Annotated in this window: 54 protein-coding genes and 1 riboswitch (1 of these 55 running past the window's edge); of the genes, 25 read left to right on the top strand and 29 right to left on the bottom strand. The window is 72.5% G+C overall.

The features are described from left to right. Positions 1-130: 130 nt before the first annotated feature. Positions 131-706, bottom strand: coding sequence for a TerD family protein (locus ACFVQG_RS24720; protein WP_383387368.1), 576 nt, complete (start codon positions 704-706; stop codon positions 131-133). A 213-nt stretch (positions 707-919) separates the two neighbouring features. Here ACFVQG_RS24720 and arfB point away from each other — a divergent pair, with 213 nt between their 5' ends. After that, positions 920-1,357, top strand: coding sequence for an alternative ribosome rescue aminoacyl-tRNA hydrolase ArfB (gene arfB / locus ACFVQG_RS24725; RefSeq protein WP_383387370.1), 438 nt, complete (start codon positions 920-922; stop codon positions 1,355-1,357). A 24-nt stretch (positions 1,358-1,381) separates the two neighbouring features. On the opposite strand, the gene ACFVQG_RS24730 is transcribed toward arfB, so the two are convergent. Then, complete coding sequence (locus ACFVQG_RS24730; RefSeq protein ID WP_383387372.1) at positions 1,382-1,975, bottom strand: flavin reductase family protein; 594 nt, start codon at positions 1,973-1,975, stop codon at positions 1,382-1,384. Between the two features lie 326 nt (positions 1,976-2,301). Here ACFVQG_RS24730 and cdgB point away from each other — a divergent pair, with 326 nt between their 5' ends. Continuing rightward, positions 2,302-3,969: a diguanylate cyclase CdgB gene (gene cdgB, locus ACFVQG_RS24735; protein WP_383387374.1), complete on the top strand. Its 1,668-nt coding sequence runs from the start codon at positions 2,302-2,304 to the stop codon at positions 3,967-3,969. A 116-nt stretch (positions 3,970-4,085) separates the two neighbouring features. After that, positions 4,086-5,018 carry a CBM35 domain-containing protein gene (locus ACFVQG_RS24740; RefSeq protein ID WP_383388085.1) on the top strand — a complete coding sequence of 311 codons (933 nt, stop codon included), beginning with the start codon at positions 4,086-4,088 and terminating at the stop codon, positions 5,016-5,018. Between the two features lie 27 nt (positions 5,019-5,045). Here the strand turns inward: ACFVQG_RS24740 and ACFVQG_RS24745 are convergent, their stop codons facing one another. From ACFVQG_RS24745 to ACFVQG_RS24755, 3 genes are all read right to left on the bottom strand, one after another. Then, a complete protein-coding gene (locus ACFVQG_RS24745; protein ID WP_383387376.1) occupies positions 5,046-5,975 on the bottom strand; it encodes a 1-phosphofructokinase family hexose kinase in 930 nt (309 codons plus the stop codon). Between the two features lie 134 nt (positions 5,976-6,109). Further along, positions 6,110-7,330: an N-acetylglucosamine-6-phosphate deacetylase gene (nagA, locus tag ACFVQG_RS24750; RefSeq protein ID WP_383387377.1), complete on the bottom strand. Its 1,221-nt coding sequence runs from the start codon at positions 7,328-7,330 to the stop codon at positions 6,110-6,112. Continuing rightward, positions 7,330-8,283 carry an ROK family protein gene (locus ACFVQG_RS24755; protein ID WP_383387379.1) on the bottom strand — a complete coding sequence of 318 codons (954 nt, stop codon included), beginning with the start codon at positions 8,281-8,283 and terminating at the stop codon, positions 7,330-7,332. The genes nagA and ACFVQG_RS24755 overlap by 1 nt, the downstream gene beginning before the upstream one ends. A 241-nt stretch (positions 8,284-8,524) precedes the next feature. On the opposite strand from ACFVQG_RS24755, the gene ACFVQG_RS24760 reads away from it, so the two are divergent. From ACFVQG_RS24760 to otsB, 3 genes are read left to right on the top strand one after another with little or no spacing between them, the layout of a single operon-like run. After that, positions 8,525-9,748 (top strand): extracellular solute-binding protein, encoded by a 1,224-nt coding sequence (locus tag ACFVQG_RS24760; protein WP_383388087.1) that lies wholly within the window; start codon positions 8,525-8,527, stop codon positions 9,746-9,748. Between the two features lie 29 nt (positions 9,749-9,777). Continuing rightward, positions 9,778-10,014: a DUF3263 domain-containing protein gene (locus tag ACFVQG_RS24765; protein WP_383387381.1), complete on the top strand. Its 237-nt coding sequence runs from the start codon at positions 9,778-9,780 to the stop codon at positions 10,012-10,014. 38 nt (positions 10,015-10,052) lie between these two features. Next, on the top strand, positions 10,053-10,937 hold the full coding sequence (otsB, locus tag ACFVQG_RS24770; RefSeq protein WP_383387383.1) for a trehalose-phosphatase: 885 nt from the start codon (positions 10,053-10,055) through the stop codon (positions 10,935-10,937). Between the two features lie 16 nt (positions 10,938-10,953). Here otsB and ACFVQG_RS24775 read toward each other — a convergent pair whose 3' ends face one another. Next, positions 10,954-12,357, bottom strand: coding sequence for a trehalose-6-phosphate synthase (locus tag ACFVQG_RS24775; protein ID WP_383387385.1), 1,404 nt, complete (start codon positions 12,355-12,357; stop codon positions 10,954-10,956). A gap of 60 nt (positions 12,358-12,417) precedes the next feature. Next, a complete protein-coding gene (locus ACFVQG_RS24780; protein ID WP_383387387.1) occupies positions 12,418-13,362 on the bottom strand; it encodes a glucosyl-3-phosphoglycerate synthase in 945 nt (314 codons plus the stop codon). A gap of 163 nt (positions 13,363-13,525) precedes the next feature. Beyond that, a riboswitch (SAM riboswitch) is annotated at positions 13,526-13,685 on the top strand. Positions 13,686-13,703: 18 nt separating this feature from the next. On the opposite strand from ACFVQG_RS24780, the gene thrC reads away from it, so the two are divergent. From thrC to groL, 4 genes are all read left to right on the top strand, one after another. Continuing rightward, the gene (gene thrC, locus ACFVQG_RS24785; protein ID WP_383387389.1) at positions 13,704-14,984 is read left to right on the top strand and encodes a threonine synthase; all 1,281 of its coding nucleotides are present in this window, start codon (positions 13,704-13,706) and stop codon (positions 14,982-14,984) included. Beyond that, positions 14,981-15,256, top strand: coding sequence for a MoaD/ThiS family protein (locus ACFVQG_RS24790; protein ID WP_055625113.1), 276 nt, complete (start codon positions 14,981-14,983; stop codon positions 15,254-15,256). The genes thrC and ACFVQG_RS24790 overlap by 4 nt, the downstream gene beginning before the upstream one ends. Positions 15,257-15,698: 442 nt before the next feature. Next, positions 15,699-15,902, top strand: a complete 204-nt coding sequence (locus tag ACFVQG_RS24795; protein ID WP_004986573.1) for a cold-shock protein — start codon at positions 15,699-15,701, stop codon at positions 15,900-15,902. 321 nt (positions 15,903-16,223) lie between these two features. Then, positions 16,224-17,846 (top strand): chaperonin GroEL, encoded by a 1,623-nt coding sequence (gene groL / locus ACFVQG_RS24800; protein WP_383387391.1) that lies wholly within the window; start codon positions 16,224-16,226, stop codon positions 17,844-17,846. Between the two features lie 85 nt (positions 17,847-17,931). Here the strand turns inward: groL and ACFVQG_RS24805 are convergent, their stop codons facing one another. Then, complete coding sequence (locus ACFVQG_RS24805) at positions 17,932-19,455, bottom strand: polysaccharide deacetylase family protein (RefSeq protein WP_383387393.1); 1,524 nt, start codon at positions 19,453-19,455, stop codon at positions 17,932-17,934. Between the two features lie 100 nt (positions 19,456-19,555). Continuing rightward, entirely contained in the window at positions 19,556-21,010 is a 1,455-nt protein-coding gene (locus tag ACFVQG_RS24810) for a glycosyltransferase (RefSeq protein ID WP_383387395.1), read from the bottom strand. Positions 21,011-21,228: 218 nt separating this feature from the next. Between ACFVQG_RS24810 and ACFVQG_RS24815 the strand changes: the two genes are divergently transcribed. After that, positions 21,229-22,353 carry an NADH:flavin oxidoreductase gene (locus tag ACFVQG_RS24815; RefSeq protein WP_383387397.1) on the top strand — a complete coding sequence of 375 codons (1,125 nt, stop codon included), beginning with the start codon at positions 21,229-21,231 and terminating at the stop codon, positions 22,351-22,353. A gap of 203 nt (positions 22,354-22,556) precedes the next feature. Here the strand turns inward: ACFVQG_RS24815 and ACFVQG_RS24820 are convergent, their stop codons facing one another. The 5 genes from ACFVQG_RS24820 to ACFVQG_RS24840 all read right to left on the bottom strand — a co-directional run bounded on the left by ACFVQG_RS24820 (position 22,557) and on the right by ACFVQG_RS24840 (position 25,558). After that, on the bottom strand, positions 22,557-23,126 hold the full coding sequence (locus tag ACFVQG_RS24820; RefSeq protein ID WP_383387399.1) for a hypothetical protein: 570 nt from the start codon (positions 23,124-23,126) through the stop codon (positions 22,557-22,559). Between the two features lie 108 nt (positions 23,127-23,234). Next, a complete protein-coding gene (locus tag ACFVQG_RS24825; RefSeq protein ID WP_383387401.1) occupies positions 23,235-23,753 on the bottom strand; it encodes a DinB family protein in 519 nt (172 codons plus the stop codon). Positions 23,754-23,860: 107 nt separating this feature from the next. Further along, complete coding sequence (locus tag ACFVQG_RS24830) at positions 23,861-24,334, bottom strand: DUF5707 domain-containing protein (RefSeq protein ID WP_383387403.1); 474 nt, start codon at positions 24,332-24,334, stop codon at positions 23,861-23,863. A gap of 194 nt (positions 24,335-24,528) precedes the next feature. Beyond that, positions 24,529-24,735 carry a DUF397 domain-containing protein gene (locus tag ACFVQG_RS24835; RefSeq protein ID WP_383387407.1) on the bottom strand — a complete coding sequence of 69 codons (207 nt, stop codon included), beginning with the start codon at positions 24,733-24,735 and terminating at the stop codon, positions 24,529-24,531. Next, positions 24,719-25,558 (bottom strand): Scr1 family TA system antitoxin-like transcriptional regulator, encoded by an 840-nt coding sequence (locus tag ACFVQG_RS24840; protein ID WP_383387411.1) that lies wholly within the window; start codon positions 25,556-25,558, stop codon positions 24,719-24,721. Before ACFVQG_RS24840 ends, ACFVQG_RS24835 begins: the two co-directional genes overlap by 17 nt. A gap of 115 nt (positions 25,559-25,673) precedes the next feature. Between ACFVQG_RS24840 and ACFVQG_RS24845 the strand changes: the two genes are divergently transcribed. Next, positions 25,674-26,042 (top strand): hypothetical protein, encoded by a 369-nt coding sequence (locus ACFVQG_RS24845; RefSeq protein WP_383387414.1) that lies wholly within the window; start codon positions 25,674-25,676, stop codon positions 26,040-26,042. A gap of 7 nt (positions 26,043-26,049) precedes the next feature. On the opposite strand, the gene murQ is transcribed toward ACFVQG_RS24845, so the two are convergent. Beyond that, a complete protein-coding gene (gene murQ / locus ACFVQG_RS24850; RefSeq protein ID WP_383387416.1) occupies positions 26,050-26,991 on the bottom strand; it encodes an N-acetylmuramic acid 6-phosphate etherase in 942 nt (313 codons plus the stop codon). 43 nt (positions 26,992-27,034) lie between these two features. After that, positions 27,035-27,979: a MurR/RpiR family transcriptional regulator gene (locus tag ACFVQG_RS24855; RefSeq protein ID WP_383387418.1), complete on the bottom strand. Its 945-nt coding sequence runs from the start codon at positions 27,977-27,979 to the stop codon at positions 27,035-27,037. A 55-nt stretch (positions 27,980-28,034) separates the two neighbouring features. Between ACFVQG_RS24855 and ACFVQG_RS24860 the strand changes: the two genes are divergently transcribed. Together ACFVQG_RS24860 and ACFVQG_RS24865 are read left to right on the top strand one after the other, a co-directional pair. Next, a complete protein-coding gene (locus ACFVQG_RS24860; protein ID WP_383387420.1) occupies positions 28,035-28,415 on the top strand; it encodes a hypothetical protein in 381 nt (126 codons plus the stop codon). Further along, a complete protein-coding gene (locus tag ACFVQG_RS24865) occupies positions 28,412-28,678 on the top strand; it encodes a DUF4031 domain-containing protein (RefSeq protein ID WP_383387422.1) in 267 nt (88 codons plus the stop codon). The genes ACFVQG_RS24860 and ACFVQG_RS24865 overlap by 4 nt, the downstream gene beginning before the upstream one ends. Here the strand turns inward: ACFVQG_RS24865 and ACFVQG_RS24870 are convergent. From ACFVQG_RS24870 to ACFVQG_RS24880, 3 genes are read right to left on the bottom strand one after another with little or no spacing between them, the layout of a single operon-like run. Beyond that, positions 28,675-29,256, bottom strand: a complete 582-nt coding sequence (locus tag ACFVQG_RS24870; RefSeq protein ID WP_383387424.1) for a Uma2 family endonuclease — start codon at positions 29,254-29,256, stop codon at positions 28,675-28,677. The two genes, ACFVQG_RS24865 and ACFVQG_RS24870, sit on opposite strands and share 4 nt — an antisense overlap. A gap of 3 nt (positions 29,257-29,259) precedes the next feature. Beyond that, positions 29,260-30,369 (bottom strand): GNAT family N-acetyltransferase, encoded by a 1,110-nt coding sequence (locus tag ACFVQG_RS24875; protein WP_383387426.1) that lies wholly within the window; start codon positions 30,367-30,369, stop codon positions 29,260-29,262. Between the two features lie 28 nt (positions 30,370-30,397). Continuing rightward, positions 30,398-31,045 (bottom strand): hypothetical protein, encoded by a 648-nt coding sequence (locus ACFVQG_RS24880; RefSeq protein ID WP_383387428.1) that lies wholly within the window; start codon positions 31,043-31,045, stop codon positions 30,398-30,400. A 150-nt stretch (positions 31,046-31,195) separates the two neighbouring features. Between ACFVQG_RS24880 and ACFVQG_RS24885 the strand changes: the two genes are divergently transcribed. The 4 genes from ACFVQG_RS24885 (at position 31,196) to ACFVQG_RS24900 (ending at position 35,012) form a co-directional block, all read left to right on the top strand. Beyond that, a complete protein-coding gene (locus ACFVQG_RS24885) occupies positions 31,196-31,612 on the top strand; it encodes a hypothetical protein (RefSeq protein ID WP_383387429.1) in 417 nt (138 codons plus the stop codon). After that, complete coding sequence (locus tag ACFVQG_RS24890; RefSeq protein WP_383387431.1) at positions 31,612-33,372, top strand: caspase domain-containing protein; 1,761 nt, start codon at positions 31,612-31,614, stop codon at positions 33,370-33,372. The genes ACFVQG_RS24885 and ACFVQG_RS24890 overlap by 1 nt, the downstream gene beginning before the upstream one ends. 29 nt (positions 33,373-33,401) lie before the next feature. Further along, positions 33,402-34,079: a maleylpyruvate isomerase family mycothiol-dependent enzyme gene (locus ACFVQG_RS24895; RefSeq protein ID WP_383387433.1), complete on the top strand. Its 678-nt coding sequence runs from the start codon at positions 33,402-33,404 to the stop codon at positions 34,077-34,079. A gap of 240 nt (positions 34,080-34,319) precedes the next feature. After that, the gene (locus tag ACFVQG_RS24900) at positions 34,320-35,012 is read left to right on the top strand and encodes a copper homeostasis protein CutC (protein ID WP_383387435.1); all 693 of its coding nucleotides are present in this window, start codon (positions 34,320-34,322) and stop codon (positions 35,010-35,012) included. Positions 35,013-35,016: 4 nt separating this feature from the next. Here the strand turns inward: ACFVQG_RS24900 and ACFVQG_RS24905 are convergent, their stop codons facing one another. Together ACFVQG_RS24905 and ACFVQG_RS24910 are read right to left on the bottom strand one after the other, a co-directional pair. Next, positions 35,017-37,095: a HelD family protein gene (locus tag ACFVQG_RS24905; RefSeq protein WP_383387437.1), complete on the bottom strand. Its 2,079-nt coding sequence runs from the start codon at positions 37,093-37,095 to the stop codon at positions 35,017-35,019. A 186-nt stretch (positions 37,096-37,281) separates the two neighbouring features. After that, positions 37,282-38,925, bottom strand: a complete 1,644-nt coding sequence (locus ACFVQG_RS24910) for a DNA repair helicase XPB (protein WP_383387439.1) — start codon at positions 38,923-38,925, stop codon at positions 37,282-37,284. Positions 38,926-39,114: 189 nt separating this feature from the next. On the opposite strand from ACFVQG_RS24910, the gene istB reads away from it, so the two are divergent. Beyond that, entirely contained in the window at positions 39,115-40,347 is a 1,233-nt protein-coding gene (gene istB, locus ACFVQG_RS24915; protein ID WP_383387442.1) for an IS21-like element helper ATPase IstB, read from the top strand. Here istB and ACFVQG_RS24920 read toward each other — a convergent pair. The 3 genes from ACFVQG_RS24920 to ACFVQG_RS24930 all read right to left on the bottom strand — a co-directional run bounded on the left by ACFVQG_RS24920 (position 40,325) and on the right by ACFVQG_RS24930 (position 43,496). Continuing rightward, complete coding sequence (locus ACFVQG_RS24920) at positions 40,325-40,561, bottom strand: hypothetical protein (protein WP_383387444.1); 237 nt, start codon at positions 40,559-40,561, stop codon at positions 40,325-40,327. The genes istB and ACFVQG_RS24920 overlap by 23 nt on opposite strands. A gap of 107 nt (positions 40,562-40,668) precedes the next feature. After that, a complete protein-coding gene (locus tag ACFVQG_RS24925; protein WP_383387448.1) occupies positions 40,669-40,797 on the bottom strand; it encodes a hypothetical protein in 129 nt (42 codons plus the stop codon). Between the two features lie 167 nt (positions 40,798-40,964). Beyond that, the gene (locus ACFVQG_RS24930; RefSeq protein ID WP_383387450.1) at positions 40,965-43,496 is read right to left on the bottom strand and encodes a helicase-associated domain-containing protein; all 2,532 of its coding nucleotides are present in this window, start codon (positions 43,494-43,496) and stop codon (positions 40,965-40,967) included. A 107-nt stretch (positions 43,497-43,603) separates the two neighbouring features. Here ACFVQG_RS24930 and ACFVQG_RS24935 point away from each other — a divergent pair, with 107 nt between their 5' ends. Further along, positions 43,604-44,527: a hypothetical protein gene (locus tag ACFVQG_RS24935; protein ID WP_383387452.1), complete on the top strand. Its 924-nt coding sequence runs from the start codon at positions 43,604-43,606 to the stop codon at positions 44,525-44,527. Between the two features lie 40 nt (positions 44,528-44,567). After that, entirely contained in the window at positions 44,568-45,200 is a 633-nt protein-coding gene (locus ACFVQG_RS24940) for an HAD family hydrolase (RefSeq protein ID WP_383387455.1), read from the top strand. Here the strand turns inward: ACFVQG_RS24940 and ACFVQG_RS24945 are convergent. Then, on the bottom strand, positions 45,176-45,427 hold the full coding sequence (locus ACFVQG_RS24945) for a hypothetical protein (protein ID WP_383387460.1): 252 nt from the start codon (positions 45,425-45,427) through the stop codon (positions 45,176-45,178). The two genes, ACFVQG_RS24940 and ACFVQG_RS24945, sit on opposite strands and share 25 nt — an antisense overlap. A 165-nt stretch (positions 45,428-45,592) precedes the next feature. Here ACFVQG_RS24945 and ACFVQG_RS24950 point away from each other — a divergent pair, with 165 nt between their 5' ends. Further along, positions 45,593-45,976: a cold-shock protein gene (locus tag ACFVQG_RS24950; protein WP_129798464.1), complete on the top strand. Its 384-nt coding sequence runs from the start codon at positions 45,593-45,595 to the stop codon at positions 45,974-45,976. Between the two features lie 38 nt (positions 45,977-46,014). Here ACFVQG_RS24950 and ACFVQG_RS24955 read toward each other — a convergent pair whose 3' ends face one another. The 4 genes from ACFVQG_RS24955 to ACFVQG_RS24970 all read right to left on the bottom strand — a co-directional run bounded on the left by ACFVQG_RS24955 (position 46,015) and on the right by ACFVQG_RS24970 (position 49,475). After that, the gene (locus ACFVQG_RS24955; protein WP_383387462.1) at positions 46,015-46,872 is read right to left on the bottom strand and encodes a 1,4-dihydroxy-6-naphthoate synthase; all 858 of its coding nucleotides are present in this window, start codon (positions 46,870-46,872) and stop codon (positions 46,015-46,017) included. After that, complete coding sequence (locus tag ACFVQG_RS24960; RefSeq protein ID WP_383387464.1) at positions 46,859-47,539, bottom strand: futalosine hydrolase; 681 nt, start codon at positions 47,537-47,539, stop codon at positions 46,859-46,861. The genes ACFVQG_RS24955 and ACFVQG_RS24960 overlap by 14 nt, the downstream gene beginning before the upstream one ends. Continuing rightward, complete coding sequence (locus ACFVQG_RS24965; RefSeq protein WP_383387466.1) at positions 47,509-47,985, bottom strand: DUF2771 domain-containing protein; 477 nt, start codon at positions 47,983-47,985, stop codon at positions 47,509-47,511. The genes ACFVQG_RS24960 and ACFVQG_RS24965 overlap by 31 nt, the downstream gene beginning before the upstream one ends. 62 nt (positions 47,986-48,047) lie before the next feature. After that, the gene (locus tag ACFVQG_RS24970; protein ID WP_383387468.1) at positions 48,048-49,475 is read right to left on the bottom strand and encodes an MFS transporter; all 1,428 of its coding nucleotides are present in this window, start codon (positions 49,473-49,475) and stop codon (positions 48,048-48,050) included. A gap of 302 nt (positions 49,476-49,777) precedes the next feature. On the opposite strand from ACFVQG_RS24970, the gene ACFVQG_RS24975 reads away from it, so the two are divergent. The 3 genes from ACFVQG_RS24975 to ACFVQG_RS24985 all read left to right on the top strand — a co-directional run. Then, positions 49,778-50,707 carry a DUF3027 domain-containing protein gene (locus tag ACFVQG_RS24975; protein WP_383387470.1) on the top strand — a complete coding sequence of 310 codons (930 nt, stop codon included), beginning with the start codon at positions 49,778-49,780 and terminating at the stop codon, positions 50,705-50,707. Positions 50,708-51,283: 576 nt separating this feature from the next. Further along, entirely contained in the window at positions 51,284-54,394 is a 3,111-nt protein-coding gene (locus ACFVQG_RS24980; RefSeq protein ID WP_383387473.1) for a sacsin N-terminal ATP-binding-like domain-containing protein, read from the top strand. Between the two features lie 155 nt (positions 54,395-54,549). Beyond that, positions 54,550-55,341: the 5' portion of a DUF5707 domain-containing protein gene (locus ACFVQG_RS24985; RefSeq protein ID WP_383387477.1), read on the top strand. 63 nt of this gene lie beyond the right edge of the window; only the first 792 of its 855 coding nucleotides appear in the window; it begins with the start codon at positions 54,550-54,552; its stop codon lies off the right edge, out of view.

The raw sequence follows: 55,341 nt of genomic DNA on the forward strand, positions 1-55,341 counted from the left end.
CGCCGCGTTTGCGGTGTTTGTTGGCGTGCCCCCCCGGGGGGCGGGCGGCGGCCGGCGTCGGGGCGCGGGCGCCCCCCGGGCCCCCCCGGGGCCCCCCCCCCCGCGACTACTCCTCTTCGGATGACGTCCGTCAGACGCCCACGCCGAAGTCCTGCGCGATGCCCGCCAGGCCGGAGGCGTAGCCCTGGCCGACGGCGCGGAACTTCCACTCGGCGCCGTTGCGGTACAGCTCGCCGAAGACCATGGCGGTCTCGGTGGCCGCGTCCTCGGAGAGGTCGTAACGCGCGATCTCGGCGCCGCCCGCCTGGTTGACGATGCGGATGTAGGCGTTGCGGACCTGGCCGAAGTTCTGCGAACGGGTCTCGGCGTCGTAGATGGAGACCGGGAAGACGATCTTGTCGATGTCGGCCGGGAGGGCCGCCAGGTTGACGTTGATCGCCTCGTCGTCGCCCGCGCCCTCGCCGGTGCGGTTGTCACCGGTGTGGACGATGGTGTTGTCCGGGGTCTGCTTGTTGTTGAAGAAGACGAAGTGGGCGTCGGAGTAGACCTTGCCCTGGGTGTTGACCGCGATGGCCGAGGCGTCCAGGTCGAAGTCCGTGCCGGTGGTGGTGCGGACGTCCCAGCCGAGGCCCACGGTGACGGCGGTCAGGCCCGGAGCCTCCTTGGTGAGCGAGACGTTGCCACCCTTGGACAGGCTTACAGCCATGGTTTGGGAGTCCCTTCCCTCGATGTCGTACGGTTTTCGTACGGGGTTGTACAAGCGCCGTGGTGTACGGCCACGAAGCTACAGCTACCCCTTAGAACGCCGTGTGGGGTGCCACAAGTTCCGAGTGTCTTTACTTTCTTTGCCGAACGCTTCCTGAACCGCGGATATCGGGTGCGGATATTGGGGTGACGTGGACCGGACAGAGCGGGGAACATGGTGCGCATGTCCGGTCCTTACGTCATCCGTGGCTCCGTCTCCCTGCCCGAGGCCGAGCTGATGTGGCGTTTCTCGCGGTCCTCCGGACCCGGCGGACAGCATGTGAACACCACGGACTCCCAGGTCGAACTGCGCTTCGACCTCGCCCGCACCGACGCCCTCCCCGAGGTCTGGAAGCAGCGCGCCCTGCACAAGCTCGCCGGGCGCCTCGTCGACGGGGTCGTCACCGTCCGCTCCTCGGAACACCGCTCCCAGTGGCGCAACCGCGAGACCGCGGCCGTACGCCTCGCCGCCCTCCTCGCCGAGGCCACGGCACCCCCGCCCAGGCCCCGCAGGCCGACCCGCATCCCGAGCGGGCTCAACGAACGGCGACTGCGCGAGAAGAAGCAGCGCTCGCAGACCAAGCGCGGGCGGTCGGGCCGGGACTGGGGGTAGCCCGGCGTTCCTCGCCGGAGCGCTTCACCCCAACTGCCGGTACCGCCCCTTGAAGTACGCGAGCGGCCCCCCGTCCGCACTGGGCACCCGCGCGCCCAGCACCCGCCCCACCACCAGCGTGTGATCCCCGGTCGGAATGCGCTGTTCCGTGCGGCACTCCAGGGTGGCCAGGGCGCCGCCGACCAGGGGCGCGCCGGTGATGTCGCCGCGGGTGTAGGGGATGTCCTCGAAGAGGAGGCGGTCGCTGATGCGGCCCTTCATGGCGAAGCGGCCCGCTATGTGGCGCTGGCTCTCGGAGAGGACCGAGACCGCCCACAGGGGCTGCTCGGTGAGCAGGTCGTCCATGCGGGAGCCGTCGCGGAGGCTGACCAGGACCAGGGGCGGGTCGAGGGAGACGGACATGAAGGCGGTGGCGGTCATGCCGACGTCCTCGCCGCGCGGCGCCTGGGGGTCGTCGGGGTCCAGCGGCGGCTCCTGCGCGGTGACCAGCACCACGCCCGCGGCCAGCCGGGACATGGCGGCCCGGAACTCGTCGTTGCTCACCCCTTCAGCATGCCCGGCGGCACGCGGCTGGGCGGGGACGGCCACAGCGGTGGTGGGGAGAGGATGGTTCAGCACGCCTCGCACGCTAGTCTCCGGTGCGGACGCCGCACATCGGGCCGTGGTCCGAGGAGTCCCCTGGGCGGAAGGTCCTAGGACCCCCGGGTTCATCGAACAACCGACCGACAGCCAGCTCCCTACACGGGGCCGACAAAGGATGAAACCCCTCTCAATTGCTCACGTTTTGCTGTGACTTGAGTCACAAGGGGCACTAATTGTTGACCCTGTGTACCGAGTGGGCAGCGCGCTGTGATTCAGTGGCGGGGAAGCTGTAATGGCACCGTCCAGAAAAGGCGCCAAAGACAACCCTTGATTCGCTGCGAGGTCTCGGGGGGAGGGCGAGCATGGAGACCGAGTCGGAGCCGTACGTCCAACTTGCGTCCCTGCGTCAGCTGCACAAGGTCATGGCCGACATGAACGCCGCCCGCAGCCTGGCGGACACCTTGCAGACGGTCGCGGACGGCGTGGTCAGCGCCCTCGGCTATGAACTGGCCTGCATCAACCTCGTCCGCCCCGACGGCGACCTCGTCGTGGCCGCCTTCTCCGGAAACCCCGCCGCGGAGGCCCTGATCACCGGCCGGGTCGGCTCGCGGGAGTCCTGGGAGCGCCGCCTCGCCATGGGCGAGCAGTGGGGCGACCTGATCTTCATACCGCACACCGAGGGCTGGATCCTCGACGACGACGACGTCCCGCAGTGGTACACCGACGGCCCCGCCCCCCGCTTCGAGGACGAGTGGCACCCCTCCGACCGCCTCTTCGCCCCCATGTACGGCGGCCCCGGCGGCGAACTGATCGGCGTCCTGTCCGTCGACCGCCCGCGCAACGGCCGCAGGCCCGGCGCCTGGGGACGCGAAGCGCTCCAGATGTACGCGTTCCAGGCGGGCATCGCCATCAGCAACGCCCGCCTCCGTGCCAACATGCAGCGCGCCCTGGTCCGCCTGGAGCGCGAGCAGCAGGCGCTGCGGGCCAGCGAGGAGAGCTTCCGGCAGGCCTTCGAGTACGCCCCCTCCGGCATGGCCATCGCCGAGATGGGCGGCGACCAGCACGGCCGCATCCTGCGCACCAACGACGCGCTGTGCCGCCTGCTCGGCCGCCCCGCCTCCGCCATGCGCCGCTACTCCTTCTCCGACCTGGTCCACCCCGAGGACATCGGCACCCTGCTGCGCACCTCCGCCGAGGGCGGTCGCGCGGAGCTGCGCCTAGGCCGCCGGGACGGCAGCTACGTCTGGGTCTCGCTGCGCAACTCCGTCGTCGCCGACGCCGCCGACGGGCCCCGCTTCCTGCTCACCCACGTCGAGGACATCGAGGAGCGCAAGCGCCGCGAACTCCAGCTCGCGCACCGCGCCTCCCACGACTCCCTCACCGGCCTGCCGAACTCCGCCGAGCTGCGCGCCCGGCTCTCCTCCCGCCTGTGCCAGCAGCGCCCGCAGTCGGCGCACGGCGGCGTTCTGGAGACCGTGGACGCGGCGTACGGCCACCCCGTCGTCCCCTTCGACCCCTACGACACCGGCCACGACTTCGGCCTCCGCCCGGACGGCGCCTTCGGCGAGCCCTACGACGCCTACGACCACCACGTCCACACCATCGCGCCCGAGGGTGACCGCGACGACGGCACCAAGGGCCTCGCGGTCCTCTTCTGCGACCTCGACGGCTTCAAGTCGATCAACGACCGGTTCGGGCACAACGCGGGCGACGCGGTCCTCATCGAGGTCGCCCGGCGGCTCGGCAACGGCGTCCGTGACGGCGACACCGTGGCCCGGCTCGGCGGTGACGAGTTCGTCATCCTCGCCGACGGGCTCGGCCGCGCCGACGCCCAGGACCTCGCCGTACGCCTGCGCAACGAGATCATCCAGCCGATCCGGGCCGAAGGACGGGCTGTCCGGGTGGGCGCCAGCTTCGGCATCGGGTGGGCACACTGCGGCATGACCGCGGACGAAGTGTTGAAATCCGCTGACGAACGGATGTACGTCGAGAAACGGTCTCGTCCCAAACAGCACAGACGTGCGGGATGACGCCCAGGTCAGCGCGCTGATGCGGTCCGAGTCACCCGTTTGGGCCAGCAAGAGCGGGTAGGCTCGCCATTCCCACCATGTACCGCATCCGCCCCGCACCTGAGGAGTACGAAGGGATGACGCCCGGCAACAACGGCGCGAGCACGCCCGAGGACGACGACCCGTTCGGCTACCTCTATGCCGACGGTCAGGCCAACGGCGCCCAGCCGCCCTCCGGCGGTTACGGCTACCCGAACTCGGTCAGCCGGGTCAGAGCGGTCGGCGAGCGGCAGTACGGCCAGCAGCCAGCGGCACCCGGCCAGGTGCCCCCACAGCAGGGCGCCTACGGCCAGCCGAACACGCACTACGCGGCCCCGGAGACGTTCCCCGGCGGCGCCCCCACGGTCCAGCAGCAGGGCCATGGCGGTCGCGGCGGTGGCCGGGGCGGCCGGGGGCCGAACACCAAGGGCCTGCTGATCGGCGCCGTCGCGGTGGTCGCCGCGGTCGTCATCGGCATCGGCGTGGCCATGCTCGGCGGCGACGACTCCGACGACGGCGACACCGGCAACCAGGCCGACACCACCCCGACCCAGACCCAGAGCAGCGAGCCGACGTCGTCGAGCAGCGCGGGGGGTGACGCCGAGGAGGTGGAGCTGCCGAAGATCGACGCCAAGGCGCTGCGGCTGAGCGAGGGCATGTCCACGGCCTCGGAGTTCTCGGGCGCCCAGTCCGACGGCGGGGTCTACGTCACCGGCTTCAACCAGGTCGGCGCCAAGGTCACCTGGACGGTCAACGGCATCGAGAAGGCCGGCAGCTACCGCCTCGACGTGCGCTACGGCATCCCGGGCACGGACGCCGACGCCACCCTCCTCGTCAACGGCAAGGACACCACCCGCCCGCTGAACATGAAGAACTTCGGCGGCACGCCCAAGGGCGACTGGGAAGCGGGCTGGCAGACCACCTGGGCCACGGTGAACCTCACCAAGGGCACCAACACCATCGAACTGGCCTGCAACGACGGCAACAAGTGCGACGTCGTGTTCGACCAGCTCGCGATCACCGAGGGATAAGTCCGCAGGACAGGCCCGCCGGGTCGCTCAGGCCGCCGTCGCGTCCGTCGTGACGGCGACGCGGCGCAGCAGGTCCTGGTAGGCCCCGGGGTCGAACTCGCCCGCCGTGCGCGCCCGTACCGTCGCCGCCGACAGGGCCGCCGCGCGGGTCAGTCGGTCCGGCCAGGTCAGTTGCTCGACCATGCCGGACAACAGGCCCGCGACCGCGGCGTCGCCGGCGCCGGTGGGGTTGCCGGGGATCGGTTCGGGTGGCGCGGCTCGCCAGCGGCCCTCCGGGGTGAGCGCCAGCAGACCGTCGGCGCCCAGGGAGGCGACGACCGCGCGGGCGCCTCGGCGGCGGGCGTCCTGGGTGGCCCGTAGCGGCTCGTGGGAGCCGGTCAGCTCGGCCAGCTCGTCGGCGTTCGGCTTGACGACGTCCGGGCGGGCGGCGATGCCGCGGCGCAGCGGCTCCCCGCCGGTGTCGAGCAGGACGGGTACGTTCGCGGCGCGGGCGGTGCGGATCAGCCCCGCGTACGCGCCCACCGGTACGCCCGGCGGCAGGCTGCCGCACAGGGCCACCGCGGCGGCGGGCCGCAGCAGATCCTCGTACGCCTCCTGGAAGGCGGACCACTCGGCGGGTGTGATGGTGGGGCCGGGTTCGTTGAGCTGGGTGGTGTCGCCGCTCTGTTGGTCGACGACGGCGATGGTGCGGCGGGTGGCGCCGGTGATCGGTACGAGGGCGTCGGTGATGCCGGGCGCTGTGGTGAGCCCGTCCTGCACGCTGAGGCCGGTGCCGCCCCCGGCGAAGCCGGTGACGGTCACCTCATGACCGAGGGCGGCCAGCACCCGGGCCACGTTGAGGCCCTTGCCGCCGGGGCGTTCGGCGACGTCCGTGACGCGGTGGGTGCCGTGCGGGCGCAGGGATCGTATGTGGTACGTGATGTCGAGAGCGGTGTTGAGTGTGACCGTGAGGATCATCGGGGCCGACCTCCCCCCATTGCCTGCGCTTGCGGTGTGTCCCGGTGCCACGATCATGCCAAAGAGACGGCGGTCGGCCCAGCCCTCGTGCCGGTGCTCGTCGGCTTCCCGCCGTTTCTCGACCCGGGTGCGGATCAGCCCAGTTGCGGGTCCACCACCCACTCGCCGCGCCGCATCACGCCCTTGACGTCGAAGGCGTCGTCGAGCAGGACGAGGTCGGCGTACTTGCCCGGATCCAGGGAGCCGATGGTGTCCGTCATGCCCAGCAGCCGGGCCGGGTTGGCCGACAGGGCGGCCACCGTGTCCTCCACCGACAGCCGGTCGATCGTCACCGCCCGCTTGAAGGCGCGGTCCAGGGTGAGCGTGGAGCCCGCGATCGAGCCGCCCTCCACCAGCCGGGCGACGCCGTCGGCGACCTCGACCTCCAGCGGGCCGAGCATGTAGCGGCCGTCGCCGAACCCGGCCGCGTCCATCGCGTCGGTGATGAACGCCACCCGGCCGGGGCCCGCGTGATGGAACGCCAGTTCCAGCGCGGCGGGGTGCAGATGGGTGCCGTCGTTGATCAGCTCGACGGTGACGCGGTCGTCCTCCAGGAGCGCCGCGATGGGGCCCGGGGCGCGGTGCCCGAGGACGGGCATCGCGTTGAACAGGTGCGTGGCGACGGTGGCGCCCGCCTCGATGGCCTCGACCGTCTGCTCGTACGTGGCGTCCGTGTGGCCGACGGCCGCGATCACCCCGTGCTCGGCGAGCAGCCGCACGGAGTCGATGCCGCCCGGCAGTTCGGTCGCCAGGGTCACCATCCTCGCCTTGCCGCGCGCCGCGTCGATCAGCTTGCGCACGTCCGCCGGGTCCGGGTCGCGCAGCAGCTCCTCGGAGTGCGCGCCCTTGCGGCACGGCGAGATGAACGGCCCCTCGAAGTGGATGCCCGCGATGTCGCCCTGCTCGGCCAGTTCCGAGAGCAGTCCGGCGCGCTGCGCGAGGAAGTCCATGTCGCCGGTGACGGTGGAGGCGACGAGGGTCGTGGTGCCGTGCAGCCGGTGGGTGTGGATGCCCTGGAGCACCTGGTCGACCGTGCCGGAGGTGAAGGAGGCGCCGCCGCCGCCGTGATTGTGGATGTCGACGAAGCCGGGCACGAGCCAGTGGCCTGATACGTCGCTGACCCGCGCGTTCTCCGGCGCGCTCGCGGCGATGCGGGCGCCGTCGACGATCACTTGCCCGTCCTTGACGGTGCCGGTGGGCAGCACGACGCGGGCGCCGGTCAGGACGAGGGGCGCCGTGCCGGTCGCGGGTCGCACGGGCTGGGGGGCGGGGCTGGCGGGTAGGGCGGTCCCCTGCGCCCCTGGGGCGGTTGCCATCAGGCCGTTGCCTCCTTGCGGTCGGTGGAGTCGAGGAGGTCCCAGGCCAGCAGTCCGGCACCGAGACATCCGGCCGTGTCCCCCAGTGCGGCGGGGACCATGGCCGGGAGCTTCTGGAAGGTGATGCGGCCTTGCACCGCGTCCCGCAGTGGTGTGAACAAGGTTTCCCCCGCCTCGGCGAGTCCGCCACCGATGATCAGGGTGCGCGGGTCCAGCAGGGTGAGCGCGGTGACCAGGCCGTCGGCGAGGGCGTCAACGGCGGCCTGCCAGACGGCCTGGGCCGCCCGGTCGCCCGCCGCCACCGCCCGCGCGCAGTCCGCCGCGTCCGCGTCCGGGTCGCCGGTGGCCGCGGCCCACGCCTCGGACACCGCGGCGGCCGAGGCGTACCGCTCCAGGCAGCCGCGCTGACCGCACGGGCAGGCGGTGCCGCCCGGTCGGACGACGACATGGCCGATCTCGCCCGCGAAGCCGTGCGCGCCCGCCTCCACCCGGCCGTCCACGCCGATCGCGCCCGCGATGCCGGTGCCCAGGGCCACGAACAGGAACCGGTCGGCGCCCTGGCCCGCGCCGACCCGGCCCTCGGCGAGGCCGCCGGTGCGGACGTCGTGGCCGAGGGCGACCGGGAGGGCGCCGAGGCGGTCGGCGAGCAGGTCGCGCAGGGGTACGTCGCGCCAGCCGAGGTTGGCTGAGTAGACGGCGGTGCCGTCGGCCTCGTCGACGATGCCGGGCACGGCGACGCCCGCGGCGGCGGCCGGGGCGCCGAGGTGCCGGACGCCGTGGGCGCGCAGGTCGGCGGCGAAGCCGAGGATGCCCTCGACGACCGCGTCCGGGCCGCGCTCGCGTTCGGTCGGTCGGCGGGCCTCGTGCAGCAGGGCGCCGTCCGGGCCGATGAGGGCGGCCTTCATCCCGGTGCCGCCCACATCGAGGGCGATGACGTGTCTGACGGGTTTCACGCAGGACAGTGTGGCCCGAGGACCCGGAAGAGGTCTAGTCCACTTACCTGGGGTACGCCTTGCTCTTGGATTTTCAAGTGGTGTAGACCTTGATTCGAAAATCGGACACCTGATGTTTCGTTAGACGGTTTGGGGCGGTACGGCAGTGCAGCGGCGGCAGCGACAGCAGCGACGGCAGCGACGTGGAACGGGGTTCGGCGGGCCAGGCGGCGGGGCGGTCGCGGCCGCGTCCGCGCTGGGCATGGTCGCGCTGCTCGGCGGGTGCGGGCTCGGCGGGGACTCGGGGGACGTGACGCTCCGGCTGGTCGCCGCGGACTACGGTACGAACGCGGCGAACAGCTCCGAGAAGTACTGGGCGAAGCTCGTGGAGGAGTACGAGGCCGAGCACCCGGACGTGCGGGTCGAGGTCAGCGTGTACTCGTGGAACGACGTCGACCGCAAGGTCAAGGAGATGGTCGACGCCGGGGAGGCGCCGGACATGGCGCAGATCGGGGCGTACGCGGACTACGCGGCGGACGATCTGCTGTATCCCGCCGACGACCTGCTGTCCATCTCCGCGCAGGCCGACTTCGCCGCCCAGCTCGCCGATGCCGGGCGGGTGAACGGGACGCAGTACGGGATGCCGTTCGCCGCCTCCACCCGGCTGCTGTTCTACAACAAGTCGCTGTTCGCGGACGCCGGGATCACACCGCCGAGCGACTGGGAGGAGCTGGCCGCGGACGCCGCCGCGCTGAAGGCCAAGGGCGTGAAGTACCCGTACGCGCTGCCGCTGGGGACGGAGGAGGCGCAGGCCGAGACCATGCAGTGGCTGCTGAGCGGGGGCGGCGGCTACACCGACCAGACCGGCGCGTACTCCGTGGACTCGCCGGAGAACGTCGAGACCTTCACCTGGCTGCGGGATGCGCTGGTGGGCGAGGGCCTGACCGGGCCGGTCGCGCCGGGGAAGCTGAACCGGGCGCAGGCCTTCGAGGCGTTCGCCGCGGGGGACGTGGGGATGCTGAACGGGCATCCCTCGCTGATGGAGATGGCCGAGAAGAAGGGCGTGAAGTTCGGCATGGTGCCGATGCCCGGCGAGGACGGTCCCACCAAGGCCACGATGGGGGTCGCGGACTGGATGCTCGCGTTCAAGCAGAACGGGCGCGGACGGGAGGTCGGGGAGTTCCTCGACTTCGTCTACAGCGAGAAGAACGTGCTGGACTTCAGCCGGAGGTACGACCTGCTGCCGGTCACCAACTCCGCCTCCCAGACCATGAGCGGCGCGCAGGCGGACCAGGCCCTCCAGCCGTTCCTGGAGGAGCTGCCCCTGGCCGAGCTGTACCCCGTGGGGAAGACGTCCTGGGCCTCGGTGAGCGCGGACGTGAAGAAGCGGATCGGCGACGCGGTGGGCTCCGAGGGGAGTCCGGCGGGCGTGCTGGGGCAGATCGCGGGGACGGCCGTCGCCGCGGAGGGTTCGGCGGGGGAGTAGCTGTCGTACCGGTTAGGTACGGTGCTGGCATGGATGAGCGTGCACGGCTTGGACGGCGGGAGCTGGACGTGCTGGCGCTGGAGCGGCGGGGGTTCGCCGGGCCCGGGGCGAAGGAGCGCGCGATACGGGAGGAGCTGGGGCTGGCGCCGGTGCGCTACTACCAGCTGCTGAACGCACTCCTGGATGACCCTCGGGCGCTGGCGGAGGACCCCGTGACGGTGAACCGGCTGCGGCGGGTGCGGGAGGCGCGGCGCGGGGAGCGGTGAGGCGGTTGTGGTGCGGCCGGGGTGGATAGTGTCGCCGTATGGGCATCCACAGCGCGGACTCGAACGAACCGAGCGGATCTCTGCCTCTGCCGACGCCTGTGACACAGGCCGGGCGTGACGGGCTCGAGGCACTCCTGGCGCGGCCCGGGCGGGCGGTGATCGCCCTCGACTTCGACGGCACCCTCGCGCCGATCGTCGCCGACCCGGAAGCGGCGCGGGCACACCCCGACGCCGTGCCCGCGCTGGTGGCACTGGCGCCGAAGGTGGCGGCCGTGGTCGTGATCACCGGCCGTCCGGCGGAGGTCGCGGTGCGGTACGGGGGGTTCGCGGGCGTCCCGGGCCTGGAGCACCTGGTCGTACTCGGGCACTACGGGGCCGAACGGTGGGACGCGGTGAGCGGGAAGGTGACGGCGCCGCCACCGGATCCGGGGGTGGAGGCGGTGCGGGCCGAACTGCCCGGACTGCTGGAACGGCTGGGGCTGTCGGGGGACGACGGCACCTGGATCGAGGAGAAGGGCCACGCCGTGGCGGTCCACACCCGACGTGCGGCCGACCCGCAGGCCGCCTTCGACACCCTGCGCGCGCCCCTGACGGACCTGGCCTCCCGCCACGGCCTGCTCCTGGAGCCGGGCCGCATGGTCCTGGAACTGCGCCCACCCGGCATGGACAAGGGCATGGCCCTCCTGGACTACGTCCACGAAACCTCCGCGGAGTCCGTCCTCTACGCGGGCGACGACCTCGGCGACCTCCCCGCCTTCTCCGCCGTCACCCGGCTCCGCACCGAGGGCACCTTCGGCGTCCTGGTGTGCAGCAGCGGCCCCGAGGACGTCCCGTCCCTGCGGGAACGCGCGGACGTGGTGGTCCCGGGTCCGCAGGGGGTGGTCCGCCTGCTCGCGGCCATGGCGGAGGCGGCGGTCGCCTGACGCGGCCCCGCGCCGGTCACGCCTCCAGTTCGTTCAACTGGTCCAGGAACCACCGCGCCGGAGGCAGGGCGGTGGCCGCCGCCGCGAGCCGCTTCGCCCGCTCGGCGCGCTCCCCCGGAGGCATGGACAGCGCGGTGTGCAGTGCCTCCGCCGTCTGCGTGATGTCGTACGGGTTCACGGTGATCGCGTCCTCGGCCAGCTCCTCGTAGGCCCCGGCTTCCCGGGAGAGGACGAGCGCGCACCCCTCGTCCGACACCACGGGGACCTCCTTGGCGACGAGGTTCATGCCGTCCCGGATGGGGTTGACGAGGGCCACGTCGGCGAGGCGGTACGCGGCCAGGGAGCGGGCGAAGTCGTCCTCGACGTGCAGGATGACCGGGGTCCAGGCCGACGTGCCGTAGTCGTCGTTGATCTGGGCGGCGACACGCTGGACCTCCGCCGTGTAGTCGCGGTACACCGCCAGGTCCTGCCGGGACGGGTACGCGAAGGCGACGTGCGTGACGCGGTCGCGCCACTCGGGGCGGGTGGCGAGCAGATGGCGGTAGGCGTGCAGGCCACGGACGATGTTCTTGGAGAGTTCGGTGCGGTCCACGCGGACGATCGTGCGGCGCGGGGTGCCGTCCGGGGAGGCGCCGATCTCGGTGCGCAGGGACGCCAGCCGCTCCGTCACGTCCGGCTCGTGGGAGCGCTGGCGCAGGAAGTCCGCGTCCGCGCCCAGGCCGTGCACCCCGATGCGGGTGCCGCCCACGCCGCCGTCCACGAAGGCCTCGCAGCACGCCCTGAACGCGTCCGCCCAGCGGTGGGTGAGGAAGCCGAGGCGGTCCGCGCCCAGCATGCCGTGCAGGATCGCGGCGGCGATGTCGTCGGGGAGCACGCGGAAGTAGTCGGGCGGCGCCCACGGGGTGTGCGAGAAGTGCCCGATGCGCAGGTCAGGGCGCAGGGCGCGGAGCATCCCGGGGACCAGGGTGAGGTGGTAGTCCTGGATCACGGCGGTCGCGCCGTCCGCCGCCTCCTCGGCCAGGGCTGAGGCGAAGGCCCGGTTGTAGGCCTCGTACGACTCCCACTGGGCGCGGAACTCCGCGTCGAAGGACGGCTCCAGCGGGGTCTGGTACAGCATGTGGTGCACGAACCACAGCACGGAGTTGGCGACGCCGTTGTAGGCGTCGGCATGGACGTCGGCCGGGATGTCCAGCATGCGGACACCTGGCTCGCCCACCCCGCGGCGGACCGCCTCGCGGTCGCCGTCGCTCAGGGACGAGCACACCCAGAGCGCGCCCGCGTCGGGCCCGATCGCGGAGAGACCGGAGACGAGCCCGCCGCCGCCGCGTCTGGCGTGCAGCGAGCCGTCCTCGGCCACCTGGTAGGAGACCGGGCCGCGGTTGGACGCGACCAGCACCTGTGCAGCCTGCGTGGAAGCCATACGCCTCAACCTAGCCCGGCCCGGAAACGCTCAAACGTGCGGTTCGGCACGCCCCACGCTTCACGCCACCTTGCGGGACGCGTACTCCGCGATCTCCACCATCGGTGGGCGTTCCTCCGTGTCGACGGAGTAGGTGCGCGGCTCGAAGCCGTCCTCGCCGCGTTCGAACTGGGTGAGGGAGGGGCGGACGAGGTGGCCGCGGGCCAGGCGGAGCTGGGCCGTGCGGTAGATCGCCGCCGACATCCGGCCGAGCGCCTGACCGTCCTGGTGGCGGTGCTTGCGGACGCCCACGTCGACCTGGGCGAGGGCGTCCAGGCCCACCAGGTGCAGGCTGTCCACGAGCATCCCCAGCTCCACGCCGTAGCCGACGGGGAAGGGCAGCTGTTCGAGGAGGGTGCGGCGGGCCGCGTACTCGCCGCCGAGGGGCTGCACGAACCCCGCCAGTTGCGGCCAGTGCATGTTGAGCAGGGGGCGGGCCATCAGCTCGGTGACCCGGCCGCCCTGCGCCGCCGTGCCGCCCAGGGGACGGTCGTACATGCCCTTGACCAGGTCCACGTCGGGGTCGGTGAGCAGGGGGCCGACGATGCCCGAGACGAAGTCCGAGGAGAACTCCCTCAGGTCGGCGTCGATGAAGCAGACGATGTCCCCGGAGGTGGCCAGAAGGGAGCGCCACAGGACCTCGCCCTTGCCGGGGACGGGCGGGACGCGGGGGAGGATCTCGTCCCGGTGGACGACGGTGGCGCCCGCGGCGGCGGCCACCTGCGAGGTGCGGTCGGTTGATCCCGAGTCGACCACCACGATCTCGTCGACCAGCGGGAGCTGCCGCATGAGGTCATGACGGATCACGGCGACGATGTCGCCCACCGTCTCCTCCTCGTTGAGCGCGGGCAGCACGACACTGACCGACTGGCCCGTCGCGCGTTTCGCGGCCAGGATCTGGTGGAGCGGGCGATCGGTCTTGGACCAGGAGCGGGTGCTCAGCCAGCGCTCGACTTCTTCCAGCACAGTTGGCGGCTCCTCACGGTTCGATCAGGCGGTCACGGTGTGGTCGTGTGATCCATCTCGCGGTTCGGACGTCTATCTCAACTGTCCTGGCCTTCGGTTACAGTCTTGAACAACGCGGATGACCATCGCATGTCGGGGGTCGTCGGTGTTCACAACCACATACCGCTCATCCAGAGGGGCAGAGGGATACGGCCCGTTGAAGCCCCGGCAACCCTCCAGTCGGTTCTCGTACCGGTCGATGACGACCGTGCTCAGCGAGGCTCCCGGCTAGGGAAGGTGCCAAATCCGTCTCACGGCGAGATGCGTCGTGAGGAAGATGAGGAGAAAGGGCCTCGCCTCACATGGCTGTGCAGACTGTTGCAAGCACTGACAAGACCGTTGATCTGGGTCCCGCCGCCGCGCTTTCCTGTCGTGAGTGCGGGCACCGGGTGCCCCTCGGACCCGTCTTCGCGTGCCAGGAGTGTTTCGGGCCGCTGGAGATCGCCTACGACTTCTCCGCGTACGACGCGGAAGAACTGCGCAGGCGGATCGAAGCGGGCCCCGCGAACATCTGGCGTTACGCGCCGCTGCTGCCCGTTCCGGCCGATGTGGCCGAAAAGCCCAACCTGAACCCTGGGTGGACCAAGCTCGTCAAGGCCGACAACCTCGCCCGGGAGCTGGGCGTGACCGGCGGGTTGTATGTGAAGGACGACTCCGGTAACCCGACCCACTCGTTCAAGGACCGGGTGGTCGCGCAGGCGCTGGAGGCGGCGCGGGCGTTCGGGTTCACCACCCTGTCGTGCTCGTCCACCGGGAACCTCGCGGGGGCGGTCGGCGCCGCCGCCGCCCGGGCCGGGCTCCGGTCGTGCGTGTTCATCCCGCACGACCTGGAGCAGGGCAAGGTCGTCATGGCCGCCGTGTACGGCGGTGAGCTGGTGGGCATCGAGGGCAACTACGACGACGTCAACCGGTTCTGTTCCGAGCTGATCGGCGATCCCGCGGGGGAGGGCTGGGGGTTCGTGAACGTGAACCTGCGGCCCTACTACGCCGAGGGGTCCAAGACGCTCGCGTACGAGGTGTGCGAGCAGCTCGGGTGGCGGCTGCCCGACCAGATCGTGGTGCCGATCGCCTCCGGGTCGCAGCTGACGAAGATCGACAAGGGGCTGAAGGAACTGGTCGAGCTGGGGCTCGTCGAGGACCGGCCGTACAAGATCTTCGGCGCGCAGGCGCTGGGGTGCTCACCGGTCTCCAGCGCCTTCAAGGCCGGGCACGACGTGGTGCGGCCGCAGAAGCCGGACACCATCGCCAAGTCGCTGGCCATCGGCAACCCCGCGGACGGGCCGTACGTGCTCGACATCGCCCGGCGTACGGGGGGTGCGGTGGAGGACGTCACGGACGAGCAGATCGTCGACGCCATCAAGCTGCTCGCCCGCACCGAGGGCATCTTCGCCGAGACCGCGGGTGGCGTGACGGTCGGCGTGACGCGCAAGCTGATCGAGAACGGCGTGCTCGACCCCGGGCTGACGACCGTCGTCCTCAACACCGGTGATGGACTCAAGACGCTGGACGCGGTGGCCGGTACCGGCCTCACCGCGACCATCCGACCCAACCTGGACTCCTTCCGAGAGGCTGGCCTCGCATGAGCGTGACCGTTCGCATCCCGACCATCCTGCGCACCTACACCGGCGGTCAGGCCGAGGTCGCCGCCGAGGGCGCCACCCTCGCCGAGGTCATCTCGGACCTGGAGAAGAACCACACCGGGATCGCGGCCCGGGTCCTCGACGACCAGGGCAAGCTGCGCCGGTTCGTGAACGTGTACGTCAACGACGACGACGTGCGCTTCGAGCAGGGCCTGGAGACGGCCACGCCGGACGGCGCGGGCGTGTCGATCATTCCGGCGGTCGCCGGAGGCTGAACCGGGCGGCGAGTATTACTTTCGGTAATGCTCATTACGGACCGTTCATCGAATGGCCCCCTCCGTAAGAGAAGCGGAGGGGGCCATTCCATGTGGTTGAGCGCGGTAGAGTTGGGGAACGGGTCGCCTTCCGCGCGCCGAGCGCATATCAGTTCCGGCTGCGCCTGCGATAAGAAGTAGCCAAAGTGTCTGCCACCTTTGCGCCATTCCCACCTTTTGTCGGGCCCGACTTGCCCTGAATTCGGGTGAATTCTACGTAAATTCCCGACCGGTACTGCCCGGAATTCTCGTCCGACTGACCTGTTGCAGACGGCAGTTGGACAGATACATTCAGCCGCGGTCGACGCGTTCCGGCGCACGCCCCCAATCCACGGGGGGTGAGGTCTGACCCGGATCCGCGAAGTGTGGATCTGTGCAAGGGCCAGTAATAGGGGAGTTAGGCATGGCTCAGGGCACCGTCAAGTGGTTCAACGCGGAGAAGGGGTACGGCTTCATCGCGGTCGACGGTGGTGCGGACGTCTTCGTCCACTACAGCGCGATTCAGATGGACGGTTACCGCACCCTGGAAGAGGGCCAGCGGGTCGAGTTCGAGATCTCGCAGGGTCAGAAGGGCCCGCAGGCCGACATGGTTCGCGTCACCGCCTGAACGTTCTTCCACGAAGGGCCCGCACCAGCAGTCACCGCTGCTGGTGCGGGCCCTTCGTGCTGGCCGGGGGCGCGGGGCCGTGCGGCGGGGTGTTCGCGGGCGGCTGAGCGCCCGTCCGGAACCCGGTAGCCGCTTGCACTCGCATGGGTCGAGTGCTAATCATTGGCGTTAGCACTCTGAAGGTGAGAGTGACAAAGAAGGACCGGGTCGGTGAGGCCGCAGGCCAGGTGGGGCAAGGAACCACACGGCAGGCGAGCCGTCCGTCGCGGGCGCGGGCGCGGTCCGAAGGAATCACCCCCAGTCCTGGAGGGACCACTTCACATGGCCAAGATCATCGCGTTCGACGAGGAGGCGCGGCGCGGCCTCGAGCGCGGCATGAACCAGCTCGCGGACGCCGTGAAGGTGACGCTCGGCCCCAAGGGCCGCAACGTCGTCCTCGAGAAGAAGTGGGGCGCCCCCACGATCACCAACGACGGTGTCTCCATCGCCAAGGAGATCGAACTCGAGGACCCGTACGAGAAGATCGGCGCCGAGCTGGTCAAGGAAGTCGCCAAGAAGACGGACGACGTCGCCGGTGACGGTACGACCACCGCGACCGTCCTCGCCCAGGCCCTCGTCAAGGAAGGCCTGCGCAACGTCGCCGCCGGTGCCAACCCGATGGCCCTGAAGCGCGGCATCGAGAAGGCCGTCGAGGCCGTCTCCGGTGCGCTGCTCGACCAGGCCAAGGAGGTCGAGACCAAGGAGCAGATCGCCTCCACGGCCTCCATCTCCGCCGCCGACACCCAGATCGGCGAGCTGATCGCCGAGGCGATGGACAAGGTCGGCAAGGAAGGCGTCATCACCGTCGAGGAGTCCCAGACCTTCGGTCTGGAGCTCGAGCTGACGGAGGGCATGCGCTTCGACAAGGGCTACATCTCCGCCTACTTCGCGACCGACATGGAGCGCATGGAGGCGTCGCTCGAGGACCCGTACATCCTCATCGCCAACTCCAAGATCTCCTCGGTCAAGGACCTGCTCCCGCTCCTGGAGAAGGTCATGCAGTCGGGCAAGCCGCTGCTGATCATCGCCGAGGACGTCGAGGGCGAGGCCCTGTCGACCCTGGTCGTCAACAAGATCCGCGGCACCTTCAAGTCCGTCGCCGTCAAGGCTCCCGGCTTCGGTGACCGCCGCAAGGCCATGCTCGGCGACATCGCCATCCTCACGGGCGGCGAGGTCATCTCCGAGGAGGTCGGCCTCAAGCTGGAGAACGCGACCCTGGACCTCCTGGGCCGCGCCCGCAAGGTCGTCATCACCAAGGACGAGACCACCATCGTCGACGGTGCCGGCTCCGCCGACCAGGTCGCCGGTCGTGTGAACCAGATCCGCGCCGAGATCGAGAACAGCGACTCCGACTACGACCGCGAGAAGCTCCAGGAGCGCCTGGCCAAGCTCGCGGGCGGCGTGGCCGTCATCAAGGCCGGTGCCGCGACCGAGGTCGAGCTGAAGGAGCGCAAGCACCGCATCGAGGACGCCGTCCGCAACGCCAAGGCGGCCGTCGAGGAGGGCATCGTCGCCGGCGGTGGCGTGGCCCTCATCCAGGCCTCCTCGGTCTTCGAGAAGCTGGACCTGGAGGGTGACGAGGCGACCGGCGCCCAGGCCGTGAAGCTCGCGCTCGAGGCCCCGCTGAAGCAGATCGCCGTGAACGCCGGCCTCGAGGGCGGCGTCGTGGTGGAGAAGGTCCGCAACCTCACCCCGGGCCACGGCCTGAACGCCGCGACCGGTGAGTACGTCGACCTGGTCAAGGAAGGCATCATCGACCCGGCGAAGGTGACGCGCTCCGCGCTGCAGAACGCCGCGTCGATCGCCGCGCTGTTCCTCACCACCGAGGCCGTCATCGCCGACAAGCCGGAGAAGGCCGCCGCGCCCGCCGGTGGCGGTATGCCCGGCGGTGACATGGACTTCTGATCGACCCTCGGGTTGATCGACCGTCCACCGACGTACCGAGGGCGGCACCTCCTGGAACTCCAGGGGGTGCCGCCCTCGGGCGTTGTCAGGGGCTGATCCGCAGGGACGTGAAGCGGGGCCAGGCGCGCTGCGGGTCCTCGTTGCGCACGCCCAGCGCGATACCGCCGCTCATCAACGCCACCGGGACGCCCTCCGGACGGGCGACGTCGAGCGTGGTGCCGTCGACCGTGATCCGCACCGACCGGGGCGTCACCCGCAGGGTCAGCTCCCGCTCGACGGCGGGTGCCAGCTCGCGGACGGCCACCTCGGGCGGACCGCCGTCCGGCCGCTGGACGAACCGCAGCCCGCGCCCGCTGACCGTGAGGGTGCCCGGGTGCCGACTGCCGTACCCCACCTGGACGGAGACGCTCGTACCCGCCGCGCCCAGGCCGTCCGCGCGGGCCGTGACCCGGTAGGTGCCCCAGTCCGCCGTCGCGAAGGGCCGGTGCGCCGCGGAGACATAGGTGCGCCGTGCCGAGCCCAGGCCGGTCACCGCCCCCAGCGCGCCGCGCTGACCGTCCGGGAACGTCCAGTGGCCCGGCTCGCGCAGCGGCTCTGGTGCGTCCCCCGGCGCGAGGGACGTCCTGTCGCGGACCTCGCGCAGCAGGGCCTCGGGGGTGGTGTCGGCCACCATCCCGAGCCGCTGCACCTGACCGGTGGCCGCGGCCCGTGCCCCCGCGGGCAGCGGGCGGGCGGCGGTGTTGGTGAGCGTCGCGGTGAACCGTTCCCGCAGCAGCCGCTCCAGGACCGGCGTACCGCCGCCGGGCAGGTTGGAGGCCCGGCCCGTCTCGGAGAAGGGATAGGCGAAGAGGCGGGGCGCGGGCAGGGAGTGGGCGGCGAACGCGCGGGCGGCGCGGTCGAGGTCCCGGCCGACGCGGTCGCGGTACTCGCCGGGGGTCTCCAGCCGTTCCTTCTCCGGCAGCCACAGCCGGTTGGCGAGCACCGAGCCCCGCCGCCCGGCCGCGTCGACGGCGGCGCGGCGGTGGCCGTCGTGGGTGTGCGCCTGGAAGTCCCATCGCCCGGAGGCGGCCAGCCGCCCGATCTCCGCCCAGGTGAGGTAGTACGGGCGCCGGGTGCCGACCATGCCGGTGATCAGGTACGTGGCGGCGCGCATCCGGTGCTTGGCGAGGATCGGGTCCGCGTACGCCCACAGTCCCCGGGTGCCGTCGTCGAAGGTGAGGTAGACGGTGCGGGGGGCGGGGGCGCGGCCGGTCGTCAGGTAGCGGGTGAACTCCGCCGAGCTGAGGGCGCGGTAGCCCGCCGCGCGCAGGGCGCCGAGGTGGGCGTCCAACTGCTCGGGGGTGACCGCGTACCGGCTGTCGGAGTCGGGGGTGACGTCGTGGTACGCCAGCACGACGGGCGCGGCGGTGTGCCGCGCGGCTGCCGGGCGGACCCCGGGCAGGGCGCCCCCGGCCGGTGCGGGCGCCTGGGCGGACACCGAGCGCCGGTGCGCGTCGTACTGCCAGGCGGCCACGAACGGGGCGGCGAGGAGAGCGACGGTGAGGATGCCGGGCACGGTACGGGTGAGGACGTGACGCGCGCCGTGGCCGCGCGCCTCCCGGGCCGTCACAGGGGACCGCCCCGGGTCAGTACGACGAGGTACAGGGCCGCGAGGGCGAACACGGTCAGGATGGTGGTCGCCGCTCGGGTGAGGACGGCCAGGTTTCGTCTCATGCAGGGCTCCTCGTCCAGATGCCGCGTCGGAGGGTGAGGACGGCGTACGGCAGTAGCCAGGCCAGGACGCACGCGGAGAGCAGGCTCATCAGGGGGCGGTAGCGCCAGCGGCGGTCGCCGGGGTTGTCCAGCCGGTAGGCCAGCCCCCACAGGGCGCCCTTGAGCAGGACCCCGCACAGGTAGAGCAGGGTGAGCCCGGCCGCCCAGTGCAGGGGCGCCCAGACCAGGTGCCAGAAGACCAGCGCGGGGGCGGCCAGGACCCACAGGGCGTGGCCGTAGAAGAGGAGGGCGGGGCCGGGGCCGCGGCGCCACATGAAGCCGCCGGTGAAGAAGAGGTTGCGCACGAAGCTTTTCTTCCAGCGGACCTGTTGGTGCAGGAAGGGCCGCCAGCGGGCGGGTACGTTCGTCCACACCCGGGCGGCGTGGCTGTAGCCGACCAGCCACCGCCGCTCGGGGTGGTCCTCGGCGCTGACGAACGGCGAGTCGGCGTGCCGTCGCTTCAGGGCGGCGCCGCGCCAGGCCTGGCCGAGGACGTAGCCGGTGAGCTGGCGGTCGGTGGCGAAGCGGAAGGGCGCGCCCGCGAACCGGTCCTCGGCCCAGGCGGGCAGGTAGTTGACGACGGCGTCCCGGCGGAAGGCGGCGAGCGGCCCGGAGACGCAGGTGACGGACCCGAAGGCCGCCTCGGCCGCCTTGGCGATCCGGAACTGTCCCTCGTACCAGATGTCCTGGACCCTGGCCAGCAGCGAGGCGTGGACGTTCAGGGCGCGGCAGTGACCGCTGACCGCGCCGAGGTCGGGATGGCGGACCAGGGCGTCCACGCACAGCCGTACCGCGTCCGGTGCCACGACGCAGTCGGAGTCGGTGAACACCAGCACGTCCCCGTCGGCGACCGCGCAGCCGCGCACCAGGGCCGCCTTCTTGCCGAGGTTGCGGTCGAGATGGAGGACGGTGATGTCCAGTTCGCGCGCGAGGCGGTCGAGGACGGCGCCGGTGCCGTCGCCGGAGCCGTCGTTCACGACGACGATCCGCAGGTCCGGGTAGTCGGACGCGGCCATCGAGCGCACGCACGCCTCGACGTTGCCCACCTCGTCCTTGACGGCGAGCAGGAAGCTGACCCGGGGCCGGGAGGGCAGCGGCGGGAACTCCTCGTGGCGGGGGGCGCGGTGGCGCAGCGGGCGCAGGGCGGGGTCGTCGTAGCGGACGTAGGCCAGGTAGAGCAGACAGCAGGTGCCGGTGAGCACGGTGAGGCCGTAGAGGGTGACGGGGCCCTTGAGGTACGGCAGTTGGGTGGAGCGGTGGGCGATCAGGAGGAGGACCGGGAGCAGGGCGGTGAGGGCGAGCAGGCGTACCAGGGCGTTGCGTTCGGGGTCGGGCAGCACCGCGAGGGAGGCGCGCAGGCGACGGACCGGAGCGCCGGTGCGGGGTGGCCCGTGGTCGTGGGGGGCGGTCATGCCGCTCTCTGTTCCATTTGCCGTAAATGTCACATGGTGATATCTACGGCGTGCTGTGGGGGTGAGGGGTGCATGCGGTGCCGGACCGGGCGCCGGTTCACCCGGTTGCCGTGCGGGGTGCCGGAATGCGCGGGCGGCCGAGATGGTTGAGGCGTATGCATTAAATGCGCATGCATATGATGTGGGAAAGAGTTCGCCGCCGACCCCAGGAGCCCCGTATGAGCACCGCGCCCCCCGCGACCCGCGCCGCCGAGATCCTCTCCCGCCCCGCCGCGATCAACGGACTGTCCCTCGCCAACCGCATCGTGATGGCCCCCATGACGCGCAAGTTCTCCCCGGGTGGCGTGCCCGGCGCGGACGTGGCCTCGTACTACTCCCGCCGGGCCGCCGCGGGCGTGGGGCTGATCGTCACCGAGGGCACCTACGTCGGCCATGGGTCGGCCGGGGAGAGCGACCGCGTCCCCCGCTTCCACGGGGACGAGCAGCTCGCCGGGTGGGCGAAGGTCGCCGAGGCGGTGCACGCGGCGGGCGGGCGGATCGTGCCGCAGCTGTGGCACATCGGCATGGTGCGCCAGGCGGGTCAGCCGCCGTTCCCCGAGGCTCCCGCGGTCGGCCCGTCCGGCCTGCGCATCGGCGCGGCCGAACCGACCGGCAAGGCGATGACACGGTCCGACCTGGACGCGGTGATCGAGGCCTTCGCGGACGCCGCTGCCGCCGCCGAGCGCATCGGCTTCGACGGCGTCGAACTGCACGGCGCCCACGGCTATCTCATCGACCAGTTCCTCTGGTCGGGCACCAACCGCCGCACCGACGCCTACGGCGGTGACCCGGTCGCCCGTACGAAGTTCGCGGCGGAGGTGGTGACGGCCGTACGGGAGCGGGTGTCACCGGAGTTCCCGGTGATCTTCCGCTACTCCCAGTGGAAGCCGGACTTCTACGACGCCAAGCTGGCTGGCACCCCCGAGGAACTGGAGGCGATCCTCACCCCGCTCGCCGCGGCCGGTGTCGACGCCTTCCACGCCTCCACGCGCCGCTACTGGGTCCCGGAGTTCGAGGGCTCCGACCTCAACCTGGCGGGCTGGACGCGCAAGTTGACCGGCAAGACCGCGATCACCGTCGGTTCGGTGGGCCTGGACGGTGACTTCCAGAGGGCGTTCCAGGGGGAGGGCGCGCCGGTGAGCGGCCTCGACGACCTCCTGGACCGGCTGGAGCGCGACGAGTTCGACCTGGTGGCGGTCGGCCGGGCGGTGCTCCATGACCCGGAGTGGGCGGCGAAGGTGCTCGAGGGGCGGCTGGACGAGCTGAAGGCGTATGACGCGGCGTCGCTGCGGACGCTGAGCTGAGGGGTGCCGGGGGCGTCCGGAAGGCTTTGCCCGAGTCATTCGGCCCGCTGTCGGTGCCCTCGCGGAACGCCGTACGGTGCTGGTGGTGGGCGCCGGGGCGGCGCTGCTGGCGTTCGCGGTCGCGGCGTCCTCCCGCGGCAGGGGGCGGGCGGCCCGGCCCCACGCGTCGCGCGGCCGGAGGAGACGGTGACCGCGGGCCGCGCCTAGAGGTTGCCCATCGGCTCGATGTCCACCCGCACCGGGGTGCCCCAGACCTGCAGCACCTCGTAGTCGGTGAACTCGTGCACCAGCCGGTACGCCATCGCGGGCCGCGATCCGCGGCGCTGGGCGGCGATGTACAGCTCCGCCTCGCGGCGGTCGCGGCGCGGGGTGCCGCACAGCTGCCACTCCTGGCCGTTCCACAGCTCCGGCAGCCAGCGCTGCTGGGGCTGGGGGCGGTCGGCACGGGTGCCGTAGCGGGAGGGGGCGGGCTCGGTGCGCTGGTGCTGGGCGGCGGGCCCGTTGAACTCCGCCCGCCGGGCCGCCCGGCGCCGGGTCTCACAGAGCAGGCACAGATCGGGGGCGCTCTCGTCGACGGGGCCGGTCGGATGCTCGGCACACCGGGTACTGGGCGCGGCGCCGGTCACACCCTCTTCCAGCAGGTCAAGGGCGCGCTTGAGGTCCGCCTTCACCTCGTGCAGCTTGGTGTCCGGGGTGTCGCCGGTGAGCGCGTCGCCGTGCTCGCCGAGGAGGCGGAGGGCGCGGCCTAGGGCGGTGAGCTGGGCGTGGTTCATGACTCCATGGTCACATTGGGGAGGGGGAGGGGGAGGGCCCGCCGTTCTTCGGGGCTCCCGTCGCCCCTCCGCCTGCCCTCCCCTCCCCTCTCGTCCGTTCCCGGGAACTCAGCCCATCGTCTTCGCGCCGTCCAGGGACTCCCGGATGATGTCGGCGTGACCCGCGTGCTGCGAGGTCTCGGCGATGATGTGCAGCAGCGCCCTGCGGGCCGACCACCGGGCGCCGGGCTCGAACCAGGGGGCCTTGGGCAGCGGGTGGGCGGCGTTGAGGTCGGGCAGTGTGCGGACCAGTTCGTCGGTCCTGCGGGCGACCTCGGCGTACGCGTCGAGCACACCGGCCAGGGTGTCACCCGGAAGCATCCGGAACTCGTCGGCCCGCCGGGCGAAGTCGGCCTCGGTCATCGCGTCGAAGTCGCCCATCGCGGAGGGCCCCTCGACGATGAAGTTGGACCATCCGCGCTCCACCGACGTCACGTGCTTGATCAACCCGCCGAGGCACAGCGCACTGACCGTGGTCTGCTTCCCGGCCTGCTCGTCGGTGAGGTCACGGGTGGTGAAGCGCAGGAAGTCGCGGTGCTTGGCGAGCGTCTCCAGCAGGTCGGTGCGCTCGTCGGGGGTGGTGGTCATGGGCTCGTCCTCCGTGGAGAGTTTTCTTCCGTCGGTCGAGTCATGACGGTAGGCGTCGAGTAGGTCAGATCCTGTCCGCCTTGGCCGGGGGATCGGGGTGGGGCCGGTCAGCCGTTCTTGTGCGTCACCGTGAAGGTGGTGGCCTGGGCGGCGTAGGTCGTGTCGCCGTCCTTCGCGGTGACCAGGACCGCCATGTTCCAGGTGCCGGAAGGCATGCTGGCGGCGTCCTCCTGCGCGCCCCCCGGCAGGGTGTAGGTGCACACCGAGGTCGTCGCCGAGGTGGCCTCGCAGGTGGCGCTCTCCGTGTGCTTCATCTCGGCTGCCGTGGGGTCGAGCTGGGAACTCCTCGGCCAGGGCAGCACCTTCACGCCCTTGATGCCCGAGTCATCGGCCACGGTCGCCGTGAACGTGAAGGTACCGGTCCCCGTCGTCCCCACCTCCACCGAGGTGGCCGAGGCCTTGTCGATCGTCGGCCGCGAGGGGGCGGCGTCGGCCGAGCCGACCAGGGCGAAGGTGGCGGCTGCCGCACCGCCCAGTACGGCGACACCGGCGAGCGAAGAGACCAGCAGACGAGCGGACATGGGATCCCCCTGGGAGATGCTGAGTTGGAGAGTGAACGCGCTGTTCACTGACTCCATGGTGTGGCGCACGGCGTCCCCGGGGCATGAGTACGCCGACTCATCCGCCTGCCCGCACGGCAACAGGATCGAGTGAGTACGGGAGCGACGGAGGCAGGGAGCAACTCATCAGGCGGCCCCCAACGGTTGTTTGGGAGTTACGTGTGCTTGAGGTTGGCCACGAATGCCCGCCATGCCGTTGTCCGGAACGCGAGCTTCGGGCCGTGAGGGTTCTTGGAGTCGCGGACGGCGATGAGGGTGGGATGGCCGTCGGCTACTTCCAGGCAGTTGTCGCCGCCGCCTCCGCTATAGCTGGACTTGCGCCAGATTGCCGTGCTCAGGTCGAAGTTAGGGATGTTCCTCATGTGCGTAATCCTGCGCCAACGTTTCGAGCAGGGCTAGGGACTCCCTCGGCGAGAGTGCGGTGGCAGTGAGGAGTTCGAAGGTGAGCCTCATTCGGGCGGTGGTGGCCGGGTCGTCCTCCAGGCGTCCGGCGCCGACCCCTTCGAAGTAGACCAGCGGAGGGGCGTCCTCGAAGTCCATCAGCTTCAGGTCACCCTTCATCGCCGCATGCCCTCCCGCGCTGAACGGCAGCACCTGCACCATGACCCGGTTCCGGTGAGCTAGTTCCGAGACGTGGCGCAGGGCTTCTGCCATCACTGCCCGACCGCCTGTCATGCGGCGCAGGGCCGCCTCGTCAAGGACGACCCACAACGCGGGTTTTGTTGGATGGTCGAGTAGACGGGTCCTTGCCATCCGGCCTTGGACCCACTCGTCGATGACTTCCTCCGGAGCCGTCGGGGCGTAGGCGCGGTTAACAGCTCGTGCGTACGCGGCGGTCTGGAGCAGCCCCGGGATCAGCAGTGGCGCGTACTCCCGGATCGTCGTGGCGATCGCCTCAGCCTCTACCGCTTCCGCGAAATGCTCCGGATAGCGCGACTTGGCCGCGGCCTTGCAGTTCCGCGAGAAGAAGTCATCCGTCCCCAGCACCTCATCCAACATCCGCGCATGTTCCGGCTGCATCCGCCGCGTACCCGCCTCCAGTTGGCCGATGAACGCCCCACTCACGAACACCCTCAGCCCCAACTCCTCCTGACTGAGCCCGGCCTTCTCCCGTGCGTGCCGCAGCTCCGCCCCCAGCAGCGCACGGGGTGACGACGACGGGTCGAGGTCCTTCGGTCCTGGCATGGGCGACTCCCGGTCCGGCATACGAGGTTGTTGGGCGGACTCGTATGGCCAGGTTAGAGCCGTACCCAACACGCTGTGTGGTGAACAGTGAACTCTGCGTGGAGAGGTGAGGCGCGTGCGGTCGACGGAAGAGGTCGTGGGGTCCCTGAGGAAGGCGCTCTTGGGCGTCGGTGTCGTGTTGCCCGGTCTTCGGGTGGACTCGGTCCTGGTCGACCTCGGGCGCTGCAACACCCGCGTCGCCGACCGGCTGGCGTCGGCGTTGCGCGGGGAGCGGCCCGTGGTCGGCGGGTACGTGGTGGACGAGCGGGACGACCGGCTCGGGGAGGTGATGGGGCACGTGGGCAGTGCGGTGCAGCTGCGGCCCCTCGGGGGTGGGCGGGAGTGGGACTGTCCGCCCGAGCTGTTGCGGGCCGCGCGGCAGGACGAGGTGCTGCGGGAGCACGTCCGGCTGGTCAACCGGGGTAGCTGGACCGGTCGGTGGTGAGGCGACCCTAGCCGCCCGTCGCCGCCGCGAGGGCCGTACGCAGGTGACCGCCCGACTCGGTCAGCAGACGGGCCGCCGTCTCCCCGTCCACCCCCGCCAGCACGACGAGGATGGCGTTCTTCGTCTCGCCGTCCGTCGCCGTCAGCGCCGCCTCGATCTCGGCGTCGTCGGCTCCGGTCGCCAGGGCGACGATGCGGTGGGAGCGGGCGCGGAGCTTGGCGTTGGAGGCGCGGACGTCGACCATCAGGTTCCCGTAGGTCTTGCCCAGGCGGATCATCGTGATCGTGGAGATCATGTTGAGGACGAGCTTCTGTGCCGTGCCCGCCTTGAGGCGGGTGGAGCCGGTGAGCAGCTCGGGACCGGTCACGATCTCGATGCCGTGGTGCGCGGCGGCGGCCAGCGCGCTGTTCTCGTTGCAGGCCAGGCCGACCGTCAGGGCGCCCCGCACGCGCGCGTGCTCCACCGCGCCGACCGCGTACGGGGTGCGGCCGGACGCGGAGACGCCGACCACGGTGTCCTCGGGGGTGAGGCCGAGCGCGGTCAGGTCGGCGGTGGCCAGCTCGCGGGAGTCCTCGGCGCCCTCGGAGGACGTGACCATGGCCTCGGGGCCGCCCGCGATCAGACCGACGACCTGACCGGCGTACGTGTTGAAGGTGGGCGGGCATTCGGAGGCGTCCAGCACGCCCAGGCGGCCCGCCGTGCCCGCGCCCGCGTAGATCAGGCGCCCGCCCCGCGCCATCCGCGCCGCGACCGCGTCGATGGCCGCGGCGATCTCGGGGAGGCGTCGGGAGACGGCGGCCGGGACGGTGGTGTCCTCGGCGTTCATCAGACGGGCCACCTCGACGGTGGGCAGGCGGTCGATGTCGGCCAGGTCGGGGCGGAAGGCCTCGGTGGTCAGGGTCTCCAACTGGGCGCGCAGATCGCGGGGGTCGGAGGTGGAGGAGGTCATGGAGAGGCGGCTCTCTTCGACGTCAGTGGCAGTGAGGTGGGCTTCAGCCGCGTGGAGCGCTCCGGTGCCGGTGCGCCAGCGCCTCGTACGAGGCCGACAGGGCCGGGGCCGCGGTCTCGTAGGTGCGCTGGGCCACGCCGACGAACAGGCAGTCCACGACCAGCAGCTGGCTGGTCCGGGACGACATCGCGGCGGGGCGGAGTTCGGTCTCACGCGAGGTGGCCGTCGTCAGTACGTGGTCGGCGTACTGCGTGACGGGCGAGTCCGGGCGGCCGGTGATGGCGACGGTCGTGGCGCCGCGTTCGAAGGCGACCCGCAACGGCTCTATGACGTCGCCGGTCGAACCCGAGTGGGTGATGGCGATCGCCACGTCCCCGGCGCGCAGTTGCACGGCGTTGGTGACGGCGAGGTGCGGATCGCTGTGGGCGTGCGCTATCAGGCCTATGCGCAGCAGCTTCTGGGTGAGGTCCTGCGCGACCAGGCCGGACGCGCCGATGCCGTACACGTCGGTGCGGCGGGCGGCGGCGAGGGCGGTGACGGCGGCGCCGAGCTGGGTGGTGTCGAGTCCGGCGGCGGTGTCGGCGAGGGTCTGCTGTTCGTCGTAGGCCAGTTTCGCCACGACGTCGGCGATGGGGTCGTCCACCGCGATGTCGGTCGTGATGGCGGGCGCGCGGCCGGACTGCTGCTGGGCGGCGAGGCCCGCGAGGGCGAGGCGCAGATCGCGGTAGCCGGGGTAGCCGAGGAGGCGGGCGGTGCGTACGACGGTGGCCTCGCTGGTGCCGGTGAGTTCGGCGAGACCGGTGACCGTGAGGGCCGCGCAGCCCGCCGGGTCGTGCGCGACGGCCTCGGCGACGCGCTGCATGGAGCGGGTCATCGAGGGGGCGAGGGTGCGTACCTTGGCGGCGAGGGCTGCGGGGGCGGGAGGGGACGGGGTCGCCTTCCCGCCCTCGAAGGCTCCGTCGGAAGTTTCCTTCACGTTCCGGGTCACATGTGAAAGGTATTTTCAGTTCGGCGGGCTGGTCAAGAGTGCGCACAATGGGGGCATGGACCCCGTCAGCCCCCTGGAACAAGCCCTGCACGCCGCCCGCGCCCTGGTGCTCGCCGATCTGGTGGCCCGTGAGGTCGCCGAGGCGGATGTGGTGTCGCTGGTGGAGGAGTCCGTGGCGCAGCGCCGTTGGTGGGTCGAGCAGTGGCCGGACGGCGCCGAGTTCCTCGCCGGGCTGGTGGCACAGGACGTACAGGACGCCCTGCTGGAGCGGTACGGCCGCTGGCCGCTGTGCCCGGTGTGCGGCACCGGCGACCCGCACGCCCTGGAGATCGAACCGGAACTGGGCCCCGACCCGCACTGGGTCTGCCACCAGGCGGGCGTGAAGGTCGCCGCGGTCGGCTCCCTGGGCACGGGCGGGATGTTCGCCTCGTCGTGACCCTCTACATCGACCCGCCCACCTGGCCGGGCCACGGCCACCTGTGGTCCCACCTCGTCAGCGACCACTCCTTCGACGAACTGCACGTCTTCGCCGCGGGCTTGGGCGTCCCCCGGCGCGCCTTCGAGCGCGACCACTACGACCTCCCGTCCCACCGCTACCCGGACGCGGTCGCCGCGGGCGCGGTGGAGGTGAGCAGCCGCGAGGTGGTACGGCTGCTCACGGAGTCGGGGTTGCGCAGGCCCAAGGGGCGGAGTGCCTAGTCGCTCGTCGGCGGGATGAGCTTGTCCAGGTCGAGGCTGATCTCGAAGGGGACGGGACGCTTCAGGGTGCCGCGGAAGATGCCCGCGGGCGCGTAGACGCCGGTCGGTCCGTCGAGTTCGTAGACGTGGACGACGGGGGCGCCGTGCTCCTCCTCGACGCACCAGTAGTGCGGGATGCCCGCCTCCGCGTACTTGCGCAGCTTGACGGTGCGGTCGCGGTGGGCGGACTCGGGTGAGACTACTTCGATGGCAAGTTGCACCTCATCCGGTGTGAACCAGGTGCGGTCCTTGGCGTAGGCGGCGGTTGTCAGGAGCAGATCCGGCTCGGGCCGGTTTCGCTCGTCGAGCCTTATGGTCATCTCACGACCGACCCTGACGTCGCTGGGCGCCTGCTCCATGAGGGCGACGGCGAGCATGGTGACGAGGTGGCCGTGCCACCATCGCTGGGGCGACATCATGAAAACGAGGGCTCCGTCGATCAGCTCGGTGTGGCGGGGTGCCTCGGGGAGGCGGTCCAAGTCCTCCGCGACCCAGCCTTCCTCGCGCGGCGGGCGCATCCAGTCGGGTAGTGCGGTCATGGCTCAACGATAACGACTGGCCCGCAGCTCGTACGCGTAAAGCCCACCGTCGTCATCCGCCGCGCTCACCCGCGTGAACCCGGCCCGTTCCAGCACGGCCTGGGACTTGGTGTTCTCCCGTTCCACCGTCGCGAACACGATCTCGACCTCCTCGCGGGACAGGGCCCAGGCCGCCAGGGTGCGCAGGGCCTCGGTGGCGTAGCCGTGGCCCCGGGCGGGCTCGGTGAGGTCGTAGCCGATCTCGACGCGGCCGTCCGCGTCGGGGACGCCGTGGAAGCCCATCGCGCCGAGGGCGCGGTCGTCGTCGGGGCGTACGAGGACGTACATGCCCCACTCGGGGCGGTGCGTCCCGGCCTCGTACTGCTTCAGGAGGAGCCCGGCGCCCTCGCGGGTGCCGTCGATGGGGCCGCCCGCGAGCCAGTCGAAGCCGCCGTCGCCGCCCGCCGCGAGGTCGGCCGCGACGGCCGGGGTGACGCCCTCCAGGGTGAGGCGTTCGGCGGGGAGGACGAGGTTGTTGCTCCAGCGCCACTCGGTCAGGCGGGGGCGGCCGGGCAGGTCGGCGCGGCCCGTCGCCCACAGCAGGGTGGTCCAGTGGTCGGGGCCCGGGCGGACGTGCGGGAAGATCCGCGTCAGGACGAACGCGCAGAGGTCGGCGGGCGGCTGGTAGGGCGGCAGGCCCAGGCCCTCGGCCATGTCGTGCGTGTGCAGCAGCACCTCGGCGATGCCCATCGCGGCGAAGCCCTCGCGGTTCGCGCTGCGGAACGGGTACGGGTGGAAGGCGCGGGTGGCGCGGGGCGTGGTGTCGAGCGTGGCGGTGAACAGGGCGCCGGTGGTCTCGATGACGTGCAGCAGGCCCGCGTTGTCGGCCGGGTCGAGGCCGTCGTCCGAGCCGTCGACGTTGATCTGGAAGGGGACGTACGCGTCCTGTGCCCGTCCCGCCAGGTTCCCCGCGTAGGCGATCAGGTCGCTGGCTATGTGCGCCGCCGTCTCCCGGCAGCTCCACTCCAGTGACCCCGCCCTGGTGGCGCCCCAGTCCCGCTCGGTCGCCGTGCCCAGCACCGTCACCGCGTCCGTGACAGCCTGCCGTACCTGTTCCCCGCCTGTGATCCGCATGCCGAGCAGGCTAGACCGGCCGGTGCCGTCAGGACGACAGCATTTCCAGCTCGCCGGTGAGGTTGTAGCGCGCGGTCGGCTCCCAGTGCTCCGTCCCGTAGGGGGTGTGGAACAGGCGGGGCAGGGCGAGGAGTTGGCGCAGTACGGCGGTACGGCCCTCCCGGAACGCGTCGTTCGGGACGAAGCCGTACTCCTCCCGGACGGCGGCCGTGTAGGCGGCGTACGCGGACGGCGCGGCGGCGAGGACCGCCAGGTCGGCGTCGCACAGGACCTGGCCGTCGGGGTCGTCGGCGGCCGGGTCGTGCGTGACGGTCAGCCGGACCAGCCGGGCCACCTCCGCGGTCTTCCCCTCCGGCACCCCGGCCTCCGGCAGGGCGCGCTCGGCGAGCCGGGCGGACCGTTCCTCGTTCTCGGAGCGGTCGGGGAAGTAGACGGCGTCGTGGAACCAGGCCGCCAGACGCACCACGTCCGGGTCGGCGGCGTACTCCTCCAGCACGTCGATGTGGTCGAGGACCGCGGTGAGGTGGGCCAGCGTGTGATAGCGGCGCTGTGGCTCCGCCCAGCGGGCGAGGAGGTTGTCGGCGTACGGGGCCGGGTCGGGGGCGCCTTCGGGGCCCCGGGCTCCCTGAAGGGCACGGACGAAACGGGTGCGCAGGGCGTCGAGATCATCGGCCATGGACCCATTGTGGCCGCCGTGCCGGTCCCCGGCGCCGCGACGCGCGACTCCCACGTTCGGGTGAGCCCCGCCAACTCCCCTGAGGGACAAGGGCGGTGATCCCTACGGTGTGATGCCCCGACGCCCAGCGGAATCCCCGAGGAGACATCCATGCGCATCGAGATCCAGGTCGGTCGCGGTGGTGGACCCGCCACCGCCGACCTGTACCGCTGGCTGCGCCGGGACCCGCGCGTCCGTCGGCACGCGGAGGTGAGCCTGGGGCGCTCGCGGGCGGGCGGTGCGGACCGGGGGGCGAGTACGACCATGGCGGCGTACGACGTCGTGGAACTCGTCGTCGGGCAGGGCATCGCCGCGCTGAACCTCGCCCTCTCCTACGCCGCCTGGCGCGCCGCCCGGCCGTCCGCTCCCTCCGGTTCCCGCGATCCTTCCGCTCCCTCCGTGACCTTCACCGCGAACGGGCGTTCGATCACCGTGCGGGGCAGGTGCGACGAGGCGACGACCCGCCTCATCACGGAGCTGCTCCAGGACGACGGCACCGAGGCGCGCGACGAACGGGGGCCCGCGTAGTGGCGCAGTCGGATCCTCGCAGGTCACGTGCGGTTCTCATCGGCGTGAGCGGCTACCGGGGCACGCGGGCTCCGGGGCTCGAGCCGCTGCCGTCGGTGGCCACCGGCGTGCGGAGACTCGGGCGGCTGCTGACCGATCGCGCCGTCTGGGGACTGGACGGGAAGCATTGTGAGGTCCTGTACGACCCCGAGTCGTCGGACGACGTCCTGCGAGCCGTGTGCGACGCCGCCCGGGAGGCCACCGACACCCTGCTCGTCTACTTCGCGGGCCACGGCTGGCCGGTCGACGGCGGCGACCTGTGCCTCATGCTGCCGACGGCACATCCGGACGGGCTCTACGGCGCGGTCAGGTACCGCGACCTGAGGAGGGTCCTGGTGGACGAGCGCAGGGCCCGGAACCAGGTGGTCGTCCTCGACTGCTGCTTCTCCGGAACCGCCGTCACCGGGAGCATGGGCAGCGGCGGCCCACGGGACATCGCCCAGCACGCGGTCATCGAGCGGACGTACCTGATGACGGCGTGCGCGGCCCACGAGCTGGCCTACGCGCCACCCGAGGAGCGGTACCCGGCGTTCACCGGGGCCCTCATCCGCGCCATCGACCAGGGCGTACCGGGCGCACCCGACCCGCTGCCCATGCGGGACGTCTTCGTCCAGGTGAGGGACGCCCTGCGCGCGACCGGCCGCCAGGAGCCCAAGGACCTGGCGATCGGCGTCGGCCATGAGATCGCCCTCGTCCGCAACCGTCGGCCCTCCGGTGAGGCGGTCACCGTCCCCCCGGGTCCCGAGGCGGTGTCCTGGCGGGCACCCTCCCCGCGGGCGGCACGCTGGTCCGCGGCGGCGGCGGTCGTGGCGGCCGTCTCCGCCTTCTCGCCGCTGTGGGTCTCGTCGGAGGGCAGCCCCGGGGCCCGGCCGCCCGCCATCGGGGACGGCCGCAGCGCCGACCCCTGCGCGCTCACCTCCGCCGCCGCGCTGGGCCGGTTCGGGGAGACCACCCTGGACGCCGTGTACGGGGGCTTCGACCGCTGTGACGTCCTGGTGGAGCGGCCGGACGGCGACGAGGTCGACGTCGTGGTGGAGTTCGACGGCGGCCAGGACCCGCCCGGCGCCGCCACCCGGACCACGGGCCGCGTCACGGTGGTGGAGCTGCCGGAGGAGAGCGACGAGTGCACCCGGGAGCTGCTGCCGGAGGGGGACGACGCCACCGTGAAGGTCGTGGCGAAGACGTACGACGACGGGGCGCATCCCCTGTGCGACATGGCCGACGCCGCCGTCCGGCACGCGGCCGACGTCCTCAACGAGGGGAAGGTTCCCCGGCGTACGTACGCGTTCCCGGACGACTCGCTGTTCGAGAGCAACGCCTGCGACGTGCTGGACCCCACGGCGCTGGAGATCGTCCCCGGCATCGACGCGGACGAGCCCGACCCCGGGTTCTCCAACTGGGTCTGCAAGTACTGGAGCACCACCAGCCACCTCCAGGTCGACGTGCGCTTCGACCGGGGCCTGCCGCCCACGTCCGAGGACGGGACGCCCACCCGGATCCGCGGACGCCGCGCGTTCGTGCGGCCGGAGGCGGACGGGGAGGACACGTGCCGGGTACGGGTGGTGCAGCGGACGTTCTCCGACAGCGCGCACCCGTCGCTGGCCGAGACGCTGGACATCACCCTGCGCGGCGACGAGGACCACCCCTCGGACGGCCTCTGCCGGATGGGCACGCGGCTCGCCGACGCCGCCGCCGTGAACCTGCCGCCGAACACCGCGTGAGCGCCCGTCAAGGCCCTAGCGTGGGGCGCATGACTGCTGTGGATGTGCACAACGGACGGGACGCCGAGCTGCCGGGACGGCTGCTGGTCGTCGAGCGGGACGCGCTGCTGCCGGTGCTGCGCGGGCGGGCTGAGGCCGACTTCGGGCTGCCGGTGGCGGCGTGTCCGGGGTGGACGGTGCGGGAGGTGCTCGCGCACTGTTCGGCGGCGCTCGACCGGGTGCTGGAGAAACGGTTCGAGGAAGGTGTCTTCTCGTCGGAGTCGAACGACCGGGACATCGCCGAGCGCGCCGAGTGGACCCACGCCCAGGTGCTGGACGAGCTGGAGCGCGGGATGACGGAGACGGGGCCGGTGCTGGCCCGCAGCGGCGGGCTGCTGGACGGGCTGGCGCTGGGCGAGTGGGTGCACGCCGGGGATGTGCGCGAGGCGCTCGGGCTGCCGGAGGCGTACGCAGGGCCGGGGCTGCCGCACGCCCTGGAGCTGCTCGCCTGGGTGACCCGGGAGCGGGGGCATGTGCCGCTCCACGCCGACCTCGACGACCTCGACGAGCCGCTGCTGCTGGGTGACGGCGGCGGCGAGCGCACCCCCGCCCGCTACATCGGCGACGCGGCGACCCTCGTACGGCTGTACGCGGGGCGCGCGGTGCCGGAGGGGACGGGGTACGAGCTGGCGGGGGTGGAGGCGGGGGAGCTGAACATTTACGGCTGACTGTCTGCGGCTGATACGGCTGATACGGCTGGCTGGCTGTCTGCGGCTGGCTGTCTGCGGCCGACTGTCTACGGCCGACTGTCTACGGCCGACTGCCTGCGGCTGACTGTCTACGGCTGTGTGGTTGCGGCCGAATGTCGACGGCCGAACACCGGATGTGAGCGCGGCCCCTCACCGGCGTACCCTGAGATTGGACTAGACCTGTAGCCGCTCCGGGGGAAACCCGAGGAAAGGGGTCCTATGAGCACGCGTGCGCTCCTGGAGGTGATCGCCCTCGACGCCGAGGACGCGATCGCCGCCCGGGCCGGAGGCGCGGACCGCCTCGAACTGGTCACCGACATGGCGGCCGACGGACTCACCCCGTCGGCCGGGACCGTCGCCGCGATCCGTGCCGCCGTCGACATCCCACTGCGCGTGATGCTGCGGCTCGCGGACGGGTTCGCCGCCGCGGACGTGGACCGGCTGGTGCGGGCCGCCGGTGAGATGCGGGGGGCCGGGGCGGAGGAGTTCGTGCTCGGGTTCCTCGACGCGCACGGCGGGGTCGACCTCGACGCCGTCGAGCGGGTCGTCGCGGCGCTGGACGGCTGCCGCTGGACCTTCCACCGCGCCATCGACCGCGCCGCCGACCGCGACGCCCTGCGCAAGCAGCTCGACGGCCTCCCCGGCCTCGACACCTACCTCACCGCGGGCGCCGCCACCGGCGTCGACGACGGCTTCCCCACCCTCCTCGCGGAGGCCGCCCGCCACGGCGAACAGGGCTACGAGCCCCGCATCCTCGTCGGCGGGGGCCTCCGCCTGGACCACGTACCCTCCCTGCGCGCCGCGGGCATCGACGCCTTCCACATCGGTGGCGCGGCCCGCTCGGAGGGCTGGTCGGGACCGGTGTCGGCGGAAGCGGTCGGCGAGTGGCGGCGGGTGCTCGACGGGGCCTGAGCCGCTACGGCCTACCCGAGCCGCTACGGCCTGGGGGAGCCGCTTGTCCCAACTGCTCCGGCAACGGCCCCGCGTGCGTCACGATCAGCCCCGACACCGCGCGGGTCAGCGCCACGTACAGGCGGCGCAGGCCCGTGCGCTCGTCGGGTTCGGCGTCGACCACGGCCCGGGGTTCGTCGAGGACCACGTAGTCGTACTCCAGGCCCTTCGCCAGGGACGCCGGGACCAGGGTGAGGCGGCGGTCCGGGGTGGTCTCCTCGCCGGGGGCGAGGGGGCTGAGCCCGGCCGCCGCCAGGGACTCGGTGAGGGCCGGGATCCGGGCGTCGGCGGCGATCAGGCCGATGGACCCCTCCTGGCGCAGCGAGTCGACGCAGGCCGCCACCACGTCGGCCGTCCCGGTCACCGGGCGGATCTCGAAGGAGCCCGGGTTCTCGCGCACCGACGCCACCGGGGTCAGCCCCGGCGCGATGTGCGGCAGCAGCCGGGAGGCGTAGACGATCACGTCCGTCGGCACGCGGAAACCGGCCGTCAGTTCCTCGACCGCCGCGTCCGGCTTGCCCAGGTGGGTCAGCGCCTCCTGCCAGCTGCGGGTCGCCCAGGGCGTGGTGCCCTGGGCCAGGTCGCCGAGGACGGTCGCGGAGCCGGTGGTGCAGCGGCGGCCGACCGCGCGGTACTGCATGGGGGACAGGTCCTGGGCCTCGTCCAGGACGACATGGCCCAGCGAGTGGGTGCGCTGGACCAGGTCGGTCGCCTCGTCGATCAGCACCGCGTCCGCCGCCGACCACCGGGCGGACCTCACCGAGCGCACCGGCTTCGCCCAGAGGATCGTCTTCTGCTCGTCCGCGGTGAGCACACCGTCGGCGTGTACGGCGAGGAAGTCCGGGTCCGACAGCAGCCGCAGCACCAGCTTCTGCGGGTCGACCGGCGGCCAGATCGCCTTGACGGCCGCCTTCACCGCGCTGTTGCGGGCGACCGCGTCCTGCACCCGGTCGTCGGGGGCCTCGCCGGAGCGCTCCATCTGCACCAGCACGGCGTGCGCGATGCGCTGTGGGAGGGCCTCGCGGGCGGCGCCGTAGCGGATGTCCCGCTCCAGCAACTCCCGCACGATGTCTTCGAGTTCGTACGCCGGAACCCGCCAGCGGCGTGAGCCGCGCACCACCACGACCGGCTCCGTCGGCATGCTGACGTGGGAGTAGACCGCCCGGCGCAGCACCTCCGCCATCCGTGCGTCGCCCTTGACGACCGCGGCGGTCGCGTCGTCGGTGCCGCGCACCTCGACCTGCGCCACCAGGTCGTCCACGGTCGCCTGCTTGACGGACAACTCGCCCAGCGCGGGCAGCACTTGCTCGATGTAGTGCAGGAAGGAGCGGTTCGGGCCGACGACCAGGGTGCCGGTGCGGGCCAGCCGCTCGCGGTGCGCGTACAGCAGGTACGCCACCCGGTGCAGGCCGACCGCCGTCTTCCCGGTGCCGGGACCGCCCTGCACGCACACCGTGCCGCCGAGCCCGGAGCGGACGATCTCGTCCTGCTCGGGCTGGATGGTCGCCACGATGTCCCGCATCGGACCGACACGCGGTCGCTCGATCTCCCGCTGGAGCAGCTTGCTGGCCCGCGCCGCCTCCGCCGGGTCCGACAGGTGCTCGTCCTCGTACGCCGTGAGGTCGCCGCCGGTGTAACCGAAGCGGCGGCGCAGCGCCACGTCCATCGGCTCCTTCTTGGACGCCCGGTAGAACGGCTGCGAGACCGGCGCCCGCCAGTCGATCACCATCGGGTCGCCGTCGGCGTCGTGGACGTGCCGCCGCCCGATGTAGAAGCGCTCACCCCCGGCGCCCTCGGCGAGGTCGGCGCCGGGCGCGTGCAGATAGTCGAGGCGGCCGAAGAACAGCGGCGTGTGGCTCAGGTCGGCGAGCGCCTTGATCCGCTCGTCGATGTGGCGGGCCAGGATCTGCGCGTCCACCCAGTTCGCGGTGGAGTTGCTGAGGTCGAGCGATTCGACGTCCTCCCGCATGGCCCGCAGCGCGGCACGGGACGCCGTGAGGTGGGAGCGCTCGCGCGCGAGGGGATCGTCGGCGGGCGTGGACAAGGGGGTGCCTCCGGAGTGACCTGCGTAGGACTGAGCGACCGGTTGCCGACCGGTTTCCGTCCGGGCGGCGGCACTCCGTGAAGGGAGGCGGGCAAGAGCGGAGATCTTAGGTGAGCGGCGGGGGGCCCGGCCAATGAATTACGCCGGGCCCCTGTGAGCCGTAGGACGCGGAGTGCGGCGTAGGCCTCAGTTCTCCGCCAGCAGCTCGTCCGCGTCCATGATCCGGTACGCGTACCCCTGCTCCGCCAGGAACCGCTGCCGGTGGGCGGCGAAGTCCTGGTCGATCGTGTCGCGGGCGACCACGGAGTAGAAGTGGGCCTGGTGGCCGTCGGCCTTCGGGCGCAGGACGCGGCCGAGGCGCTGGGCCTCCTCCTGGCGGGAGCCGAAGGTGCCGGAGACCTGGATGGCGACCGTCGCCTCGGGGAGGTCGATGGAGAAGTTCGCGACCTTGGAGACGACGAGGACGCTGATCTCGCCCTGCCGGAAGGCCTCGAACAGCTTCTCGCGCTGGGCGTTGGTCGTCTCGCCCTTGATGACGGGGGCGTTGAGGTGCTCGCCCAGTTCGTCGAGCTGGTCGATGTACTGGCCGATGACCAGGATCTGCTGGCCCGCGAACCGGCGGACGATCGCCTCCGTGACCTTGCGCTTGGTGTCGGTCGTGGCGCAGTAGCGGTACTTCTCCTCGGCCTCGGCGGTGGCGTACGCCAGCCGCTCGGAGTCGGTGAGGTTCACGCGGACCTCGACGCAGTCGGCGGGCGCGATGTAGCCCTGCGCCTCGATCTCCTTCCACGGCGCGTCGAACCGCTTGGGGCCGATCAGGGAGAAGACGTCGGACTCCCGGCCGTCCTCGCGCACGAGGGTCGCGGTGAGGCCCAGGCGGCGGCGGGCCTGGAGGTCGGCGGTGAACTTGAAGACCGGCGCGGGCAGCAGGTGCACCTCGTCGTAGACGATCAGACCCCAGTCCCGGGAGTCGAAGAGTTCCAGGTGCGGGTAGACACCCTTCCGCTTCGTCGTCAGCACCTGGTACGTGGCGATGGTGACCGGGCGGATCTCCTTGCGCGTCCCGCTGTACTCGCCGATCTCGTCCTCGGTCAGCGAGGTCCGCTTCACCAGCTCGTGCTTCCACTGCCGGGCGGAGACGGTGTTGGTGACCAGGATCAGCGTCGTCGACTGGGCCTGCGCCATCGAACCCGCCCCGACCAGCGTCTTCCCGGCGCCACAGGGCAGCACGACGACGCCCGAGCCGCCGTGCCAGAAGTTCTCCACCGCCTGCTTCTGGTACGGCCTGAGCGCCCAGCCGTCCTCCGCCAGCTCGATCGGGTGCGCCTCGCCGTCGACGTACCCGGCGAGGTCCTCGGCGGGCCAGCCCAGCTTCAGCAGCACCTGCTTGATCTGTCCGCGCTCCGAGGGGTGCACGGCGACCGTGTCCGGGTCGATGCGCGTGCCGACCAGCGGGGCGATGCGCTTGGAGCGCAGCACCTCCTCCAGGACCGGGCGGTCGGTGGTCGTCAGGACCAGGCCGTGCGCGGGGTGCTTGGAGAGGGTGAGGCGGCCGTAGCGGTCCATCGTCTCGGCGATGTCGACGAGCAGCGCGTGCGGCACGGGGTAGCGGCTGAACTGCACCAGCGCGTCCACGACCTGCTCGGCGTCGTGCCCGGCCGCGCGCGCGTTCCACAGGCCCAGCGGGGTGACCCGGTAGGTGTGGATGTGCTCGGGCGCCCGCTCCAGCTCCGCGAAGGGCGCGATGGCGCGGCGGCAGTCGTCGGCACGCTCGTGGTCGACTTCGAGGAGCAGCGTCTTGTCGGACTGGACGATCAGCGGACCGTTCACGCGGGCACCCTTTCCCTCCGGCCGGACGATTCGGCCGAACGTCCAGTGTGCCTGATCGTCCCTGGCGAGGGGTGGGCTCGGCCGGTGGGCCGGGGAGGGTTCCGGCCGCGGCGCCCCTCCCGTCGTACTGGATGTCTATTCATCCGGGCGGGTGACGCGGTTTCACCTGGACGGCGGCGGCTGCGAAGAATGCGGACCGTGCAGGCCATCACACGTGACCCGTCCCCGCCGACCACCACGCTCGGCTACGCCCTGTTCGCCACCCGGTGGCTGCAGGCGCCGCTGTACTTCGGCCTGGTGGCCGCGCAGGGGGTGTACGTCTACAAGTTCTTCAACGAACTGTGGAGCTTAATCCTCCGGTGTCTGACCGGGCGGGCGACCGAGACGTACGTCATGCTCGCCGTGCTGAAGCTGGTCGACGTGGTGATGATCGCCAACCTGCTGATCATGGTGATCGTCGGTGGCTATGAGACGTTCGTCTCGCGGATCGGGCTGCAGGGGCACCGCGACCAGCCGGAGTGGCTGTCGCACGTGAACTCCAACGTGCTGAAGGTGAAGCTCGCCACCGCGATCGTCGGGATCTCCTCGGTGCACCTGCTGCAGATGTTCGTGGACGTGCACCACACCCCACGGCACTCCCTGCTGTGGGGCACGGTGATCCACATGGCGTTCATCGTCTCGGCGGCGATCCTCTGGTACATGTCCGGGCCGACGACGGCCGCCCATCACGACGCGGCGGAGGTCCGCGACGACCCGCCCCGGCGGACCGCGGAGCCGTCGGCGGCCGTCGTCCCCGCGCAGGGCGGGCCGCCCGCCGACGAGGTGGGCGCCGAGGAGCGGCTGCGGGCGGCCGGGTTCCCGGCGCGCAAGGTGCTGGAGGAGTTCGACGCCGACCACCCCCGCGCCTTCGACCGGGAGGCCGTGGCCCGGCTCGGCAAGCTGGACTTCCTCGCCGTACCCGGCAACGTGGTGCTCACCGGTCCCCCCGGCACCGGCAAGACCCACCTCGCCGTCGGCATCGGGGTGCGCGCCTGCGAGGCCGGGCACCGGGTCCTCTTCGGCACCGCCGAGGAGTGGGCCGCCCGGCTGTCCGGCGCGCAGGCGGCGGGACGGCTCGGGGAGGAGCTGACCGCCCTGGACGCCTACCCCCTGCTGATCGTCGACGAGATCGGCTACGTCCCCTTCGACGCGGACACCACCCGCCTGCTCTTCCAACTGGTCGCCCACCGCTACGAACGGGCCTCGCTGGTCGTCACCTGCGACCGGCCGCTCGACCGCTGGCACGAGGTCTTCGGCGGCCCGGCGGCCCCGGCGATGGTGGACCGGCTGGCCCACCACGCCGAGACCGTGCGCATCGACGGCGACAGCTACCGGATGCGCCGGGCCGCGGGCGGCCGGGCTACCGCAGCGTGGGCAGACTGACGTTGTTGATCAGTGGGCCCTCGACGTTGACCGCCTCCGTGACGAGCGGCTCGGCGCCCACGAGGGGCAGCGGCAGGGGCAGCGACGGGGCCGCGGAGGCCTCCGGGGCCAGCGCGGCGATGAGCGCCGCCGCGGAGAACAGCGCCGCCGCGGACACGGCGACGGCGGCACGGGTCTGGGCGGAACGGGTGCGGGCGGGGAGCTTGGCACGCATGGGACGTCTGGGCCTTTCACCTACGGGACGTGGGGAGGAGGGGGGTGCGGGGCCGGTACGGGGGGCGTGGACCGGCCCCGCCCACCCGGTGCGGGGACGGGCGGCGTCTAGATGGGCGGCGTCTCCAGGACCAGACCCGCCACGTCGATGCCGATGGCGGCGGCCTGGGTGGTGAAGGCGCCGATCAGCACGGCGGTGGCGGACAGGACGGTGGCGACACGACGGACAGCACGCATCCGGGACTTCCTCTCACTCCGGTCACCTGACCGGGTTCGGCCAGGACAACCGGTGGCTGCCCCACGCCCCGCACCGGGATGCGGGACACGGATCAAGCTCCCTCATGGGTGGGAAGTGTCCGGCGTGGCGTGCATGAACGCGGGCGTACACCCGCACGAGTGAGGCCCTAGCCCTGGTCGTCCGCCAGCTCCGCCACCCCCGTGATCCGGTGCAGCGGATACGTGCGGACCTCGTCCGCGGTGTGGTCGTACGCCGTCACGAAGCCGCCCTCCACGCGGACGGGCGCGATGACGCGCTGGCTCGCGGTGCCCTCGGCGTTCACGTAGCCGATCCACAGGGTCTGCCCGGTCAGTACGGCGGCCTGCAGGGTGGCGAGGGTCTCGGCGGAGCCGGTGCGCGGCGGCTCGCCGCCCGCCGGGGCGTCGGTGGTGGGCTTGCGCGGGGTCGTGGAGGCCAGGTCGCCCGCGCGGATGGCGCGGATCGCGGCCGTCAGCAGGGTCGCGTCCGGGGGCGGCGGCCCGTCCGGCACCGGCTCCGGGGGCGTACGCGGGGGTGTGCGGTGGGCGTGCGCGCGCGTGATCAGTACGTCGCCCTCGGCGGACTCGGCGGCGGGCGCGAAGCCCATCGCGCGCAGGCCCTCCAGCAGGGCCGCCGGGTCCGACTGCGCGGCCAGCACCGTGGGCGCGAGACGGCGCAGGCGCAGGCCCGCGGACCGCTTGTCGGCGAGGATCTCGTGCAGCAGGGCGTCGTCGTCGCAGCGGACGTACGCCGACGCCGCGCCGACCCGCAGGTGCCCGTGCCTGCGCGCCACGTCGTCGATCAGGTACGCGAGCGGCTGCGGAACCGGCGTACGCGAGTGCTCCGTGAGGAAGGCGTGCAGGTCGGAGGCGCTGCGACCCGCGTCAAGCGCGCGGCGCACGGAGCCGGGGGTGAAGCGGTAGACCGTGGCCCCGCCCTTCGACTCCACGTCCGCGAGGATGCCGAGCATGTCCGCCAGCGGGCGCTCCAGGGGGCCCGGTGCCACGGCCGTGAGGTCGGCCTGGAGCAGGACGTGGTCGAGAGGTTCCGGGAGGAGGGGGGCGAGGAGGCGGGCGGCGGACGCGGTGGCGGTGGCCTGCTCCGGCGGGGACAGGGGGTGGTGCTCCGGGGCGGTGCGGTGGTGGTGGAAGGGCAGCTTGTCGCCGGGGCCCCGCGCGGGGGGCTCCTGCGGGGGCCTCGGCGGGGCGGGCGCTCCCAGCAGGGCCCTGGCGTGGGTCGACAGCGCGCCGCGGCCCGTGATGCCGAGCAGCTCCGCCTCGTTCAGCGTCCACTCCGCCAGGCGTGCGCGCAGGTCGTCGGCCGTCCGTGGCGGGCGCTCCCAGCGGAGCCGGGCCAGCAGCGAGTCCGTCGCGGGTGCGGAGCCCTCCGGGAGGTCGGCGATCAGGGCCAGCACCCGGTGCCGCACCTCCTGCGCGGCCGAGCGGTCCAGGCCCGGTCCCAGCGTCGACAGGCTGCGGTCCTTGGCGTCCCGGCCGCCCACCAGACCCGGCGTCCGGGTCGCCGCCAGCCACACCTCCGCCAGGCGGGCCCAGCGCTCGGCGGCGGGCAGCTCCAGCCACTCGTCGTAGGCCGGGGTGGCCGCGTACCGCTCGTCGGGCTCCCCGTCGGAGGCCAGCAGCCCGGCGGCGTAGGCGAGTTCCACCCAGAACGCGGCGACCGGCTCGGACACGTCCAGCGCGACCGCCGTCCGCTTGAGGTCCCGCACGCTCAGCCCACCGGCCCGCAGGACCGTCGGACCGCCCTCGTCCCAGTCCTTCAGCAACTCCTCCACGGTGGCCAGCGCGGTGTACGCCTGCCCCGCCGCCGTACTGTCCACAACCTGTGGATGATGTGTCGCGGCGACCGTCACCGGCGGTGGCGTGGGCTCCGGCACGCGGTGCGCCCGCCCCGCGCGCAGATGGAGCGCGACCTCCCGGGGGAGGACGACCGTCCCGGGTGCCGTCGGCAGCAGCAGCCCGCGGTCCAGCAGCCAGCGGAGTCTGGCGGCCGGGTCGGCGGTGACCTGGCCGTACGGCGGCCCCCACAGGAGTCTGTCCAGGACCTCGACCGAGTCGGCGGGGGCCTCGGCCAGCAGGTCGTTCATCCGGGCGCGGTCGGTGAAGAGGGCGGTGAGCGCGGCCACCGCGGAGACCGAGTCGTGCGTGGACGCGAGGCCCGCCGTGGTGACGATCTCCTGGATCCTGCCCGGCGACATGCCCGCCGTCGCCTCCTGCACCGTCGGGCCGAGGCCGGTCGGGGAGGGGTGCTGCGGTGTGGGCGCGAGGAGTTCGCGCGCGGTGCGCACCAGGCGCAGACGGTCGTCGGCGCCCCACACCAGCGCCTGTTCGCGCAGCAGGTTCAGGGCGCGCGGCAGGGCCGCCGTCACCTCCGGGTCGCGGTCGTCCCCGGCCAGCAGCCCGAGCAGTTCGTCGTACGTCGCCGGGTCGGCCGCCACCGCCAGCGCCTGCGCCGTCTGCACCGCGAACCTGTCCAGCCGCTCCAGCGCCCGCACCACCGACGCGCGCGTACCGGCGCGGGTGGCGAGCTGGGTGAGGTCCGTCGGGACGGGCGTGATGAGGTCGGGACGGCTGCGCAGGAGGGTCGCCAGGGAGGCGTCGTCGCGCGAGCGGAGCGCCTCCGCGAGGGACCGGGGCGCGGTCGGCTTCTCGTCGCTGCTCATCCGGTCAACGGTAGCGGGTGCGGGGGCGCCAGAGGCGAACGGAACGTTTCCACGGCCCGGTGAGCGCCGCGCTCTCCCGGCCGGGGGGCTGCGCTAACGTCGTCCGGGTGGGGATCGAGAGCGACAAGGTCGTCTACGAGTATCTGAGCCGCGTCGGTGACGTGGCCCAGCAGCGGCAGCTTCCGTCCGCTGCGCGGATGCGGCTCGTGTCGCAGCTGCGGGACGAGATCGACCGGCGCCGGGCCAAGGCGGTGATCGACAATCCGGCCTCCGTCCGGCGGATCCTCGCGCGGATCGGGAGCCCCGACGACGTGGTCACCGCCGCGGACTCCGCCGCGGACTCGGGTGGGGCCCAGTCGAAGGCCCCGTCCACCGCGCGGGCCGTGCCCGCGCGGCGCGAGCCCGAGCGGACGGCTCCCGCCGCGTCTCCGCCGCACCGTGCGGGTGAGCACGAACTGGGGGACAGCTCGCGTCAGCCCGACTGGTGGCGGGTGGACAGCAGCCCGTTCGGGGTCGGCGACCAGGTCGACGGGTTCGTGGGCGGGGTGGAGGTCCCGGAGCTGTTCAGGCCGCCGGGGCCGCGCAAGGCCGCGGAGGGCTCTGAGAAGGCCGCAGAGACCGCCGCTGAACCCGAGCCCGAATCCGAGCCCGAGTCCGGGACGCGCAAGCGGCGGTTGCGGCTGCCCGCCCTCGGACGGTGGAGCAATCCGCTGCTGCTGCTCGCCGCGGCGCTGCTCGTCGTCGGCGCCGTGCTGCGGCACCCCGTCTATCTCGCCTTCGGGTGGCTGATCGCCTATCTCTCGCGGCGGCTCACCCCGACCGAGATGAAGATCGCGGTCATAGGGCTGCCCTCGCTCGCCGTCGCCGGTGGTGTGGTGTGGCTCTGGGGCCGGGAGAACGAGCGGTGGGGGACGCGGATCGCCGAGGGGGCGATGAACGACGCCATCGGCGAGGCGTATCCCTGGGTGGTGCGCGGGGCCGCCGTGGCGTCGGCGCTGTTCCTGGTGTGGCGGTCCCAGCGGCGACGGTAGCCGTCCCGCGGTAGGGGCTGTGGCCCGCACAATGGCCCGTATGGCCTTCACGACCGCTTACCCCACCGTCGGGTTCGATCTCGACATGACCCTCATCGACTCCCGGCCCGGCATCCACGCCTGCTACCTGGCGCTGGCCGAGCGGACGGGCGTGCACATCGACGCCGATCTGGCGATCACGCGCCTCGGGCCGCCGTTGGAGGAGGAACTGCGGAACTGGTTCCCGGCGGCGGAGGTGGCGGCCGTGGCCGATGTGTACCGGGCCATGTACCCGTCGATCGCGGTCACCGCGACGCCCGCGCTGCCGGGGGCCCGGGAGGCGATCGCCGCCGTGCGGGAGGCCGGGGGGCGGGCGATCGTGGTGACCGCCAAGTACGAACCCAACGCCAAGCTGCACCTCGCGCACCTCGGCATGGAGCCGGACGCGGTCATAGGCGACCTGTGGGCCGAGGCGAAGGCGGAGGCGCTGCGGGAGCACGACGCCGGGGTCTACGTAGGCGACCACGTCGGTGATGTGCGGGGCGCGCGGGCCGCCGGAGCCCTGTCGGTGGCGGTGGCCACCGGGCCCTGTGACGCCGGGGAGCTGCGGGCGGCGGGCGCGGATGTCGTGCTCGAGGATCTGACCGGGTTCCCGGAGTGGCTTTCGGCCTATCTCGAAGCCTCCCGCGCCTGACGGCGGCCCGCCGCGATGGAGCGCAGGACGCCCGCGCCCGCGATGGCGAAACCGACGCCCATGAGCATGCTCAGACCGAACATGTAGGTGGGAAATGGCGTCGTTCCGAGGAACAGCGGCGCCACCGTGACGAGTGTGGCCACGGTACCGATGAAGAACACCACGGCACCGGCACGGATCAGCCGGTCACCGGGTGCGGCGGAATTCGTTTGGGTTTTGTCACGCACCGGACCAGGGTAGTTCCCAGCGCGAAGGAACAACCGGGTGACGTCTTGTCACCGGCTCCTGGACCAATAGTCTTGGTACCGGCGGGTCATGGACGACCCGCCCCAGTGCTATCAAGAGCCGTTTCAGAAGCAGTTTTCCCGACGAGTACGAGGACGAGGACAGACGTGCCTACCGGCAAGGTCAAGTGGTTCAACAGCGAGAAGGGCTTCGGCTTTCTCTCCCGCGACGACGGCGGTGACGTCTTCGTCCATTCCTCGGTTCTCCCCGCCGGAGTCGAGACGCTCAAGCCGGGTCAGCGCGTGGAGTTCGGGGTCGTCGCCGGGCAGCGCGGCGACCAGGCCCTCTCGGTGACGCTCCTCGACCCGACGCCCTCGGTCGCCGCCGCGCAGCGCAAGAAGCCCGACGAGCTGGCCTCCATCGTCCAGGACCTGACGACCCTCCTGGAGAACATCACACCGATGCTCGAAAAGGGGCGCTACCCCGACAAGGCCTCCGGCAAGAAGATCGCCGGTCTGTTGCGGGCGGTGGCTGACCAGCTCGACGTATAGCGGTCGTAGGGCGGTCGTATGGCGGTCGTATAGCGGTCTCAGGGGAATTCGAGCGCGTTCGGGCCGAGGGGCGGCAGGAGTCCCTCGGCCGCCGCGCGCGTCAGCAGGCCGCGTACCGCCGCGTAGCCGTCGGCGCCCAGGTCGGCCGTGAACTCGTTGACGTACAGGCCGATGTGCTGGTCCGCGACCGCCGGGTCCATCTCCTGGGCGTGCTCCATGACATAGGGGCGGGAGGCCTCGGGGTCGTCCCAGGCGGCGCGGACCGAGGCGCGGATGGCGTCGGCCAGCCGGGTCAGGGTCCCGGCGCCCAGTGAGCGCTTGGCGATGATCGCGCCGAGCGGGATCGGCAGGCCCGTCGTGCGCTCCCAGTGCTCGCCCATGTCGGCGAGCCTGTGCAGGCCGTAGTTCTGGTACGTGAAGCGGGCCTCGTGGATGACCAGTCCCGCGTCGACCTTGCCGTCCCGCACCGCGGGCATGATCTCGTGGAACGGCATGACGACGACCTCACCGACCCCGCCGGGCACGGTGTCCGCCGCCCAGAGGCGGAACAGGAGGTACGCCGTCGACCTCTCGCTGGGTACGGCGACCGTGCGCTGGCTGAGGTCGGTGGTGTGCTCGTCGCGGGTGAGGACCAGCGGGCCGCAGCCCCGGCCCAGCGCGCCGCCGCAGGGCAGGAGCGTGTACGCGTCGAGGACGTACGGCAGTACGGCGTAGGAGACCTTCAGGACGTCGTACTCGCCCCGCTCGGCCATGCCGTTGGTGAGGTCGATGTCGGCGAAGGTGACGTCGAGGGGCGGGGCGTCCGGGACGCGGCCGTGGGCCAGGGCGTCGAAGACGAAGGTGTCGTTGGGGCAGGGGGAGTAGGCCGTCTGGAGGGGCCGGTCACCGGTGGTCATGTGCGTTCCAACTCTCCAGTACGGGCGTGAGCTTCCCGAAGGCCTCGGTGAGGGCGGCGAGGGCGTCGCCGATGCGCCAGGCGGCGCGGTCGCGGGGGCCGACGGGGTTCGAGACGGCGCGCACTTCGAGGACGGGGACGCCGTGGGCGGCGGCGGCCTCCGCGACGCCGAAGCCCTCCATGGCCTCCGCGAGGGCCGTGGGGTGCCGCTCGCGCAGGGCGGCGGCGCGGGCCGCGGTGCCGGTCACCGTGGAGACGGTGAGGACGGCGCCGGTGCGGGCGCCGGTGGCGGTGGCGGCGTCCCGTACGAGTGGATCGGGCGGGCGGTGGGTGACGGTTCCGAAGCCGAGGTCGGTGACCGGCAGGAACCCGTCGGCGGTCTCCGCGCCCAGGTCGGCCGCGGTGATCTCGTCGGCGACGACCAGGGAGCCGACGGGGGCTCCGGGGAGGAAGCCGCCCCCGATGCCCGCCGAGACGACCAGCGTGTACTTGGCGCCGCAGAGGGCCTTCGCCGTGGTCGCGGCCGCCGCCGCGGGGCCGACCCCCGCGGCGATGACCCGGCCCGGGAACGTCCGAGCCACCGCGTCCCGTTCGGCGGGGACCGCGGTGGCTACGAGGATGTGCGCGGCGGACGTGATCAGTCGTCCTTCTTGAGCTTGAACGACCACAGGCCCCTGGCGTCCTTCTCGCCTTCCTTGATGGAGACGAGGGTGGAGTCGCCCTGCGCGCCGTACTGGGCGTTGAAGAACACGCTGCCGGGGATCGTCGTGTAGGTCTTCTTCAGGGGCTCGTTGAGCAGCGGCTGACCGTTCATCAGGATCGTCCAGCCCTCGTCCGCGACCTCCGGGTCGACGCCGAAGCGCACGATCTCGTCGGGGTCGACCGTGATCGAGTCGATGTCCTCGTCGCGCAGGCACTCGGTGAGGTCCGCGGTCTTCAGGGCGTCGCCGTCGTTGTAGCAGGTCGCCTCGGAGCTGACCGAGTCCGATCCGACGGTGATCGTCGACATCGGCGTCGGCTTGTCGCAGGCCGACAGGACGAGCAGTCCGGCGGATACGGCGCCGGCGGCGGCGACGGCGCGGCGGCGTCGCACAGCAGCGGATTGCATGGTCATGGCCGAAGGCTATCGGGCGCCCGGCGCCGGTCGCCTATGTGGGGTGCGCGGTGCGCGGTGCGTTACGCCACGCGTGGGCGGCTCACACCGCCGCGGCGGGCCGAGGTGAGCAGGCCGCGTACGGTGGTCAGCCAGCCCAGGGCGACGATCGCGGCGCCGACCGACAGGCCGAGGGTGCCGTTGAGGGGCAGGGCGATGCCGACCGCGCCGCCGACCACCCACGACATCTGCAGCAGCGTCTCGGAGCGGGCGAACGCCGAGGTGCGGACCAGTTCGGGCACGTCCCGCTGGATCAGCGCGTCCAGGGAGAGCTTGGCCAGCGCCTGGGAGAACCCGGCGAGCGCCGCGAGGCACACCACCAGGAACGCGCTGAAGAACACCGCCGCCGTGACCGCCGCGGCGGCCTCGATCGCGACCACCGTCACGATGATGATCTCCGGCGCGCGGGAGCGCAGCCACGCCCCCACCGCCGTACCGAGCGCGTTGCCCGTGCCCGCGGCGACCGCCACCATGCCCAGCGACACCGCCGCGCTCTGCCCGGACAGCGGGTGCTCGCGCAGCAGGAACGCCAGGAAGAAGATCAGGAACCCGGCGAGACAGCGGATGGCGGCGTTGGCGCCCAGCGCGTGGGTGACGGCGATGCCGACCGTGCGCAGGCCCGGACGCTTGACCGGCTTGAGGTGCGGCCCGTGCAGGTGCTCCTCGTCCGCCGCCAGCAGCGCGGTGTCCTCGCCCTTGGCCGAGTCGACCTTCGGGGGGAGCGAGAAGGAGAGGAACATCCCGGCGACGAAGATCACGAAGGCGCCGTAGAGGGGCCAGCGCGGCCCGATCGCCTGGAGCCCCGCGCCGATCGGGGCGGCCACCCCGGTGGCCAGCAGCCCGCCGAGGGTCACCCGCGAGTTGGCCTTGACGAGGGAGAAGCCGCTGGGGAGCAGCCGGGGCACGACCGCGCTGCGGACGACGCCGTACGCCTTGGAGGCCACCAGCACGCCGAGCGCGGCCGGGTACAGCTCGATGCCGCCGGTGATCACCGCGCCGGACAGCACCAGCGCGAGCAGCGCCCGCGCGAGCATGGCGCCCGCCATCGCCGCGCGGCGGCCGTGCGGGACACGGTCGAGGAGCGGGCCGATCACCGGCGCGAGAAGCGTGAACGGCAGCATGGTGATCGCCAGGTACAGCGCGACCCGGCCACGCGCCTCGTCCGTCGGCACGGAGAAGAAGACCGTGGAGGCGAGCGCCACGGTGATCATCACGTCGCCCGCGCCGTTCACACCGTGCAGTTCGATCAGCTTGCCGAGTCCGGACTCACCGGCGCCGTGCGCGTGGGTGGCCCTGCGGATGCCGCGGACGGTGCCCGTCACCGGGAAGTGCAGGGCACGGCCGACCGCGCGGAGGGACCCGGGCCACCGGCCCCCTCCGCCACCTGCGTTCTTTCCGCCGACCCCGCCACCGATGCCGGTGGCACCGTCGGACGACTTCGCGGCTGCCACCCCGCAATAGTGCCCCGAGATGGTGGTGTGTAGTGCGTCTACGGCGCGTATGGCCCGCACTTCACCGTGGACGGGCGGTACCGGAAGATCACCGTCGGGCCGCGATCCGTCCCGTCGGTGTAGGCCAAGCGCCGACGAACAGGTAGCGTGCGTATCTCGGCCATCCCGCAGAATGGATGGTGTCAGGTGCGCTCGAGTGCGATGGCGCGTGGACGTCGACGCGGTCCCCAGGTCCGCTCCGTCCGCCCCGCCGCCTTCAGGCAGGCGCACCCGAGAGACGGCGTAGGAGAGAAGCGATACCTGTGAGCGCAGCGACAACGCGAAGCCGCACCCCCGACCGCCTGTGCGCCGAGGCCGTCGACCTCGCACGCGCCGCAGCCGAGGAGGCGGCGGCGCCAGGCGTCGTCGGCGAGCATGTGGGCGTGGTGTCCGAGGGCGACCGCGTCGTCACGCACTTCTTCGAGTGCGGGGAACCGGGCTACCGCGGCTGGCGCTGGGCGGCGACCGTGGCCCGCGCCTCCCGCGCGAAGCTCGTCACCCTGGACGAGGTCGTGCTGCTGCCCGGCCCCGACGCGCTGCTCGCCCCCGAGTGGGTGCCCTGGAGCGAACGCCTGCGCCCCGGTGACATGGGCCCCGGCGACCTCCTGCCCACCGACGCCGAGGACCTCCGCCTCGAGCCCGGCTGGTCCGGCGAGGAGGAGCCGCCGCCGAACTCCGCCGTCTCCGAGGAGATGGCCGACCTGGTGGAGGCCGAGGACGCGGAGGTGACGCAGGGCCCGCCCGCGAACCTCCCGATGGCCCCGACCCGGGGTTCGATCTCCGCCGTCGCCGAGGAACTCGGCATGCGCCGCGCGCGGGTCCTGTCCCGGTACGGCCTCCATGTCGCCGCCGACCGCTGGGAGGAGGCCTACGGCTCCAAGACCCAGATGGCCCAGGCGGCCCCCGCCTCCTGCGTCAGCTGCGGCTTCCTGGTCCCCCTCGGCGGCTCCCTCGGCCAGGCCTTCGGCGTCTGCGCCAACGAGTTCTCCCCGGCGGACGGCCGCGTGGTGTCCCTCACCTACGGGTGCGGGGGCCACTCGGAGGCGGCCGTCATGCCCAAGCCCCCGGTCCCGGCTCCCCCGGTGATCGACGAGACCCGGGTGGACCCGTTCCCGCTGCGACCGTCGCGGGATTCGGGGTCGGTGCCGGAGGTGGCGGTGGAGGGGGATGTGGCGGAGTTGGGGCATTCGTAGGGATCCGGACCGGGTTGCTGCGCAGCCGGGGTCCGGGGCGGAGCCCCGTGGCGGGGCGCATGCAGCCCTCCGAGCCGTAGCCCGGGGTCCGGGGCGGAGCCCCGTGGCGGTCCCTTCCAGCCCACCGAGTCGGGTGGTGGGTGGGCGAGGCCGGGGTCCGGGGCGGAGCCCCGTGGCGGGGCGCATGCAGCCCTCCGAGCCGTAGCCCGGGGTCCGGGGCGGAGCCCCGTGGCGGTCCCTTCCAGCCCACCGAGTCGGGTGGTGGGTGGGCGAGGCCGGGGTCCGGGGCGGAGCCCCGTGGCGGGGCGCATGCAGCCCACCGAGCCGTAGCCCGGGGTCCGGGGCGGAGCCCCGCGGCGGGGCGCACACAGCCCACCGAGCCGTAGCCCGGGGTCCGGGGCGGAGCCCCGCGGCGGGGCGCACACAGCCCACCGAGCCACAGGCCGGGGCCCGGGGCGGAGCCCCGTGGCGGGGGCGGGCAGTGCACCGGGTGGGAGCCCCCCGCCCACCTCACCCCGGCGTAAGCCAGCGCAGCGCTCCGGTACCTTCGTGCTCACGCCGATGAGGAGAGTGGACGTGAGCAAGTTCGTGCGGCCCGCAGCCGAGGGTGCGGACCCCTTCGGGACGGCCCGTCTCAGGCGGGGCGTCCTCGACGCCTGGGCCACCAGTCCCGCCCGTTTCCGTGAGGACGCCAACGCCGAGGAGGACCTGGTCCTCGGCGGCTACCGGGACCGTCTCGTCGTGGAGCTGGCGCAGAACGCCGCCGACGCCGCCGCCCGCGCGGGCACCCCCGGCCGACTCCGTCTCACCCTGCGGGACGACGTCCTCGTGGCCGCCAACACGGGCGCCCCCCTGGACGCCGCCGGAGTGGAGTCCCTCGCCACTCTGCGCGCCTCCGCCAAGCGGGACGCGGACACCGGCACCGTCGGCCGCTTCGGCGTCGGCTTCGCCGCCGTACTGTCCGTCACCGACGAACCGGCCGTGGTCGGCAGGCACGGCGGCGTCCGCTGGTCCCTCGCAGAGGCCCGCGACCTCGCGGCGGAGACCGCGCGGCGCAGCCCCGGCCTCGGCGACGAGATCCGCCGCCGGGACGGCCACGTCCCCCTCCTGCGCCTCCCGTACGCCGCCGAGGGCACCGCCCCCGCCCCCTACGACACGGCCGTCATCCTCCCCCTGCGCGACCCGGCCGCCGCCGCCCTCGCCGAACGGCTGCTGACCGCCGTGGACGACGCCCTGCTGCTCGCCCTGCCCGGCCTGGACGAGGTCGTGGTCGAGGTCGGCGACACCGTCCGCACCCTCAGCCGCGGCACCGAGGGCGCCCTGACCGTCGTAGCGGACTCCCGGGAGGGTACGACCCGGTGGCGTACCGTCGCCGCGCACGGGGCGCTGGCGCCGGAACTGCTCGAGGACCGGCCGGTCGAGGAGCGGCTGCGGCCCCACTGGTCGGTGACCTGGGCCGTGCCCGTGGACGCCGAGGGCGCGCCCGAGCGCCCCCGGACCACTCCCGTCGTCCACGCCCCCACCCCCAGCGAGGAGCCGCTCGGCGTGCCCGCGCTGCTCATCGCGTCGTTCCCGCTGGACAGCACCCGGCGGCACGCCGCGCCGGGCCCGCTGACCGACTTCCTGGTGGAGCGCGCGGCGGACGCGTACACCGAACTGCTCGCCGACTGGCGGCCGGTCGGCGAGGGCGTCATCGGCCTCGTCCCCGGCCCGCTGGGCAAGGGCGAGCTGGACGGCGCGCTGCGTCAGGCCGTGCTCGCGCGGCTGCCGCGCACCTCCTTCCTGCCGCCCGCCGCCGAACCCGACGGAGAGCTTCCGGAGACCCTGCGGCCCCGGGACGCCGAGGTCGTCGAGGGCGCGGGCGTGGAGACCGTACGGGTGCTCGCCGAGGTGCTGCCGACGCTGCTGCCCGCCGGGCTCGAACGCCGCGTGGAGCTGCGCACGCTCGGGGTCGCCCGGGTGCCGCTGACCGACGCCGTCGACCGGCTCGCGGGACTGGAGAAGGAGCCGCAGTGGTGGCGGCGGCTGTACGACAGCCTCGCCGGGGTCGATCCCGACCGGCTGTCCGGGCTGCCCGTGCCGCTCGCCGACGGGCGGACCACCATCGGGCCCCGGCAGGTGCTGCTGCCCACCGCCGACGCCACCCGCCTCGACGCCGACGTCCTGGCCCGGCTCGGCCTCAAGGTCGCCCACCCGGACGCCGCCCACCCGATCCTGGAGAAGCTCGGCGCGCTGCCCGCCACGCCCCGCGCCGTGCTCACCACGCCCCAGGTGCGGGCCGCCGTCGCCGCCTCCCTCGACGAGGACGGCGGCGCCTGGGACGAGGACACCCCGGACGCGGAGGAACTCGCCGACACCGTGCTCGCGCTGATCCGCGACGCCGGTCTGGAGCCGGGTGACGAACCCTGGCTGGGCGCCCTCGCGCTCCCCGACGAGGACGGCGAACTCGGCCCCGCCGCCGAGCTGGTGTACCCCGGCAGCCCCTTCGCCGAGATCATCCGCACCGACGAACTGCCCACCGTGGAGGCCGAACTGGCGGAGAAATGGGGCGAACAGCCCCTCGCCGCCTGCGGGGTGCTCGTCGACTTCGCGCTCGTCCGCGCCACGGACGTGGTCCTCGACCCCGATGAACTCGACCCCCGTGAGGGTGACTTCCCCGAGCCCGACGACCCGGGGCTGCTGGACGCCGTGGACGTGTGGTGCGAGGACATCCTCGACCGGTTCCCGGACAGCCCGGTGCCGCCCGTCGCCACCGAGCTGACCGCCGTACGCGATCTCGACCTGGTCGCCGACGACCAGTGGCCCCGCGCCCTGTCCCTGCTGTCCAAGCCGCCGCTGCGCGACGCCCTCGTCCAGCCCGTGCGGGTCCTGCTGCCGGACGGCACCCATGAGGTCGTACGGCCGTACACCGCGTGGTGGCTGCGCGGGCACCCCGTGCTCGACGGCCGCCGCCCGGCCGGGCTGCTCGCCGCCGGTGGCGACCCGCTGCTGCGCGGCCTGTACGACGAGGCCGACGCCACCGGGTTCGACGACGAGCAGGTGCTGCGGGCGCTGGGGGTACGGACCTCGGTCGCCGCGCTCCTCGACGAGCCGGGCGGCGCCGCCGAGCTGCTGGACCGCCTCGCCGACCCCGACCGCACCGTCACCGCCGCCCAACTGCACGGGCTGTACGGCGCGCTGGCCGACCTCGACCCCGAGCAGGTGACCCTGCCGGACGACGTGCGGGCCGTGGTCGACGGGCGGGTGGAGATCGTGGACGCCGCCGACGCGGTGGTGGTCGACTCGCCGGATCTGCTGCCGTTCACCGGCGGGGTGCCACTGCTGCCGGTGCGGCCGTCGCGGGCGGCCGGGCTGGCGGAGCTGTTCCAGGTGCGGCGGCTGAGCGAGTCCGTCACCGGCCAGGTGGACTCCGAGGGCACCGAGCACGACGTACCGGAGCCGGTGCGGGTGCTGCTCGGGCCACGCACGCCCGCGTCGTACGTGGAGCACGAGGAGCTGGTCGTCGACGGGGTGGAGATCGACTGGCGGCTCACCGACGACGGTGTGCCGCACGCCGCCACCCTGGAGGGCGTCGCCGCCGGTCTGGCCTGGGCGGCCGGGCAGTGGCCGCGCCGCTTCGAGGTCGCGGCGCTGCTGGAGGACCCGTCACGGACGGAGGAGCTGGCGCGGGACCGCTGGTTCGACTGACCCTCCACATTTCCCTCACCGCCCGTACAACCTTTCGAGCCCTTCGAGGATCTGATCGTGCGAGCCAACAGGCTCCACGATCACTTGAACCCCGCCGTACCCATGAGCCGCAAGGAACGAAGGGCGGCGGGGCCTTCTCCTCCAAGGGGAAACGCATGCGTATCCGTGCCACCGTGGCCGCCGTCTCCGGCGCGCTCGCCCTCTCCGCCCTCGCCATGCCGACCGCGCAGGCCACCTCGCAGGGCGACACCGAGCTGCGCAAGCCGAGCGCCGCTGAGCGCTTCGGCGTCTCTTCCAGCCGCTCGGCCTTCAGCACCGCCGCGGCGCTGCCCACCGTCTCCAAGGTGACGGTGAACTCCGGCAAGAACGTCGTCGTCGGCGCCACGGTCGCCAAGACCTTCACCGTGTCCCTGACCGCCAGCCACGCGAGCGGTATCGAGGACGCGTACATCGACCTCTGGCACGGCACCGACCCCGAGGCCGCCCTCGACGGCTACCTCCCGCCGAACGAGGAGTACGCCACCTGCACCGCGAGCAGTGCCACCACCTCGACCTGCAAGCTGACCATCACGGCCTACCCGGGCGCCGACCTGTACACCAACTCGCTGGCCGGGACCTGGAACGTGGCCGTCGGCGTGCTCTCCAACGACCAGCAGGTCTACTACACCGACTTCTACGGCAAGCACAAGGTGCAGCGGCTGGCGAAGCTGACCGTCAACGCCTCCCCGGAGCCGGTCGCCAAGGGCGCCACCGTCACGGTCAGCGGCAAGCTGACCCGCGCCGACTGGCCGAACGCCCGGTACGTCGGCCTCAACGGGCAGCCGGTGAAGCTCCAGTACCGGACCAAGACCGGCAGCTACACCACCCTGAAGACCATCACCTCCGGCACCGGCGGCGCCCTGAAGACCACGGTCAAGGCCACCGCCGACGGCTACTACCGCTTCGCG

The sequence above is a fragment of the Streptomyces sp. NPDC057877 genome, assembly GCF_042796855.1.
GTDB lineage: Bacteria > Actinomycetota > Actinomycetes > Streptomycetales > Streptomycetaceae > Streptomyces.

Excerpts from the sequence above, each read along its gene's own strand:
- ACFVQG_RS24720 (WP_383387368.1), bottom strand. The coding sequence starts at position 706 with ATGGCTGTAAGCCTGTCCAAGGGTGGCAACGTCTCGCTCACCAAGGAG.
- arfB (WP_383387370.1), top strand. The coding sequence starts at position 920 with ATGGTGCGCATGTCCGGTCCTTACGTCATCCGTGGCTCCGTCTCCCTG.
- cdgB (WP_383387374.1), top strand. The coding sequence starts at position 2,302 with ATGGAGACCGAGTCGGAGCCGTACGTCCAACTTGCGTCCCTGCGTCAG.
- ACFVQG_RS24740 (WP_383388085.1), top strand. The coding sequence starts at position 4,086 with ATGACGCCCGGCAACAACGGCGCGAGCACGCCCGAGGACGACGACCCG.
- ACFVQG_RS24745 (WP_383387376.1), bottom strand. The coding sequence starts at position 5,975 with ATGATCCTCACGGTCACACTCAACACCGCTCTCGACATCACGTACCAC.
- nagA (WP_383387377.1), bottom strand. The coding sequence starts at position 7,330 with ATGGCAACCGCCCCAGGGGCGCAGGGGACCGCCCTACCCGCCAGCCCC.
- ACFVQG_RS24760 (WP_383388087.1), top strand. The coding sequence starts at position 8,525 with ATGGTCGCGCTGCTCGGCGGGTGCGGGCTCGGCGGGGACTCGGGGGAC.
- ACFVQG_RS24765 (WP_383387381.1), top strand. The coding sequence starts at position 9,778 with ATGGATGAGCGTGCACGGCTTGGACGGCGGGAGCTGGACGTGCTGGCG.
- otsB (WP_383387383.1), top strand. The coding sequence starts at position 10,053 with ATGGGCATCCACAGCGCGGACTCGAACGAACCGAGCGGATCTCTGCCT.
- ACFVQG_RS24775 (WP_383387385.1), bottom strand. The coding sequence starts at position 12,357 with ATGGCTTCCACGCAGGCTGCACAGGTGCTGGTCGCGTCCAACCGCGGC.
- thrC (WP_383387389.1), top strand. The coding sequence starts at position 13,704 with ATGGCTGTGCAGACTGTTGCAAGCACTGACAAGACCGTTGATCTGGGT.
- ACFVQG_RS24790 (WP_055625113.1), top strand. The coding sequence starts at position 14,981 with ATGAGCGTGACCGTTCGCATCCCGACCATCCTGCGCACCTACACCGGC.
- ACFVQG_RS24795 (WP_004986573.1), top strand. The coding sequence starts at position 15,699 with ATGGCTCAGGGCACCGTCAAGTGGTTCAACGCGGAGAAGGGGTACGGC.
- groL (WP_383387391.1), top strand. The coding sequence starts at position 16,224 with ATGGCCAAGATCATCGCGTTCGACGAGGAGGCGCGGCGCGGCCTCGAG.
- ACFVQG_RS24810 (WP_383387395.1), bottom strand. The coding sequence starts at position 21,010 with ATGACCGCCCCCCACGACCACGGGCCACCCCGCACCGGCGCTCCGGTC.
- ACFVQG_RS24815 (WP_383387397.1), top strand. The coding sequence starts at position 21,229 with ATGAGCACCGCGCCCCCCGCGACCCGCGCCGCCGAGATCCTCTCCCGC.
- ACFVQG_RS24820 (WP_383387399.1), bottom strand. The coding sequence starts at position 23,126 with ATGAACCACGCCCAGCTCACCGCCCTAGGCCGCGCCCTCCGCCTCCTC.
- ACFVQG_RS24825 (WP_383387401.1), bottom strand. The coding sequence starts at position 23,753 with ATGACCACCACCCCCGACGAGCGCACCGACCTGCTGGAGACGCTCGCC.
- ACFVQG_RS24830 (WP_383387403.1), bottom strand. The coding sequence starts at position 24,334 with ATGTCCGCTCGTCTGCTGGTCTCTTCGCTCGCCGGTGTCGCCGTACTG.
- ACFVQG_RS24835 (WP_383387407.1), bottom strand. The coding sequence starts at position 24,735 with ATGAGGAACATCCCTAACTTCGACCTGAGCACGGCAATCTGGCGCAAG.
- ACFVQG_RS24840 (WP_383387411.1), bottom strand. The coding sequence starts at position 25,558 with ATGCCAGGACCGAAGGACCTCGACCCGTCGTCGTCACCCCGTGCGCTG.
- murQ (WP_383387416.1), bottom strand. The coding sequence starts at position 26,991 with ATGACCTCCTCCACCTCCGACCCCCGCGATCTGCGCGCCCAGTTGGAG.
- ACFVQG_RS24860 (WP_383387420.1), top strand. The coding sequence starts at position 28,035 with ATGGACCCCGTCAGCCCCCTGGAACAAGCCCTGCACGCCGCCCGCGCC.
- ACFVQG_RS24870 (WP_383387424.1), bottom strand. The coding sequence starts at position 29,256 with ATGACCGCACTACCCGACTGGATGCGCCCGCCGCGCGAGGAAGGCTGG.
- ACFVQG_RS24875 (WP_383387426.1), bottom strand. The coding sequence starts at position 30,369 with ATGCGGATCACAGGCGGGGAACAGGTACGGCAGGCTGTCACGGACGCG.
- ACFVQG_RS24880 (WP_383387428.1), bottom strand. The coding sequence starts at position 31,045 with ATGGCCGATGATCTCGACGCCCTGCGCACCCGTTTCGTCCGTGCCCTT.
- ACFVQG_RS24885 (WP_383387429.1), top strand. The coding sequence starts at position 31,196 with ATGCGCATCGAGATCCAGGTCGGTCGCGGTGGTGGACCCGCCACCGCC.
- ACFVQG_RS24895 (WP_383387433.1), top strand. The coding sequence starts at position 33,402 with ATGACTGCTGTGGATGTGCACAACGGACGGGACGCCGAGCTGCCGGGA.
- ACFVQG_RS24900 (WP_383387435.1), top strand. The coding sequence starts at position 34,320 with ATGAGCACGCGTGCGCTCCTGGAGGTGATCGCCCTCGACGCCGAGGAC.
- istB (WP_383387442.1), top strand. The coding sequence starts at position 39,115 with ATGCGGACCGTGCAGGCCATCACACGTGACCCGTCCCCGCCGACCACC.
- ACFVQG_RS24920 (WP_383387444.1), bottom strand. The coding sequence starts at position 40,561 with ATGCGTGCCAAGCTCCCCGCCCGCACCCGTTCCGCCCAGACCCGTGCC.
- ACFVQG_RS24925 (WP_383387448.1), bottom strand. The coding sequence starts at position 40,797 with ATGCGTGCTGTCCGTCGTGTCGCCACCGTCCTGTCCGCCACCGCCGTG.
- ACFVQG_RS24930 (WP_383387450.1), bottom strand. The coding sequence starts at position 43,496 with ATGAGCAGCGACGAGAAGCCGACCGCGCCCCGGTCCCTCGCGGAGGCG.
- ACFVQG_RS24940 (WP_383387455.1), top strand. The coding sequence starts at position 44,568 with ATGGCCTTCACGACCGCTTACCCCACCGTCGGGTTCGATCTCGACATG.
- ACFVQG_RS24955 (WP_383387462.1), bottom strand. The coding sequence starts at position 46,872 with ATGACCACCGGTGACCGGCCCCTCCAGACGGCCTACTCCCCCTGCCCC.
- ACFVQG_RS24965 (WP_383387466.1), bottom strand. The coding sequence starts at position 47,985 with ATGACCATGCAATCCGCTGCTGTGCGACGCCGCCGCGCCGTCGCCGCC.